Origin of the sequence: Streptomyces cyaneochromogenes (genome assembly GCF_003963535.1) — a bacterium.
GTDB classification, from domain to species: Bacteria; Actinomycetota; Actinomycetes; order Streptomycetales; family Streptomycetaceae; genus Streptomyces; species Streptomyces shaanxiensis.
The window spans coordinates 9,240,965-9,298,635 of sequence record NZ_CP034539.1; the positions used below are offsets into that span (position 1 = coordinate 9,240,965).

At 72.3% G+C, this 57,671-nt stretch carries 42 protein-coding genes (2 of these 42 running past the window's edge); 22 read left to right on the top strand and 20 right to left on the bottom strand.

Annotation, left to right across the window (positions count from 1 at the left end; translation table 11 throughout):
* Positions 1-720, top strand: the 3' portion of a protein-coding gene (locus EJ357_RS41750; RefSeq protein WP_126397184.1) for a hypothetical protein. It extends 249 nt beyond the left edge of the window; 720 of the gene's 969 nt are visible here — the last part of the coding sequence; the start codon falls outside the window, past its left edge; its stop codon occupies positions 718-720.
* A gap of 49 nt (positions 721-769) precedes the next feature.
* Here the strand turns inward: EJ357_RS41750 and EJ357_RS41755 are convergent, their stop codons facing one another.
* Genes EJ357_RS41755 through EJ357_RS41765 form a run of 3 tightly spaced genes read right to left on the bottom strand, consistent with a single transcriptional unit; the run spans position 770 to position 4,513 of the window.
* Positions 770-1,843: a FecCD family ABC transporter permease gene (locus EJ357_RS41755; RefSeq protein WP_228472769.1), complete on the bottom strand. Its 1,074-nt coding sequence runs from the start codon at positions 1,841-1,843 to the stop codon at positions 770-772.
* Positions 1,840-2,895 carry a FecCD family ABC transporter permease gene (locus tag EJ357_RS41760; protein ID WP_126397185.1) on the bottom strand — a complete coding sequence of 352 codons (1,056 nt, stop codon included), beginning with the start codon at positions 2,893-2,895 and terminating at the stop codon, positions 1,840-1,842. The genes EJ357_RS41755 and EJ357_RS41760 overlap by 4 nt, the downstream gene beginning before the upstream one ends.
* Positions 2,885-4,513 (bottom strand): (2,3-dihydroxybenzoyl)adenylate synthase, encoded by a 1,629-nt coding sequence (locus tag EJ357_RS41765; protein ID WP_126397186.1) that lies wholly within the window; start codon positions 4,511-4,513, stop codon positions 2,885-2,887. Before EJ357_RS41765 ends, EJ357_RS41760 begins: the two co-directional genes overlap by 11 nt.
* 148 nt (positions 4,514-4,661) lie before the next feature.
* Between EJ357_RS41765 and EJ357_RS41770 the strand changes: the two genes are divergently transcribed.
* The 9 genes from EJ357_RS41770 to EJ357_RS41810 are packed head-to-tail and all read left to right on the top strand — an operon-like array spanning position 4,662 to position 28,163.
* A complete protein-coding gene (locus EJ357_RS41770) occupies positions 4,662-5,975 on the top strand; it encodes a salicylate synthase (protein WP_175647718.1) in 1,314 nt (437 codons plus the stop codon).
* Between the two features lie 8 nt (positions 5,976-5,983).
* On the top strand, positions 5,984-7,291 hold the full coding sequence (gene entS, locus EJ357_RS41775) for an enterobactin transporter EntS (protein ID WP_228472770.1): 1,308 nt from the start codon (positions 5,984-5,986) through the stop codon (positions 7,289-7,291).
* A 40-nt stretch (positions 7,292-7,331) separates the two neighbouring features.
* Positions 7,332-8,180: an alpha/beta fold hydrolase gene (locus EJ357_RS41780; RefSeq protein ID WP_126397187.1), complete on the top strand. Its 849-nt coding sequence runs from the start codon at positions 7,332-7,334 to the stop codon at positions 8,178-8,180.
* A gap of 29 nt (positions 8,181-8,209) precedes the next feature.
* Positions 8,210-8,665, top strand: coding sequence for an aspartate 1-decarboxylase (gene panD / locus EJ357_RS41785; protein ID WP_407698447.1), 456 nt, complete (start codon positions 8,210-8,212; stop codon positions 8,663-8,665).
* Between the two features lie 3 nt (positions 8,666-8,668).
* On the top strand, positions 8,669-8,887 hold the full coding sequence (locus EJ357_RS41790; RefSeq protein ID WP_126397188.1) for an MbtH family protein: 219 nt from the start codon (positions 8,669-8,671) through the stop codon (positions 8,885-8,887).
* A complete protein-coding gene (locus EJ357_RS41795) occupies positions 8,887-12,147 on the top strand; it encodes a non-ribosomal peptide synthetase (protein ID WP_126397189.1) in 3,261 nt (1,086 codons plus the stop codon). Before EJ357_RS41790 ends, EJ357_RS41795 begins: the two co-directional genes overlap by 1 nt.
* A complete protein-coding gene (locus tag EJ357_RS41800) occupies positions 12,144-16,778 on the top strand; it encodes a non-ribosomal peptide synthetase (RefSeq protein ID WP_228472771.1) in 4,635 nt (1,544 codons plus the stop codon). The genes EJ357_RS41795 and EJ357_RS41800 overlap by 4 nt, the downstream gene beginning before the upstream one ends.
* Complete coding sequence (locus EJ357_RS41805; protein ID WP_126397191.1) at positions 16,775-24,664, top strand: non-ribosomal peptide synthetase; 7,890 nt, start codon at positions 16,775-16,777, stop codon at positions 24,662-24,664. The genes EJ357_RS41800 and EJ357_RS41805 overlap by 4 nt, the downstream gene beginning before the upstream one ends.
* A 28-nt stretch (positions 24,665-24,692) precedes the next feature.
* Complete coding sequence (locus EJ357_RS41810; RefSeq protein WP_126397192.1) at positions 24,693-28,163, top strand: non-ribosomal peptide synthetase; 3,471 nt, start codon at positions 24,693-24,695, stop codon at positions 28,161-28,163.
* Positions 28,164-28,233: 70 nt separating this feature from the next.
* Here EJ357_RS41810 and EJ357_RS41815 read toward each other — a convergent pair whose 3' ends face one another.
* Complete coding sequence (locus EJ357_RS41815; RefSeq protein ID WP_126397193.1) at positions 28,234-29,250, bottom strand: iron-siderophore ABC transporter substrate-binding protein; 1,017 nt, start codon at positions 29,248-29,250, stop codon at positions 28,234-28,236.
* Between the two features lie 179 nt (positions 29,251-29,429).
* Positions 29,430-30,383 carry a methionyl-tRNA formyltransferase gene (locus EJ357_RS41820; protein ID WP_126397194.1) on the bottom strand — a complete coding sequence of 318 codons (954 nt, stop codon included), beginning with the start codon at positions 30,381-30,383 and terminating at the stop codon, positions 29,430-29,432.
* Between the two features lie 84 nt (positions 30,384-30,467).
* Here EJ357_RS41820 and EJ357_RS41825 point away from each other — a divergent pair, with 84 nt between their 5' ends.
* Complete coding sequence (locus EJ357_RS41825) at positions 30,468-31,793, top strand: lysine N(6)-hydroxylase/L-ornithine N(5)-oxygenase family protein (protein ID WP_126397195.1); 1,326 nt, start codon at positions 30,468-30,470, stop codon at positions 31,791-31,793.
* 5 nt (positions 31,794-31,798) lie between these two features.
* Here the strand turns inward: EJ357_RS41825 and EJ357_RS41830 are convergent, their stop codons facing one another.
* The 3 genes from EJ357_RS41830 to EJ357_RS41840 form a co-directional block, all read right to left on the bottom strand.
* Positions 31,799-32,446, bottom strand: coding sequence for an isochorismatase family protein (locus EJ357_RS41830; protein ID WP_126397196.1), 648 nt, complete (start codon positions 32,444-32,446; stop codon positions 31,799-31,801).
* Positions 32,447-32,575: 129 nt separating this feature from the next.
* Positions 32,576-34,411: a glycoside hydrolase family 15 protein gene (locus tag EJ357_RS41835; protein WP_126397197.1), complete on the bottom strand. Its 1,836-nt coding sequence runs from the start codon at positions 34,409-34,411 to the stop codon at positions 32,576-32,578.
* 242 nt (positions 34,412-34,653) lie between these two features.
* Complete coding sequence (locus EJ357_RS41840; RefSeq protein WP_126397198.1) at positions 34,654-35,433, bottom strand: DeoR/GlpR family DNA-binding transcription regulator; 780 nt, start codon at positions 35,431-35,433, stop codon at positions 34,654-34,656.
* Positions 35,434-35,579: 146 nt separating this feature from the next.
* Here EJ357_RS41840 and EJ357_RS41845 point away from each other — a divergent pair, with 146 nt between their 5' ends.
* The 3 genes from EJ357_RS41845 to EJ357_RS41855 all read left to right on the top strand — a co-directional run bounded on the left by EJ357_RS41845 (position 35,580) and on the right by EJ357_RS41855 (position 37,826).
* Positions 35,580-36,461 (top strand): SIS domain-containing protein, encoded by an 882-nt coding sequence (locus tag EJ357_RS41845; protein WP_126397199.1) that lies wholly within the window; start codon positions 35,580-35,582, stop codon positions 36,459-36,461.
* A gap of 40 nt (positions 36,462-36,501) precedes the next feature.
* A complete protein-coding gene (locus tag EJ357_RS41850) occupies positions 36,502-37,356 on the top strand; it encodes a class II fructose-bisphosphate aldolase (protein ID WP_126397200.1) in 855 nt (284 codons plus the stop codon).
* A gap of 125 nt (positions 37,357-37,481) precedes the next feature.
* A complete protein-coding gene (locus tag EJ357_RS41855; protein WP_126397201.1) occupies positions 37,482-37,826 on the top strand; it encodes a hypothetical protein in 345 nt (114 codons plus the stop codon).
* On the opposite strand, the gene EJ357_RS41860 is transcribed toward EJ357_RS41855, so the two are convergent.
* Positions 37,816-38,949, bottom strand: a complete 1,134-nt coding sequence (locus EJ357_RS41860; RefSeq protein ID WP_126400747.1) for a methyltransferase — start codon at positions 38,947-38,949, stop codon at positions 37,816-37,818. The two genes, EJ357_RS41855 and EJ357_RS41860, sit on opposite strands and share 11 nt — an antisense overlap.
* A gap of 68 nt (positions 38,950-39,017) precedes the next feature.
* Between EJ357_RS41860 and EJ357_RS41865 the strand changes: the two genes are divergently transcribed.
* Entirely contained in the window at positions 39,018-39,671 is a 654-nt protein-coding gene (locus tag EJ357_RS41865; protein ID WP_126397202.1) for an alpha-ketoglutarate-dependent dioxygenase AlkB family protein, read from the top strand.
* A 36-nt stretch (positions 39,672-39,707) separates the two neighbouring features.
* Entirely contained in the window at positions 39,708-40,952 is a 1,245-nt protein-coding gene (locus tag EJ357_RS41870; RefSeq protein ID WP_126397203.1) for an ROK family protein, read from the top strand.
* 3 nt (positions 40,953-40,955) lie between these two features.
* On the opposite strand, the gene EJ357_RS41875 is transcribed toward EJ357_RS41870, so the two are convergent.
* Positions 40,956-41,243, bottom strand: coding sequence for a hypothetical protein (locus tag EJ357_RS41875; RefSeq protein WP_126397205.1), 288 nt, complete (start codon positions 41,241-41,243; stop codon positions 40,956-40,958).
* A gap of 94 nt (positions 41,244-41,337) precedes the next feature.
* Between EJ357_RS41875 and EJ357_RS41880 the strand changes: the two genes are divergently transcribed.
* Positions 41,338-41,787: an RpiB/LacA/LacB family sugar-phosphate isomerase gene (locus tag EJ357_RS41880; protein ID WP_126397206.1), complete on the top strand. Its 450-nt coding sequence runs from the start codon at positions 41,338-41,340 to the stop codon at positions 41,785-41,787.
* A 132-nt stretch (positions 41,788-41,919) separates the two neighbouring features.
* On the opposite strand, the gene EJ357_RS41885 is transcribed toward EJ357_RS41880, so the two are convergent.
* The 4 genes from EJ357_RS41885 to EJ357_RS41900 all read right to left on the bottom strand — a co-directional run bounded on the left by EJ357_RS41885 (position 41,920) and on the right by EJ357_RS41900 (position 44,334).
* On the bottom strand, positions 41,920-42,096 hold the full coding sequence (locus EJ357_RS41885; protein ID WP_126400750.1) for a DUF1272 domain-containing protein: 177 nt from the start codon (positions 42,094-42,096) through the stop codon (positions 41,920-41,922).
* Between the two features lie 119 nt (positions 42,097-42,215).
* Complete coding sequence (locus tag EJ357_RS41890) at positions 42,216-43,124, bottom strand: phosphotriesterase family protein (RefSeq protein WP_126397208.1); 909 nt, start codon at positions 43,122-43,124, stop codon at positions 42,216-42,218.
* Positions 43,121-43,705: a DUF4865 family protein gene (locus tag EJ357_RS41895; protein ID WP_126397210.1), complete on the bottom strand. Its 585-nt coding sequence runs from the start codon at positions 43,703-43,705 to the stop codon at positions 43,121-43,123. Before EJ357_RS41895 ends, EJ357_RS41890 begins: the two co-directional genes overlap by 4 nt.
* A gap of 41 nt (positions 43,706-43,746) precedes the next feature.
* Positions 43,747-44,334: a TetR/AcrR family transcriptional regulator gene (locus EJ357_RS41900; RefSeq protein ID WP_175647719.1), complete on the bottom strand. Its 588-nt coding sequence runs from the start codon at positions 44,332-44,334 to the stop codon at positions 43,747-43,749.
* 204 nt (positions 44,335-44,538) lie between these two features.
* On the opposite strand from EJ357_RS41900, the gene EJ357_RS41905 reads away from it, so the two are divergent.
* The 3 genes from EJ357_RS41905 to EJ357_RS41915 are packed head-to-tail and all read left to right on the top strand — an operon-like array spanning position 44,539 to position 48,154.
* Complete coding sequence (locus tag EJ357_RS41905; protein WP_126397214.1) at positions 44,539-44,823, top strand: SHOCT domain-containing protein; 285 nt, start codon at positions 44,539-44,541, stop codon at positions 44,821-44,823.
* Entirely contained in the window at positions 44,820-45,596 is a 777-nt protein-coding gene (locus EJ357_RS41910; RefSeq protein WP_126397216.1) for an ABC transporter ATP-binding protein, read from the top strand. The genes EJ357_RS41905 and EJ357_RS41910 overlap by 4 nt, the downstream gene beginning before the upstream one ends.
* On the top strand, positions 45,593-48,154 hold the full coding sequence (locus tag EJ357_RS41915; protein ID WP_126397218.1) for an ABC transporter permease: 2,562 nt from the start codon (positions 45,593-45,595) through the stop codon (positions 48,152-48,154). The genes EJ357_RS41910 and EJ357_RS41915 overlap by 4 nt, the downstream gene beginning before the upstream one ends.
* 32 nt (positions 48,155-48,186) lie before the next feature.
* Here the strand turns inward: EJ357_RS41915 and EJ357_RS41920 are convergent, their stop codons facing one another.
* Together EJ357_RS41920 and EJ357_RS41925 are read right to left on the bottom strand one after the other, a co-directional pair.
* Positions 48,187-48,729: an ATP-binding protein gene (locus EJ357_RS41920; RefSeq protein ID WP_126397220.1), complete on the bottom strand. Its 543-nt coding sequence runs from the start codon at positions 48,727-48,729 to the stop codon at positions 48,187-48,189.
* Positions 48,730-48,913: 184 nt separating this feature from the next.
* A complete protein-coding gene (locus tag EJ357_RS41925; protein ID WP_126397222.1) occupies positions 48,914-49,237 on the bottom strand; it encodes a hypothetical protein in 324 nt (107 codons plus the stop codon).
* Between the two features lie 340 nt (positions 49,238-49,577).
* On the opposite strand from EJ357_RS41925, the gene cds1 reads away from it, so the two are divergent.
* Complete coding sequence (cds1, locus tag EJ357_RS41930) at positions 49,578-50,702, top strand: L-cysteine desulfhydrase Cds1 (RefSeq protein ID WP_126397224.1); 1,125 nt, start codon at positions 49,578-49,580, stop codon at positions 50,700-50,702.
* Positions 50,703-50,712: 10 nt separating this feature from the next.
* Here the strand turns inward: cds1 and EJ357_RS41935 are convergent, their stop codons facing one another.
* Positions 50,713-51,192, bottom strand: a complete 480-nt coding sequence (locus EJ357_RS41935; protein WP_126397226.1) for an SRPBCC family protein — start codon at positions 51,190-51,192, stop codon at positions 50,713-50,715.
* Between the two features lie 90 nt (positions 51,193-51,282).
* Entirely contained in the window at positions 51,283-52,113 is an 831-nt protein-coding gene (locus EJ357_RS41940) for a DeoR/GlpR family DNA-binding transcription regulator (protein WP_126397228.1), read from the bottom strand.
* 291 nt (positions 52,114-52,404) lie between these two features.
* Here EJ357_RS41940 and EJ357_RS41945 point away from each other — a divergent pair, with 291 nt between their 5' ends.
* A complete protein-coding gene (locus tag EJ357_RS41945; RefSeq protein ID WP_126397230.1) occupies positions 52,405-54,768 on the top strand; it encodes a hypothetical protein in 2,364 nt (787 codons plus the stop codon).
* A 113-nt stretch (positions 54,769-54,881) separates the two neighbouring features.
* On the opposite strand, the gene EJ357_RS41950 is transcribed toward EJ357_RS41945, so the two are convergent.
* Positions 54,882-57,317 (bottom strand): right-handed parallel beta-helix repeat-containing protein, encoded by a 2,436-nt coding sequence (locus tag EJ357_RS41950; protein ID WP_175647720.1) that lies wholly within the window; start codon positions 57,315-57,317, stop codon positions 54,882-54,884.
* A 109-nt stretch (positions 57,318-57,426) separates the two neighbouring features.
* Positions 57,427-57,671 carry the final stretch of an Rv1733c family protein gene (locus tag EJ357_RS41955; protein ID WP_126397232.1) on the bottom strand. It continues 361 nt past the right edge of the window, so 245 of the gene's 606 nt are visible here — the last part of the coding sequence; its start codon lies off the right edge, out of view; the stop codon is at positions 57,427-57,429.

Genomic DNA, 57,671 nt, shown 5'->3' on the forward strand with positions numbered 1-57,671 from the left:
GGCGTCACCGCCGGTACCCGCTCCGACCTGCGCTTCGTCATCCGCGACAGCGCCGGCCGCGCCGTCACCGCCTATGAGCGCGAGCACGAGAAGGAACTGCACCTCATCGTGGCCTCACGGGATCTCGTCACCTACCGCCATCTGCACCCCACCCGCGCCGCCGACGGCACCTGGAGCATCCCCGTCGAACTGCCCCGCGCCGGCGATTACCGCGTCTTCGCCGACTTCACCCCGGCGAAGAAGGGCGCGGAGAACCTCACCCTCGGCGCGGACCTGGCGGCGTCGGGCTCCTACCGGCCGCAGCAGCTGCCCGCCCCGGACACGACGGCGAGGATCCACGGCTACGAGGTCCGGCTGGACGGCGCCCTGCGTCCGGGCAAGGCGAGCGAGCTGAAGCTGAAGGTCTCGCGCGACGGCCGCCCGGTGACCGACCTCCAGCCCTACCTCGGCGCCTACGGCCACCTGGTCGCCCTGCGCTCCGGCGACCTCGCCTACCTCCATGTCCACCCAAACGGCGAACCCGGCGACGGCAGGACGAAGGCAGGACCGGAGATCTCCTTCACCGCCACCGCGCCGAGCAGCGGCGCCTACCGGCTGTTCCTCGACTTCAGGCACGACGGCGAGGTGCACACCGCGGCGTTCACGGTCCGGGCCGGGACGGCGGTGGCCGCCTCGCAGGTGCCCGCGCACGAGGATGGGGCCGAGGGGCATGGGCACTGACGCGGGGGCGGAGGGGCTGGGGTGCGGAGGAGTACGGGTACCGGGGCGGTCAGATCCGCCCCTCCCGTCGCTGTCGGCGCAGCAGCAGCCCGAGGTACACCCCGCCGACGACCGCGGTCACCACACCGACCGGCAGTTGGGCGGTCTCGTGGATGCGCTGGGACGCGAAGTCCGCCGTCACCATGAGGAAGGCGCCGGTGCAGGTGGCCGCGAGCAGGTTGGGGCCGGGGGCCCGGGTGAGCCGGCGGGCCAGCTGCGGGGCGATGAGGGCCACGAAGGGGATGGGGCCGGCGGCGGCGGTGGCCACGGCACAGGCCGCGGTGGCCAGCACCAGCAGCACCAGCCGGGAGCGCTGGACGGACACTCCGAGGCCGCCCGCCACGTCGTCCCCCATCTCCATGATCTTCAGCCTGCTCGCGATGAGCGCCACCAGGGGCAGCACGACGAGCAGGCCGAGGGCGGCCGGGCGGGCGTCCGCCCAACTGCGCCCGTTGAGGCTGCCGTTGAGCCACACCATCGCCTGCGCGGCCTGGGTGAAGCGGGCCTTGGCCAGCAGATAGGCGTTCACCCCCTGGAGCAGCGCGCTCACGCCGATGCCGACGAGCACCAGCCGGAAGCCGTGCACGCCCTGCCGCCACGCGAGCACGTACACGAGGACTGCGGTGGCGAGGCCTCCGACCACCGCGCCGACGGCGATCTGCCCGCCGGTGCCGCCGATGAGCAGGACGACCAGCAGGCCCCCGGTGGCCGAGCCGTAGGTGAAGCCCACGATGTCGGGGCTGCCCAGCGGATTGCGGGTCAGGCTCTGGAAGAGGGCACCGCTCAGGCCGAGCGCGGCGCCGACCAGGATGCCGGTCAGCAGCCTGGGCAGCCGGAGGTCGTTGATGACGAAGTCGGTGCGCGGGCTGCCGTTGCCCAGCAGCGTGCGGACCACGTCCGCCGGGGAGATCGTGTACTCGCCGGTGCCGAGCGCGAGGACGCCGACCGCGGCGGTGGCGGCGAGCACCAGCACGCAGACCGTCACCGCGCGCACGTCCACCCGCAGGGAGAAACGGTGCGAGCGGCTGCGTACGACATGCGAACGAGTGCGCGCACCGGTGCGGGCCGGCGCCTGGGCCGTCATCCGGTCACCGCCCTGCGGTAGCGGACGAGGGCGATGAACACCGGAGCGCCGACCACCGCCGTCACCACGCCCGCGTCGAGTTCGTCGGGGCGTACGGCGACCCGGCCGAGGACGTCCGCGAAGAGCAGCAGGGCGGGCGCGAGGAGCAGGGACAGCGGCAGCGTCCAGCGCTGGTCGGCACCGACGATCATGCGGGCGATGTGCGGGACGGCGAGGCCGACGAAGACGAGCGGTCCGACGGCCGAGGTCGCCGCGCCGCACAGCACCGTCATGGCCGCCAGGCCCAGGAAGCGGGTCCGGTCCACCTGCGCGCCCAGCGCCCGGGCGCCGTCGTCGCCCAGCGCGAGCGCGTTCAGCGGCCGGACCAGCGCGAGGGCGAGCAACAGGCCCACCACGACGAACGGCGTGATCGTCGTCAGCGTCTCGCTGTTGGCCCGGGCCAGCGACCCCACGCTCCAGAACCGCAGTTGGTCCAGCGCCTGGGCGTCGAGCAGCATCAGCGTCTGGCTGATGCCGGTGAACACGGCGGCGATCACCGCACCGCCGAGTGCGAGCCGCTCCGGCGTCGCGCCGCCGCGACCGCCCGAGGCCAGCGAGTACACCAGCAGACCGGCCACGACCGCGCCCACCATGGCGAACCACACCGACGCCCACAGGCTCGTGATGCCGAGAACCGTGATGGACAGCACGACTCCGGTGGCGGCGCCCGCGTTGATGCCGAGCAGTCCGGGATCGGCCAGCGGATTGCGGGTGAGCGCCTGGATGAGCGCGCCCGCGACACCGAGCGCGGCACCGGCCGCGACGCCCGCCAGGGTGCGCGGCACGCGGACGTCCCAGATCACCGAGGCCGCGGTCGAGCCGTCGTCGTGGAGCAGCGCGTCGACCACGACGGCCGGCGGCAGTGCGCGCGAGCCGATCGCGAGGCTGAGCATGGCGGCGAGGAGCAGGAGAAGCAGGGCGCCGAGCACGGCCAGCGAGCGGGTCGAGTTGCGGCGCCTGGGGGAGCGCTTGTCGGTCTGTACGGGAGGGGCCGTTCCGGCCTCAGTCGCCACCAATGCCCTCCGCGCGGAGGCGTTCGGCGATCAGCCGGCCGAGCGCCTTCTTGTCGATCTTGCCTACCGAGGTCCGGGGGAAGGTCTCGATGACCTCCACCCGGTCGGGGAGCTTATACGCGGCGACCCCCCGCTCGGTGAGAAAAGCGGCCAACTCCCGCTGGCCCGGGGCCTGTCCGCGCGGGACGAGGTAGGCGCAGGTGCGCTCGCCCATCGTCTCGTCGGGCATGCCGACCACCGCCGCGTCGTGCACGGCCGGGTGGGCGAGGATGTGGTTCTCCAGCTCCTCGGCCGAGATCTTGTCGCCGCCCCGGTTGATCTGGTCCTTGGCCCGGCCCTCGACGACGAGATGCCCGGAGGGCAGGATCCGGACCAGGTCGCCGGTGCGGTAGTAGCCGTCGGTGGTGAAGGCGCGGGCGTTGTGCTCGGCGGCGCGGTAGTAGCCGCGCAGGGTGTAGGGGCCGCGGGTGAGCAACTCGCCGCTCTCGCCGGGCGGTACGTCACGGTCGTCCTCGTCGACGACGCGCACCTCGTCGGCGGGGGACATCGGGCGGCCCTGGGTGCCGATCACCAGCTCGGGCGGATCGTCGAGCCGGGTGTAGTTGAGCAGGCCCTCGGCCATGCCGAACACCTGCTGGAGCGTGCAGCCGAGGGCCGGTTCGACCCGGGCGGCGGGCTCGGCGCCCAGCTTCGAGCCGCCGACCTGAAGCAGGCTCAGTGAGGAGAGATCGGCCTCCTCCCACTCCACCGCGTCCAGCCACAGCAGCGCGATCGGCGGGACCACGGCGGTGGCGGTGACCTTCTCCCGCTCGACGAGCGCGAACGCGTCCTCGGGGCTCGGCGTGGGGGAGAGCACGACGGTGCCGCCCGCCATCAGTGTGCCGAGCAGACCGGGGCAGGCCAGTGCGAAGTTGTGCGCGGTCGGCAGCACCACCAGATAGACGGTGTCGCCGTCGAAGCCGCACACCTCGGCGCTCGCGCGGACGTTGTACGCGTAGTCGTCGTGGGTGCGCGGGATGAGCTTCGGCTTGCCGGTCGTGCCGCCGGACAGCAGCAGTACGGCCACGTCGCCGGGGTCGGCCTCGGGCAGCGGGACCGGGTCGGCGTCGACGTCGGCGAGCGCGGTGAACTCCGCGGCGTCGCCCGCCACCAGGACGTGCTCGATACCGGGCACGGCCTTGCGCGCGGCCCGCGCGAGCGCGCGGTGGTCGAAGCCGTCGTGCAGGTCGGGGATGGCGTAGGCCGTGGCGCCGGACACCTCGGCGACATGCACGATCTCGCTCTCGCGGTGCGCAGGCAGGGTCAGCACGGGTATCGCGCCCGCCCTCAGCAGTGCGAAGAAGAGCACCACGAAGGCGCCGGTGTTGGGCAGTTGGACCACGACGCGGTCGCCATCACCGATGCCGAGCCGGCGCAGCCCCGCCGCCATGCGGTCGGCGCGCAGGTCCAGTTCGGCGTACGTCCACCGGTTTCCGTCGGCGTCGACGAGCGCGGTACGGCTCGGTCCCCGCTCGGCGCTCTCCCTCAGCAGCCGGTCCAGCGGCCGGCCTTCCCAGTAACCCTCTTCGCGGTACTTCGCGGCCAACGGCTTTGGCCAGGGCACCCAACCGTCGAGCATCCTCAACTCCCGCCTGCTGTTTAGGAAAGGCTTGCCTAAGGAATTCACGGGGTCAAGCCTGGAGGTGTGATCTGGACGGCGCCGCGCTGTGGGGGCTAGGGTCTTAGTGAATTAGGTTAGGTTAACCTAAGTCCAGGGAGGTAGGTCCTTGCTGCGTTATCGGAGCGCGGAGACGGAACTGCCGGGAGACTCCGTCCAGTTGGCGGCAGGGCTGGCGGAGTCGGGCTTGTTCGACCAGTACGTGATCTACGAACAGAACGGCGACGTCTGGTTCGCCGGAGGAGTGCTCGGCGAGATCCTGGTCGGCCGCTCCGAGATCCGCCGCCGATGGCTCAGCGAGGAGACCACGACCGCGCTCGGGCCGCATCCACTGCGCCAGGTCCACGAGGAACTGGGCCGGATGGCCGTGGCGGGCTGGAACGCCTACGGCTGGATGGCCTTCGAGTTCTCCCATCTGCACGCCGGCCGCCCCGACCGGGCGGGCGAGGACGATCTGCTCCATCTGCTGGTCCCCCACAGCGAAGTGAGACTCGCTCAGAGGGGCGTTCTGATACGCAGCGCCGACCAGGAGACGCTGGACGCGCTGACCGGGTTACTCGGCCGCGCCGACGCGCACGCACCTGCCGTACCCCGCCCCATCGACGTGTCGGACGCCGAGGGCCGCTACCCGGACATGGTGGCCCAGGCCATCGAGGAGATACGGACGTCCGACCTGCAGAAGGTCATCCTGTCCCGGTCCGTCGACGTGCCCTTCCCGGTCGACTTCGTCGCCACCTACGTCCACGGCCGCTCGCACAACACCCCCGCCCGCTCCTTCCTGTTGGACCTCGGCGGGCGCCGGGTCGCCGGATTCAGCCCCGAGACCGTCGCCGAGGTAAGCGCCGACGGCGAGGTCGTCACCCAGCCGCTCGCGGGCACCCGTGCCAGAGGCTTCGGCGACCAGGAGGACGAGCGGCTGCGCGCCGAACTCCTCGCCGATCCCAAGGAGATCTCCGAACACGTGCTGTCGGTCAAACTCGCCGAGGAGGAGATGGCCACCGTCTGCCGCCCGGGCACCGTCTCGGTGCGCGACCTGCTCAGCGTCCGCAGGCGCGGCAGCGTGCAGCACCTCGGGTCCAGCGTCCACGGCCTGCTGGCCGACTCCGCCACCGCCTGGGACGCCCTGCGCGCGGTGTTCCCGGCGGTGACCGCCTCCGGCATCCCCAAGACCCCGGCGTACGACTGCATCGCGCGGCTCGAGAAAGAGCCGCGCGGCATCTACAGCGGGGCCGTGCTGCGGGCCGGCAGCGACGGATCGCTCGACGCGGCCCTGGTGCTGCGCAGCCTCTTCGAGGAGGGCGGCCGCACCTGGCTGCGGGCCGGCGCCGGCATCCTCGCCGGGTCGACCCCGGCCCGGGAGCTGGAGGAGACCTGCGAGAAGCTGCGCAGCGTCGCTCCCTACGTCGTCCCCGCGCAGGGTTAGGGGCGGGCGTGCGACTGGGAGAAGTGGTCGTCGACGTAGCGCCGTTGCGCTCCAGCAGAGACTTCAGGCTGATGTTCGCCACCCAGGCGATCTCCATGGTGGGCACCCACCTCACCTCGGTGGCGGCCAGCCTGCAGATCTACCACCTCACCGGCTCGTCGGTCCAAGTCGGTCTGATGAGCCTGGTGCTGGGCCTGTCGCTGCTGGTCGGTCTGGTCACGGGCGGGCTGCTCGCCGACCGGGTCGACCGGCGCAAGGTCATGCTCGTCACCCGGGCCGTGACCGCGGTGGTGATCGCGGGGCTCGCGGTGAACGCGGCGCTGCCCGACCCGCAGGTGTGGTTCGTCTTCGTGGCGGCCGTGCTGGCGGGCTTCACCGCCGGGTTGGGCGGTCCGGCCCTGATGGCCGCGACTCCGGCCCTGGTGGCGCCCGGGCAGCTGGCCGCGGCGGGCGCGCTGACCACGCTCACCGCCCAACTGGGCGGCATGGTCGGGCCGTCGCTCGCGGGCGTGATCGCGGCAGGCCCAGGTGTCGCCTGGTGTTTCGCGATCGACGCGGCCATATACGTAGTGGGACTCGCCCTGCTTGCCCCGCTGCCGAAGCTCGCCCCCGAGGGGAACGCCGAGGCGCAGCACCCGCTGAAGGCGATGGGGGAGGGGCTGCGCTTCCTGCGCGGCAACCAGGTCGTGGCCGGACTGCTGCTGATCGACGTGTGCGCGGTGGTCTTCGCGATGCCCTACGCCCTCTTCCCCGAACTCGGCACCGAGCACTTCGGCGGCGGCCCGTCCACCGTCGGGCTGCTCTACACCGCCCCGGCGGTCGGCTCCTTCTTCGGCGCGCTGACCAGCGGCTGGACCGGCCGGGTGCATCACACCGGGCGGGCGCTGATCGGCGCGGTCGCGGTGTGGGGCGTGGCGATGACCTGCTTCGGCCTCAGCCCCGATCTGTGGTTCGCGCTGGTCTTCCTGGCCCTGGCCGGCCTCGGCGACACCGCCTCGGAGATCCTGCGCCGGGCCCTGCTCCAGCACTACACGCCGGACCGGCTGCAGGGCCGGGTCGGCAGCCTGTGGCTTGCCCAGGCCACCGCGGGGCCCTCCGTCGGCAATGTCGAGGCGGGCCTGGTGGCCAGGGCGCTCGGGTCGTCCAGCGGGGCCGTGGTGGTCGGAGGGCTGGTCTGTCTGGTGGGCGTGGGTGCGGTGGCCCTGGCGATGCCGGGGCTGCGGAAGGCCACGCTCAGCCGGCCTCCCGACGGCGACGGCGACGGCGGCGGTGGCGACCGGGCGGCACCCGCCGAGACGTCTCCGGCAGCCGACTGACCAGCTGACGACACGGCCTCGGACGACAGGGCGGTGAACCATGCCGAGCGCGCGGATCAACGGAATCCGGCTCCACTACGAGGACTCCGGCGAGGGTGAGCCGGTGGTCCTGGTGATGGGCCAGGCCGCCGGAGGCCGGGCCTGGCACCTCCATCAGGTGCCGGCCCTGGTCGACGCCGGATACCGGGCCGTCACCTTCCACAACCGGGGCGTTCCCCCGACCGACGAGTGCCCGGACGGCTTCACCGTCGACGACCTCGTGGCCGACACGGCGGGGCTGGCCGAGCACCTGGGTCTCGCGCCGTGCCGGTTCGTCGGCGTCTCCCTGGGCGCGTACGTCGTCCAGGAGCTGATGCTCGCCCGGCCGCAACTCGTCCGGCAGGGTGTGCTGATGGCCACCCGTGGCCGTACCGACGTCCTGCGCGCCGCGATGACGAACGCCGAACGCGCCCTGTACGACAGCGGGTTGGACCTGCCGGTCGCCTACACCGCCTGGGTCCGCGCCCTGCAGAACCTCTCACCGGCCACCCTGGACGACGACCGGCGGGTCCAGGACTGGCTGGAGCTCTTCGAGTTCTCACCCCAGCCCCAAGGGCCCGGCGTACGGGCCCAGTTGGACCTCGACGTCCCGGAGGGACGGCTGGACGCCTACCGGGATGTCGACGTGCCCTGCCTGGTCGTCGGCTTCGCGGACGACGTCATCCTCCCGCCGCACCTGGGGCGGGAGGTCGCCGACGCCATCCCCGGCGCCGTCTACCAGGAGATCAAGGGCTGCGGACACTACGGCTACCTGGAGCGCCCGGACGAAGTGAACCGGGTGCTCATGGAGTTCTTCGGCGACGGTCCTGCCGCACGTCCTTCCGCACCCGGCGATGTTGAATTAGGTTAGCCTCACCTAAGTAGTCTCCTCAGGGGGTCATGGTGCACCGCACCTTGCTGAACGGCAAGATCCACCGAGCCACCGTCACCCAGGCAGATCTGCACTACGTCGGATCGCTGACGATCGATCAGGACCTCATGGAGGCCGCCGACATCGTCGAGGGCGAAGCGGTCCAGATCGTCGACATCGACAACGGCGCCCGACTCGCCACCTACGCCATCACCGGCGAACGCGGCAGCGGCGTCATCGGGATCAACGGCGCCGCCGCCCATCTCGTCCACCCCGGACACCTGGTGATCATCATGTCCTTCGCCGCGCTCGACGAGTCCGAGCGCGCCGCCCATCGGCCCCGGGTCGTCCACGTCGACAAGGCCAACCGGATCGTCGCGCTCGGCGCCGACCCCGCCGAGCCCGTGCCCGACGCGGCCGACCAGGTGTCCGGCACCTTCACCTACCACGCGCCGGTCCAGGCCGCCGAGCAGGAGAGGAACTGAGCCATGGCCAACCCCTTCGACGACGCGAACGGTGTCTTCCACGTCCTGGTCAACGACGAGGGCCAGTACTCCCTGTGGCCGGACTTCGTCCCCGTACCCGACGGCTGGTCCTCGGTGCACGGCCCCGACGGCCGGGAGACCTGCCTGGAGTACATCGAGCGGAACTGGACGGACATGCGCCCGCGCAGCCTGGCCGAGGCCATGCGCAGGGCCGAGGGCTGATGGCCGGCCGCCCTGCCGTGGAGGACGTCCTCCCCCTCTCGCCCATGCAGGAGGGGATGGTCTTCCACGCGCTGTACGACGAACAGGGCCACGACGTCTACACCGGCCAGATGACCCTCCGCCTCGAAGGGCCGCTGGACGGGGAACGGATGAGCGCGGCCGTCGGCAAGCTGCTGGCCCGGCACGCCAACCTGCGGGCCGCGTTCCGCACGCAGCGCTCAGGGCGATCGGTCCAGGTGATCAGGAGCGAGGTCAAGACCCCGTGGCAGGTCACCGACCTGTCCTTACTGCCGCCCGACGAACGTGAACCGGCCCTGGAACGGCTCCTGGCGGAGGACCGCGCCGAGCGGTTCGACCTGACCCGGCCGCCGCTGCTGCGGTGCAGGCTGGTCACCTTCGACGAGCTGAACCACCGCCTGGTGATCTCCTCGCACCACCTGCTCTGGGACGGCTGGTCCGCCCCGGTCCTGGTCCGGGAGCTCTTCCAGCTGTACGCCTCGGACGGCGGCCCCGACACCCTGCCGCGGGTGCGGCCCTACCGTGACTACCTGGCCTGGCTGGCCCGGCAGGACCGCACGGCCGCGGAACAGTCATGGCAGGCCGCGTTGGCCGGACTTGACGAACCGTCACTGATCGCCGCTGATGCCCGGGACCTGCCCGCCGAGGAGCCCGAGCGGCTGGTACGGGAACTCTCCGAGCAGGACACGGAGGCCCTCACGGCCGCCGCCCGGACCCACGGTCTCACCGTCAGCACCGTGCTCCAGGGGCTGTGGGCCGTCCTGCTCGGCAGACTGACCGGCCGCACCGACGTCGTCCTCGGCGCCACCGTCTCCGGACGCGACGCCGACGTACCCGGCATCGAGTCGATGGTCGGCCTCTTCATCAACACCCTGCCGGTACGCGCGCGGCTGCGTCCCGAGGAACCGCTCGCGGACCTGCTCGTCCGGCTCCAGTCCGAGCAGTCCGCACTGCTCGACCACCGGCACCTCGGCCTCGCCGACATCCAGCGCGCCGCCGGGCACACGGTCCTGTTCGACACCCTGCTGGTCTTCGAGAGCTATCCCATCGACGACGCCGGCATCGCCCGCGCCCTCGGCCCCGACGGCCTGCGCATGACGGGCGTCTCGGTCCACGACGCCACCCACTACCCCCTGAACCTCACCGCCTTGCCCGGCGCACGGCTGACACTGACCCTCAGCCACCGGCCGACGGTGCTGGACCACGCGGCGGTGACCCGCGTGGCGGCCCAGCTCGACAAACTCCTACGGGACTTCATCGCACGCCCGGCAACCCCCGTCGCGCAGCTCGGCCTGCCCCCGGCGGAGGGCGAACCGCCCGCCCTGAACGAGAGCCCTCTCCCGCACCCCACCGTCCGCGCCCTGTTCGAGGACCAGGCCTCCCGCACCCCCGACGCCCCCGCCGTCCTCCATGGCGAGACCACCCTGACCTTCGCCGAACTCGACGCCCGGGCCGATCGGTTGGCGGCGGCACTGGCCGAACGGGGCGCCGGGCCGGAGTCCGTCGTCGCCGTGGCCCTGCCCCGTACCCCCGACCTGGTCACCGCGCTCCTCGCGGTGCTGAAGGCCGGAGCGGCCTGCATGCCGATCGACCCCGGCTACCCGCCCGACCGCATCGCCCTGATGCTCGACGACGCCGAGCCCCGGCTCGTGATCTGCGACGCCCCGACCGCCCAACAGCTCGGCATCAAACGGGAGCTGACCTGCCCTCCGGACGCGGAGGCCGCCGCCGTACGACAGCGACCGCCGTTGTCGCCCGAGCACCCCGCGTACATCATCTTCACCTCGGGCTCCACCGGCCGCCCCAAGGGCGTGATCGGCACCCAGCAGGCCCTGGCCAACCGCCTCGCCTGGGGCCGGGAGCTGGGCGCCGACCCGGCCGGGGTCCGTGTCTCCAAGAGCCCGCTGAGCTTCATCGACGGCCTCACCGAACTGCTCGGCGCCCTGGTCGCGGGCGAGGCGGTGGCGCTGGCCGATGACGAGGCGACCGGCGACCCCACCGCGCTCGCCGCACTGGCCGACCGCCACCGGGCCACCCTCCTCACCGCCGTCCCCAGCCTCTTCGCCACCTTCGTCGAATCGGCCCCGCCGGACGCCTTCTCCTCTGTCCGGACGTGGATCTCCAGCGGCGAGCCCCTCTCCGGCGAGCTGGCCGAGGCGATCACCCGACGCTGGCCGCAGGCACGACTGGTCAACCTCTACGGCTGCTCCGAGGCGGCCGGCGACAGCCTCGTCCACCTCCACGACGGCGGCGAGGGCCCGGTCCCGCTCGGACAACCGATCGCGAACACACGCGTCCACGTCCTCGACCCGTTTCTGCGTCCGTCTCCCCTCGGCGCGGTCGGCGAGCTGTACGTGGCGGGCACCGGCCTGGCCCGCGGCTACCTCGGCCAACCGGGCCGCACCGCCGAACGCTTCGTCGCCGACCCCTTCGGCCCACCCGGCAGCCGCCTCTACCGCACCGGCGACCTCGCCAGGCTTCGCGCCGACGGCACGGTGGAGTTCCTCGGCAGGGCCGACGACCAGGTCAAGATCAGGGGCTTCCGCGTCGAGCCGGGCGAGATCGAGGCGGCGGCGCGTGCGTTGCCGGGGGTCGGACGGGCCGCGGTCGTGGTGCGGGAGGACGGGGCGGCCCCGCGGCGGTTGGTGGCGTATGTGGTACCGAAGGCGCAGGGGGCGCAAGAGGTGCACGGTGAGCCAGAGGTGCACGGTGCGCCGGGGACACAGGCGACGCGGGGTGCGTCGCCCTCGCCCGCCCTCGACCCCGCCACCCTGCGCCGAGCCCTCGCCGAACGCCTGCCCGCCCACCTCGTACCGTCGGCCGTCGTCGTCCTCGACGCCCTGCCGCTCACCCCCAGCGGCAAGCTGGACCGCCGGGCTCTGCCCGCCCCCGACTTCACCGGCGCCAGCCCCTTCGAGCCGCCCCGCACCGAACCGGAGAAGGTGCTGTGCGGCCTGTTCGCGGAGGTGCTCGGTCTCGAACGGGTCGGCGTCCACGACGACTTCTTCGAGCACGGCGGCGACAGCATCGTCTCGGTCCGGCTCGCCGACCGGGCCCGCAGAGCCGGACTCGCCCTGTCCCCGCGTGATGTGTTCACCCACCGCACCCCGGCCGGGCTCGCCCGGGCCCTGCCCCACGAAACCGGCCCCGCGCCCGAGGAGTTCACGCCAACCGGCGCCCCGCTGGTGTCACTCAGCCAGTCGCAGCTCGACAACGTCAAGGCGAGGTGGAGGACTCGATGAGCAAGGCACCCGGGGACGACGGTTCCCTGGTCGAGGACGTTCTGCCGCTCTCCCCGCTGCAGCAGGGCCTGCTGTTCCACGCCCTGTTCGACGAGGGCGCGCAGGACGTGTACACCATGCAGTCCCTGGTGGAGATCGAGGGCCCGCTGCGCCCCGCCCTGCTGCGCACCGCCGCCGAGGAACTCTTCGCCCGGCACGCCAACCTGCGCGGCGCCTTCCTGCACGAGGAACTGGACGAACCGGTGCAGGTCGTCCTCAAGCAGGTGCCCGTGAACTGGGTCGAGGCGGACGTCACGGGGGAGGGGGACGTCACGGGGGAGGGGGACGTCACGGGGGAGGCGGAGGTGGCCCGGCTGATCGCCGAGGACGCGACCGCGCGCTTCGACCTCACCGACCCGCCCCTGCTGCGCCTGACGCTCGTACGCCGCGCCGCCGACCGCTGGCTGCTGGTCATCACCAACCACCACCTCCTCTTGGACGGTTGGTCCATCCCCCTTCTCGTCCGCGAACTCCTCCAGCTGTACGCGGCCCAGCTCGCTCCCGGTTCCACGGCCCCCCTGCCCGCCGTACGGCCGTACCGCGACTTTCTCGCCTGGCTCGCCTCCCGCGACCGCGAGGCCTCCGCCGAGGCCTGGCGCGAGGCGCTGGCTGGGGCGTCGCCCACTGTGCTGGCTCCTGCGGCTGCCGGACTGGTCCCGGTGCCGCCGGAGCTGCACACCCTGCGGCTGACCGAGGAACTGACGGGCCGGGTGCAGGAGTTCGCCCGCAGCCGGGGCGTCACCGTGAACACGGTCGTACAGGGGCTGTGGGCCCTGCTGCTGGCGCGGCTGACGGGCCGCGACGACGTGGTCTTCGGGGCGACCGTGGCCGGCCGGCCCGCCGACCTGGCCGGTGCGGAGTCGATGATCGGCCTGTTCATCAACACGGTCCCGGTCCGGGTGACCGTACCGCCCGGCGAGCGCGCGGGCGCCTTCCTGCGCCGACTGCAGGACGAGCAGGCCAGGCTGATGGACCATCAGCACCTCGGCCTCACCGAGATCCAGCGCACCGCCGGTGCGGGCGACCTCTTCGACACTCTCCTCGTCTTCGAGAACTACCCGATCGACGAGTCGGCGGTCGCCGAGGCCGAGGCGAACGCCGGGCTGCACATCGTCGAGGTCAAGGGCTCGGGTGCCACCCACTACCCGCTGACCCTGGCGGTGCTGGCCGAGCAACAGCTCAGCGTCGTCTTCGAGTTCCGCCCGGACTGCTACGACCGTCCGGGCGTGCAGCAGCTGGCAGACCGCTTCGAGCGCCTTCTGCACGCAGTCCTGACCGCCCCGGATGTCCCTCTGGCCGCGCTGGACGTCCTCGCGCCTGAGGAGCGCGTCGCGCTGCTGGCGGGCGGGGTGGGGGAGCGGCTGCCGGTGCCGTACCGCACGATGCCCGAGGTGTTCGAGGCACAGGCGGCTCGTACGCCGGACGCGGTGGCGGTGGTCGGGGACGGGCAAAGCCTTACATTCACGGAGTTGAACAGCGCGGCAAACCAACTCGCCCGGCTACTGGTCGAGTTGGGCGCAGGCCCGGAGCAGATTGTCGCATTCGCCCTGCCTGCGACGCCGGACACAATGATCGCGCTCCTGGCAATCCAGAAGGCGGGTGCGGCCTACTTGCCGCTGGATCCTGCGTGGCCGGAGGAGCGGATTGCCGGGATGCTGGTGGACGCGAGTCCGGTGGCGCTCATAACAACGACGACTGCGACGCCGCCAAAGGGGCGCGGGGCTGTGACATATGCGGCTCCGCCGCGTGGGCGCGACCAGCCACACACAACCCGCAGCCGCCACCCGGCATTCCCACCCGATCGCTGCCTGTTCCTCAGTGCCCCCGACACCCGTCGGCGCCTCGCGCACACCCCCGCCTCCAACCTCACCGACACCGACCGCTCAACCCCCCTCCTCCCCGAACACCCCGCCTACGTCATCTACACCTCGGGCTCCACGGGCCGCCCCAAGGCCGCAGTCATCCCGCAGCGATCCATCGTCAACCTCTACGCCGCCCACAACGCCGCCCTGCACACCCCGGCGTTGCGGAAAACCGGCGGCGGCCCACTCCGGGTGGGCCACGCCTGGCCCATCGCCTTCGACGCCTCCTGGCAGCCCATGCTGTGGATGTTCGCCGGACACGAACTGCACATGGTCCCGGAGGACGTCCGCCGCGACCCCGGTGCCCTGCGCGACTTCCTCGCCCACAACGGCATCGAGTTCATCGAACTGTCCCCTTCCCTGCTCGGCGAACTGGTCGCCCAGGGCGGAGACTGGCAGGCCGACCTGAAGGTGCTCGGCGTCGGCGGCGAGGCCGTGCCGCCCGACCTGTGGCGCACCCTGCGGGAGACGGACGGCCTCGCCGCGCACAACCTCTACGGCCCCACCGAATGCACCGTCGACTCCGCGGACTGCGACCTCGCGCACAGCGAGCGGCCCGCGATCGGCCGCCCCGTGGCGGGCGGCACCCTGTACATCCTGGACGGTCACCTCAATCCCGTCCCCGTCGGCGTCGAGGGCGAGCTGTACGTGGCGGGCGCCGGCCTGGCCCGCGGCTACCTCGGCCAACCGGGCCCGACAGCGGCCCGCTTCGTCGCCGACCCCTTCTGCGGCGACCCCGGTGCCCGCATGTACCGCACCGGCGACATCGCCCGCTGGACCGAGGACGGCCTGGTGGAGTGCCTGGGCCGGGTCGACGACCAGGTCAAGATCAGGGGCTACCGGATCGAACCCGGCGAGATCGAGGCGGTCCTGCTGGAGCAGGAGCCGGTCGAGCGGGCGGCGGTCGTCGTCCGCGAGGACACCCCGGGCGTACGGCGCCTCGTCGCGTACGTCATCCTGTCCGCCCCGCCGACCGAGGAGACCCCGGAGCTGCTGCGCCGGGCCCTGGCCGCCGTACTGCCCGACTACATGGTGCCGTCGGCGTTCGTCCCGGTGGACGGCTTCCCGCTCACGCTCAACGGCAAGCTGGACACCGCGGCCCTTCCGGCGCCGTCCCGGTCCGCCGGGCCGGCCGCGCAGCCGCCCCGGAACCCGGTCGAGGAGCGGCTCGCGACGCTGTTCGCCGAGGTGCTCGGGCTGGACGCGGTAGGAGTGCACGACAGTTTCTTCGTGCTGGGCGGCGACAGCATCGTGTCGATGCGGCTGGTCAGCCAGGCGCGGGCGGCCGGGCTGGCGATCTCGCCGCGTGATGTGTTCGAGCGGCCCACGATCGCTGAACTCGCCGAACGGGTGGAGGAGGGACAGCGCGCGGGCGGCGCCGAACGCCGCGTCGCCGACCCGGACGCGGGAACCGGCGACATCCCGCTCACTCCGATCCTGACGTGGCTCACCCAGCAGGGCGGCCCGTTCCGGTCCCTCAGCCAGGCGCGTTTCCTGCGGACTCCGCCCGCCATGGACCTCGACGGGCTGCACCGCACCGTCCAGGCCGTACTGGACCGGCACGACCTGCTGCGCTCCGTCTTCGCCCAGGCTGGGGACGGGTCCTGGCGTTTCGAGGCCGCGCCCGCGGGTTCGGCCCGCGCCGCCGACTGCGTACGGCGCATCGACGCCGAGCGGCTGGACCACACGGCGATCGGCACGCTCGTGCCGGAGGCGTTCGACGAGCTGGTGGCCGAGCTGGACCCGGCGTCCGGCGCGATGGCGCGGTTCCTGTGGTTCGACGCCGGCAGCGGTCGCGAGGGGCGGCTTCTGGTCGTGCTGCACCACCTGGTGACCGACGCGGCGTCCTGGGGCGTGCTGGTCGCCGACCTGGCCGCCGCCTGGGAGGGCGGGGAGCTGTCACCGCGCGGCACGTCCTTCCGTGAGTGGGCGCAGGCGCTGCAGGGCCTCGCGCGGGAGCGCTCCGCCGAACTCGCCCTCTGGAAGGGGATGTTGGACCGCCCCGCGGCACCCCTGGGCGTCGGACCACTGGACCCGGCTCTGGACACCAGGGCGACGATCCGCAGGCACTGGACCACCTTGGGCCCGGACATCACCGCACCGCTGACCACCGCTTCCGTCCAGGAGGTGCTGCTGACCGCGCTGGCACTCGCCGTGCCGTCCTGGCGAAGCGCCCCCGACCCTTCCGTCCTCATCGCCCTGGAGGGCCACGGCCGCGAGGAGCACCTCCTCCCCGGCGCCGACCTCTCCAGCACCCTCGGCTGGTTCACCAGCGTCTTCCCGGTCCGGCTGGATCCCGGCGCCCCGCCCGCCGCGGACCGGGTACGCCGGATCCGCGACCAACTGGCCGCCCTGCCCGACAAGGGGATCGGCTACGGCCTGCTCCGCCACCTCAACCCGGAGACCGCGGAGCAGCTCTCCCCATTCCCGGATCCGCAGATCCAGTTCAACTACCTGGGCCGGATGGGGGTCGGTGAGCACGGCGAGGCCGCCGTGTTCACGAGCGCACCCGAGACCGGGGCCATGGGCAGCGGAGCCGACCCCGACATGCCCGCCCCGTACGCCCTCGTCGTCGACGCCGTGATCACCGGGACGGACCTCTCGGTGTGCTGGCAGTGGCCGGAACGGCTCTTCACGGAGGCCGAGATCCAACGGCTGGCCGCGCTGTGGACCACCTCCCTCGAACTGCTGCTGACGGGCGAACCGCTCCCGAAAGGCGGAGACCAGTGACGCAGACCCCCACCGCCGACCTCGCCGCACGCAAGCGCGAACTGCTGCGCCGCAGGCTGGAGAGCGCCGGCCTGGCCGACGCCGCGGCCCGCTCCGAACGCATTCCGCCCCGGCCCGCGGACACGCCCAGGCTGCCGCTGTCGTACGCCCAGTCCCGGATGTGGCTGCTCCAGCAGCTCGACCCGGCCAGCCCCGCCTACAACGTCTGCCTCGCCATCCGCCTGCGCGGCCCGCTCGACCCGGCGGGCCTGCGCACGGCCCTGCAAGGTCTGATCGACCGGCACGAGATACTGCGCACCCGCTACCCGGCCGCCGAGGACGGCACTGCCGAGCAGATCGTCGACGCCGAGGCGGAGGTCGAGTTCGGCACGACCGACCTGCGCGGGCTGCCGGAGGAGGAGCGGGACCGCCGGACGGCGGAACTGGCCCGGACCGCCTCGGCGACGCCCTTCGACCTCGCCGCCGACCACCCCATGCGCACCCTGCTGATCCAACGCGCGGAGCACGACCACACCCTCGTCCTGACGGTCCATCACATCGCCTGGGACGGCGGAACGTTCAACGCCCTCTCCCGCGACCTGAGCGCCCTCTACCGGGCGGCGACCGAGGGACCGTCCGCCGGGCTCGAGGAACTCCCCCTCCAGTACGGCGATTTCGCGCACTGGCAGCGCACCACCTGGACCGACGAGCGGCTGGCCGAACACCTCGACCACTGGCGCTCCACCCTGGTCCCCGCACCCCGCCCCCTCGCCCTGCCCACCGACGCCCCGCGCACCGCCCGCCCCACCGCGCACGGCGACCGTCGCTTCCACACCTTCGCCCCCGACATCACCGACCGGCTCACCTCCTTCGCGCGGGGCGCGGGCGCGACGCCCTTCATGGTGCTCTTCGCGGGCCTGGCGGCCCTGCTGCACCGCACCACCGGTGCCACGGACATCCCGATCGGCTCGGCCGTGATGAACCGCGACCTCCCCGGCCTCGAAAAGCTGATCGGCAACTTCGGCAACACCCTCGCCCTGCGCGCCGACCTCGACGGCGACCCCGGCTTCGCCGAACTCGTCGAGCGCGTCAAGCAGGTCTGCACGGACGGATACGCCCACCAGGACATGCCCTTCGACAAACTGGTGGAGCGACTGAAGCCGGAACGGCAGCCGGGCCGCGCCGTCTACTTCGATGTCATGCTGCTCTTCCTCACCCAGGGACTTGAAGGACCGCAGCTCCCGGGCGTGAGCGCCGCATGGGAGACCGTCCACAACGACACCACCCAGTTCGACCTCTCCCTGGAGGCCTTCCTCACCGGCGGCCGCCTGCGGATCGAGGCCACCTACCGCAGCGGCCTCTTCACCCCGGAAACCGTCGACCGGCTCCTCCAGCACCTGGAGACACTCCTCGCCGCAGCCCTCGCAGACCCCGAACTCGCCACCTCCCGGCTGCCGTTGATGACCGAGGCCGAGGAACGCCGGATCCTGGAGGACTTCAACGCCACCGACCACCCCGTCCCCGCCACGCACCTCACCGGCCTCCTCGCCCAGCAGGCCGCACGCACCCCCGCCGCGCCCGCCCTCATCGCCGACGACGGCTCGCCCGCCCTCGACTACGCCGGCCTCCACGCCCGCGCCAACCGCCTCGCCCGGCTGCTGATCTCGCACGGCGTGGGTCCCGAGCACCTGGTGGGCGTGGCGCTGGACCGCGGAACCGACCTGGTGGTGGCGCTGCTCGCGGTGCTCAAGGCAGGTGCCGCCTACGTTCCGCTGGACACCGGTTACCCGGCCGAGCGGCTGGCGTTCATGGTGGAGGACGCCGCGCCGACGCTGGTGCTGACCGCCACCGAGACCGCGCGGGAACTGCCCCCAGGGGTACCGCTGCTCCTGCTCGACACGGAGACCACGGCCGCGCAGGCCGCGGCCTTCGCCTCCGCCGAACTCACCGACGACGACCGGCTCCAGCCCCTGCGCCCCGAGCACCCCGCCTACGTCATCCACACCTCCGGCTCCACCGGCCGCCCCAAGGGCGCCGTCGTCGCGCACGCCGGGATCGTCAACCGGCTGCTGTGGATGCAGCAGACGTACGAACTCGGCCCCGAGGACCGCGTGTTGCAGAAGACACCGGCGAGCTTCGACGTCTCGGTCTGGGAGTTCTTCTGGCCGCTGATCACCGGGGCCGTGCTCGTCCTCGCCCGACCCGGCGGCCACCGTGACCCCGGCTACCTCGCCGAGCTGATCCGCGACCGGCGGGTCACGACCGCGCACTTCGTGCCCTCGATGCTGCGCGTCTTCCTCGACGACCCCGCCGCCGGGCAGGTGCGCGGCGCCCTGCGCAGGATCGTGTGCAGCGGGGAGGCGCTGCCCTCCGAACTCGCCGAGCGCTGCGCCGCATCGCTGCCCGGAACCGAACTGCACAACCTGTACGGCCCCACAGAGGCCGCCGTCGATGTCACCGCCTGGCCGTGCTCCGAGGGGACCAGGTCCGCCGCCGGTTCCGTACCGATCGGCCGCCCGGTGTGGAACACCCGCACCCTCGTGCTGGACGCGTCCCTGCGCCCGGTGCCCCCGGGCGTCCCGGGCGAGCTCTACCTGGGCGGCACCCAACTGGCCCGCGGCTACCTCCGCCGCCCCGGCCTGACCGCCGACCGCTTCGTCGCCGACCCGTACGGTCCGCCCGGCGCCCGCCTCTACCGCACCGGCGACCTGGTGCGCTGGACCGCGCAAGGGGCGCTTGAGTTCCTCGGCCGGACCGACGACCAGGTCAAGATCCGCGGCTTCCGCGTGGAACCGGGCGAGACCCAGGCCGCCGTGGCCGCGCTGCCCGGAGTGTCCCAGGCGGCGGTGACGGTACGTCAGGACCAGCCGGGGGAACCGAGGTTGGTGGCGTACGCCGTGCCCCACCCCGGCGCCGTCCTGGAGCCGTTGCGGATCAGGCAGGACCTCAAGGCGACGCTCCCCGAGCACCTCCTGCCCGCGGCCGTCGTTGTCCTCGACGAGCTGCCCCTGACCCCGAACGGCAAACTCGACCGCGCGGCCCTGCCCGCCCCCGACCTCTCCGGCCTCACCACCGCCACGGCCCCCCGCACCGAGGCGGAGGCGGCCCTGAGCGCCCTGTTCGCCGATCTGCTCGGGCTGCCCTCCGTCGGCATCCACGACGAGTTCTTCGCCCTCGGCGGCCACTCCGTCCTGGCCACACGCCTGATCGCCCGCATCCGGGCCGAGCTCGGGGCCGTGGTCCCCCTGCGGGCGGTCTTCGACACACCGACCGTGGCCGCGCTCGCCCCGCTCCTGCAGGCACCGCCCGCCGAGCGACGCCCAGCGCTGGGGCCGGTCCGGCGACCGGACCCGGTGCCCCTCTCCTCCGCCCAGGCCAGGCTGTGGTTCCTGTACCGGCTGGAGGGGCCGAGCCCGACGTACAACATCCACACCGCCGTACGCCTCACCGGGCACCTCGACACGGACGCACTCCGAGCCGCCCTGCATGACGTCGTGGCCCGCCACGAGGCGCTGCGCACGGTCTTCCCGGACGACGACGGCACGCCCTTCCAGCGGGTCCTGGCCGACGCGCCCGTACCCTTCGAGGTCGTGCCTGCCGGGGCCGGGGAAATCGACGGGCTGCTGCGTGAGGCGGCCGCGTACGCGTTCGCCCTGGACGCCGAGATACCCGTACGCGCCACGCTGTACCGCCTCGCCCCCGACGAACACGTCCTGCTCCTCCTCGTCCACCACATCGCCACCGACGGCTGGTCGGCGGAGCCCCTGCTGCGGGACCTGGAGACGGCCTACGCGGCCAGGGCGCGAGGTGATCGCCCCGTATGGCTTCCGCTCGCCGCGCAGTACGCCGACTACACGCTGTGGCAGCGGCAGTTGCTCCAAGACGGCGAGGTGACCAAGGTCCAACTGAACTACTGGTCACGTCAGTTGGAGGGAGCGCCCGAGGAACTCCAGCTGCCCGTCGACCGGCCCCGCCCGGCCGTCGCCGGGTACCGGGCCGGCGCCGTGGACTTCTCCCTCGACGCGGAGGTCCACGCGACACTGCGGGACCTGGCCGCGGAAGCCGGCGGCACGGTCTTCATGGCACTCCAGGCCGCCCTGGCGGTCCTGCTCCGCCGCCTGGGAGCCGGGGACGACATCCCCCTCGGCACGCCCGTCGCCGGACGGGGCGACGCCGCCCTCGACGATCTCGTGGGCCTCTGCGTCAACACCCTGGTGCTGCGCACCGACGTCTCGGGCGACCCGACGTTCCGTGCGCTGCTCGCCCGGGTGCGCGAGACCGACGTGGACGCGTACGCCCACCAGGACCTGCCGTTCGAACGGCTCGTGGACGCGCTCGCTCCCACCCGCCAGATGGGCCGGCATCCGCTGTTCCAGGTGATGCTCGCCCATCAGCAAGCTCCGGACGAAGCACGGGACTTCGCGGGCCTGACGCTCAGCGAGCTGCGCGTCGACTTCCACACCGCGAAGACCGACCTCGCCTTCCACGTCTTCGAACGGGCCGACGGCGCGGGTATCACCGGCTCGCTCGTCCACAGCCTCGACCTGTACGACCGTGAATCCGCCCAGGACATGGCCGAACGGTTCGTACGGCTGGTCGGCGAGCTGGCCCGGCGGCCCGATCTGCCGGTCGCCCTGGCCGACGTCCTCACCCCGCGCGAGCGCGCCCGGATGCTGGGGGAGTGGAACGACACCGCGCACCCCGTGCCGGCCACCACCCTGACCGCACTGGTCGAGGAGCAGGCGGCCAGGACCCCTGACCTCCCCGCCGTGGAGTACGGCATCGAGGGCGGCACGCGACTGACGTACGCCGAGCTCAACGCCCGCGCCAACGCCCTCGCCCGGCAGCTCACCTCACTGGGCGTCGGGCCCGAGCGCTGCGTCGGCATCCATCTGGAGCGCTCGGTGGAGATGGTCGTGGGACTGCTCGCCGTGCTGAAGGCGGGCGGGGCGTTCGTCCCGCTGGAGCCGTCCTGGCCGGCGCGCCGGGTCGCAGAGGTGTGCCGGAGCGCGGCGCTGACGGCGGTGCTGGGCAGGCCGGGTGACGGATCGGCCCTCGGGGACGACGCGCCGCCGTTCCTGGAGGTGCGCCTGGAGGGCCCGCAGGACCCGGAGAACCCGGCCGTCCCCGTCGATCCCGAGGGCCTCGCCTACGTCATCTACACGTCCGGCTCCACCGGCGTCCCCAAGGGCGCCATGATCCGCCACCGGGCCATCGCGCACCGGCTGCTGTGGCAGCGCGGCCTGCTCGGCTTCGGCACCGACGACGCGGCCCTGTTCAAGGCGCCGCTCGGCTTCGACATCTCCATCAACGAGATCTTCCTGCCGCTGGTGAACGGCGGAAGGGTGGTGGTCGCCGAGCCGGGCGGCGAACGCGACGTCGACTATCTCCTCGACACGGTCGAACGGCACCGGGTCACCTTCACCTACCTCGTCTCCTCGATGCTCGACCTGCTGCTGGAACTGGACGGCTTCGCCCGGCGGGCCGCCTCCCTCAAGCACGTCTGGTGCGGTGGCGAGGTGCTCACCCCCGAACTGTTCGCCCGCTTCCGCGCCGCGAGCCCCGCGGTGATGTACCACGGGTACGGTCCGGCCGAGGCCACCATCGGCGTCAGCCATGTCGTCTACCGCACTGGCGCGATCCGCAGCGCCGTCTCCATCGGGCGGCCCAACGGCAACACCCGGCTCCACGTCCTCGACGACCGGCTGCAGCCGGTGCCGGTCGGGGTGCCGGGGGAGCTGTACGCCGGCGGCGTCTATCTCGGCCGCGGCTACGTCAACGACCCTCGCCGCACCGCCGACCACTGGGTGGCCGACCCGTTCGGCCCGCCCGGCGAGCGGCTCTACCGCACCGGCGACCTGGTGCGGTGGCAGCGCGACGGCACCCTGGAGTTCCTCGGCCGCGCCGACAATCAGGTGAAGATCCGCGGCATGCGGGTCGAGCTGGAGGAGATCGAGGCGATCCTCGAACAGCATCCCGGTGTGCGGCGCGGTGTCGTGGTGATCCGGGAGGACGCCCCTGGCGTCAAGCAGCTCGCCGGGTACTACCTCGCCGCCGACGTCCTCGGTGACCTGCACGACTGGCTCCGGGAACGGCTGCCCGAGCACATGGTGCCCCGCACGCTGACCGCCCTGGACGCCTTCCCGCTGCTGCCCTCCGGCAAGGTCGACCGCCGCTCCCTGCCCGCGCCCGAGACCACGTCCTCCAGCGCACCGGCACGGGAGCCGGCGGGCGAACGCGAGCGGCTGCTGTGCGAGTTGTTCGCCTCCGTCCTCGGGCTCGGGCGCGTCGGCGTCGACGACAACTTCTTCGAGCTCGGCGGCGACAGCATCGTCTCCATCCGCCTGGTGACCCTGGCCCGCAAGGCCGGTATCGCCCTGAGCCCCCGGCACGTCTTCCAGACGCCGACGCCTGCCGGTCTCGCCGTCGCCGCCGGGCCGGCCGGCACCGGCCTCGTCGACGAGCCGGTCGGCGAGGCGGAGCTGACCCCGGTCATGCGCTGGACGGCCGGCCCCGACGGTTCCTACGGCGGCCTCGCCCAGGCGGTCCTGCTCGTGACGCCCCCGGACCTCACCCACGACACCGCCGTCGAAGTACTCCAAGCGGTGCTGGACCGCCACGACGTACTCCGGGCCCGACTGACGAACCGACTGGTCGTGCCCGCCGAAGGAACGGTGCGTGCGAGCGGCCTGCTCAGTCGCGTCCGGGACGCGGCACTCGACGATCAGCTCGCCGCCGCCGTGGCCCGACTCGACCCGGCGGCAGGACGCATGCTCCAGGCCGTCTGGTTCGAAGACGCCGGGCGGCTGCTCCTGGTGGCACACCACCTGGTCGTCGACGGCGTGTCCTGGCGGATCATCACCTCCGACCTGGCAGAGGCATGGCAGTCCGGTCGGCCCGGCCGGGCCGTACCCCGTACCGGCACCTCCTTCCGAACCTGGAGCGGGCTCCTCGGCGAGGAGGCCCGCAAACCGGCGCGGGTGCGCGAACTACCCTGGTGGACCGAGGCGTTGGAGAACGGGCGTCCGCTGATCGAGCGCACACCGGACACCGGCGCCCCGTTGCGCGACCACACCCTCGTCCTCCTGGACGACATCACGGTCCCCTTGCTGACCTCCGTCCCCGCCGCCTATCACGCCGCCGCCCCCGACGTCCTGCTCACCGCCCTCGCCCTGGCCGTGGCGGCCTGGCGGGAGCGGCGCGGCGACCTGACCGGCCGTTCGCTGCTCGTCGGCCTGGAGGGCCACGGACGCGAGGAGGGCATCGCCGAGGGCGTCGATCTGTCGGCCACGGTCGGCTGGTTCACCACGTTCTACCCGGCCGGTGTCGACCCCGGCCCGCTCGACCTCGACGAGGCCCTCTCCGGTGGGCCCGCGGCGGGCACGGCGCTCAAGCGGATCAAGGAACAACTGCGCGCCGTACCGGACCACGGCCTCGGATACGGCCTCCTGCGCCACCTCAACCCGGACACCGCACCCGCCCTGGAGAAGCTTCCGCAACCGCAGGTCCTCTTCAACTACCTGGGCCGTTTCACCGCGTCCGGCGCGGCGGACGAGCCCTGGGAACTGGCTCCCGAGGCCCCCATGCTGCGGGTGCCGCCGCCGACCGCGTCCCACAGCGGCTCCGCCGCAGGCCGGCAGTCCGCCGCTTTCGGTCTGGAGATCAACGCCGTGGCCGTCGAGGAGGCGAGCGGTGTCCGGCTGCACGTCTCCGCCTCCTGGCCGGACGGGTTCCTGACCGAGTCCGAGGCACAGGACCTGCTCGGCCTGTGGGAGCGCGCCCTGCGCGGTCTCGCCCGGCACGCCGGCGACTCCCCGGCCGGCGGTCTCACCCCGTCGGACCTCCCCTTGGTCGAACTGACCCAGGAGGACATCGACGACTTCGAGAACGACTTCGACGACTTCTGAGCCACCACGGACGACTACGGAGGAACCGGTGACGCAGCACCACCCGACCGCGGACGAGCTGCTCCGTTCGGTCACCGACACATTCGGCTCGGAGGAAGCGCCGAGCGAGGACGACAGCCTCATCGCCTGGGGCCTGGACTCGATCACCCTGATGAAGATCGCGGGCGGCTGGCGGAAACAAGGCGTGCGGGTCAGCTTCGCGGAGCTGGCCAAGGACCCCACCCTGCGCGCCTGGCGCGAGCTGCTGGCAGCCCACATACCGGCCGGCGCGCGGCCCGCTGAGCGGACCCCGGCCCTGCCGCCCCCCGCGCCCGAGCCACGCGAGCCCTTCCCGCTGGCCGTGATGCAGCACGCCTACTGGATCGGCCGCGGCGACGAGACCACCCTCGGCTCCGTCGCGGCCCACCTCTACGTCGAGTTCGACGGCTCCGGCGTCGACCCCGACCGGCTGGACGCGGCCGTACGCGCTCTCGCGGCCCGCCACGGCATGCTGCGTGCCCGCTTCACCGACGACGGCCGTCAGCAGATCCTGCCCGACCTCACCCGTCCCGCGACCGTCGTCCACGACCTGCGGACGTCGGCCGCGGGGACCGTGGCGACACAGCTGGAGGACATCCGGAACTCCTCCTCGCACGCGCGCCTGGACATCGCGGCCGGGGAGGTCCTCTCCGTCCAGCTGTCGCTGCTGCCGGACGGTTCGAGCCGGCTGCACGTCGACGTCGACATGCTCGCCGCCGACGCGCTCAGCTACCGGGTGCTCCTCTCCGACCTCGCCAAGCTCTACCAGGACCTCGGCGCCCCCCTCCCCGCGATCCGCACCAGCTACCCCGAGTACCTCGCCGAGCGCACGGACGTGCGGCGGCTGAGCCGGGAGCAGGCCCAGCAGTGGTGGCAGCGGCGGATCCCCGAGCTGCCCAGCGCGCCCGAGCTCCCGCTCGTGCCCGAGGCCGAGCGCACCGACCCGACCCGGGTGACCCGCCGCCACCACTGGCTGCCGCCCGCGGAGAAGCGACGGCTCACCGTCCGCGCCCACCAGCACGGACTGACCCCGGCCATGGCCGTGGCGACCGCCTTCTCGGAGGTCCTGGCCGCCTGGAGCGGACAGCCCCGATTCCTGCTGAACGTCCCGATGTTCGACCGCAGGGGCTCCCACCCCGACGTCGACCTGCTCGTCGGCGACTTCACCAGCTCGGTGCTGCTCGACGTCGACCTGACCGTACCGGGCTCGTTCACCGAGCACGCGCGGCGCCTGCAGGACCGTATGCACACCGACGCGGCGCACTCCGACTACTCCGGCGTGGAGGTGCTGCGGGACCTCTCGCGCCACAACGGCGAACAGGTCCTGGCGCCCGTGGTGTTCACCAGCGCCCTCAACCTCGGCGAGCTCTTCGACCACGGCGTACGGCAGTCCTTCGGCAAGCCCGTCTGGATCATCTCCCAGGGGCCACAGGTACTGCTCGACGCCCAGGTCACCGAGGTCGACGGCGGACTGCTGGTCAACTGGGACGTCCGCGAGGACGCCTTCCCGGCCGGCCTGGTCGACGCCATGTTCGCCGCCTTCCACGGCCTCGTCACCCGGCTCGGCACCGACGACACGGTGTGGGAGCGGCCCGTGCCGGCCCTGCTGCCCGAGGGCCAGTCGTCGGTCCGCGCCACGGTCAACACCACCGAAGGCCCGCGCAGCCACCGGCTCCTGCACGAGGGCTTCTTCGAGCGCGCCGCCGAGCAGCCGCAGGTCCCTGCCCTGCTGTGGGACACCGAAGGCGCCCTGACCTATGGCGAGTTGGCCGACCGCGCGCTGCGCACCGCCGCCGCCCTGGCGGAGCGCGGCGTACGGCCCGGTGACATGGTCGCGGTCAGTCTCCCGAAGGGGCCCGACCAGATCACCGCCCTACTGGGGGTGCTGGCCGCGGGTGCCGCATACGTGCCGATCGGCGTCGAGCAGCCGCCCGCCCGCCGGGACCGCATCCGCGCCACCGCCGGATTCCGTGTCGCACTCACCGACGGACGCCCGGTCGAGGGCCTGCACGCCCTGCCCGTCGCGGAGGCGGTGGCGAGCGCACCCTTGCCGCAGCCGGTGACGGTGGACGAGGAGCAGCCCGCCTATGTGCTGTTCACCTCCGGATCCACCGGTGAGCCCAAGGGCGTCGAAGTGCCGCACCGGGCCGCCATGAACACCATCGACGACCTCAACGACCGCTTCGCCGTGGGCACTTCGGACCGCTGTCTCGCCCTGTCCGCGCTGGACTTCGACCTCTCCGTCTACGACATCTTCGGGCTGCTGAGCGCGGGCGGCGCGCTCGTGCTCGTGGACGAGGACGACCGGCGCGAGGCGAGCCGGTGGGCCGACCTCGCGCGCACGCACCAGGTGACGCTCCTCAACTGCGTGCCCCCGCTGCTCGACATGCTCCTCCTGGCCGCCGCTCCCGGCGAACTCGGCAGCCTGCGCGCGGTGTTGCTCGGCGGCGACTGGGTGGGCACCGACCTGCCGGGTCGGCTCGCCGAGCGGGCACCCGGATGCCGGTTCACCGGGCTGGGCGGGACCACGGAGACCGCGATCCACTCCACCGTCTGCGAGGTGACGGAGGCTCAAGTACCGGCGCACTGGCGGGCGGTGCCGTACGGCACTCCGCTGCGCAACGTCCGCTGCCGGGTCGTCGACGCCCATGGACGGGACTGTCCGGACTGGGTGCCGGGCGAGCTGTGGATCGGTGGGAGCGGGGTGGCCCTCGGTTATCGGGCCGATCCCTCCCGTACGGCCGAGAAGTTCACCGAGGCCGACGGGCTGCGCTGGTACCGCACCGGCGACCTCGCGCGGTACTGGCCCGACGGCACCCTGGAGTTCCTCGGCCGCCGCGACCACCAGGTCAAGGTGCGGGGCTTTCGGATCGAACTCGGTGAGGTGGAGGCGGCGCTCACCGGTCACCCCGCCGTACGGCGTGCAGTGGCCGGGCTGACCCGGGGTCAGGGCGTCCAGTTGGCGGCCGCGGTGGCGGCCGACAAGGGGGCGGAGGAGGACGAGCTGCGGGAGTGGGCGCGATCCGTGCTGCCGCCGCACATGGTGCCGTCCCGGATCGCCGTGGCCGAGGAACTCCCGCTCACCTCCAACGGCAAGCTCGACCGCCGTGCCGTACAGGACCTGCGGCAGGTGGCGGAGGCGGCACCGCAGCGGGCCCCCGGCACCGCCCTGGAGACCGTCGTGGCGCGGGTCTGGCAGGACGTCCTCGGCGTCGAACGCGTCGGCCTCGACGACGGCTTCTTCGCCCTCGGCGGCGACTCGGTGCTCGCCACGGTGATCGTCGGCCGGCTGCGCGAGGCGCTGGACACCTCCGCGGTGTCCGTACGCTCCCTCTTCGCGACCCTCACGGCCGGCGGCATGGCCAAGCGGCTGTCGGCCGAGGAGGAGACGCCCGGGCGGCTCGAACAGGTCGCCGCGATTCACCTGGAGATCGAGGACATGTCGGCCGACGAGATCGACTCGGCGCTGCGCGACACGTAAGCGGACGACAGAAGGAGGGGTGGGGTGCCCGCGGGCACCCCGCCCCTCCTCCGATTCCCCCTCGGGCGGTCTAGTCGAGCTTCTCGAACCCGGGCTCCAGGTTGTCCAGCGCCCAGGGGATGCCCAGCGCGGACGGGCTGCGCAGCTGGCTGATGGTCGCGACGTCGGTCACGACGTACCGGTCGTCCTTCACCGCGGACATGTTCTTCACCAGGTCACTGGACTCGAATGCCTTCTTCAGGTCCGGCGTCGTGAAGGCGATGACGGCCAGGTCGGCGTCGAGCTTGTCGAGCTGCTCGAAGGACAGCTCGCCCGTCGGGCTGCCGTTGACCGTCTTGATGTTCCTCACCGTCGGGGTCAGGCTCATCCCGACCTGGCTCATCAGCTTGGCGGCGAAGTCCTCCTCGGAGGCGATGGTGAAGATCTTCGCCGGGGTGTTGCCGATGGACAGGCTGTACGTCCTGCCCTGGAGCTTCGGATGCTTCGTCTTCACCGCGGCGATGCTGTCCTCGGTCTCCTTGATGACCTGCTCGCCCCGCGCCTCCTTGCCGACGGCCTTGGCGACCACCTGCACGTGTTCCTGCCAGGTCTGCTGCCCCCAGGCCGTCTCGTAGCCGATGGTCGGCGCCACGGCGGCGAGCTTCTTGTAGTCCTTGTCGAGGGTGAAGTCGGAGGTGGCGAGGATCAGATCGGGCTGGAGGGACGCCACCTTCTCGTAGTCGACGGCGGTCAGCGTGTCGAGGAGCTCGGTCTTCTTGGTGTCGATCTTGTCCTTCAGCCAGGGGTAGACGCCGTCCTTGCTGAGGGCGTCCTTGGACACGGCGACCGGTGTGACACCCAGGGCGTACAGCGCGTCGATGTCGTCCGTGCCGCCGTTGCCGATCACCACGATCCGCTCCGGCGCCTTGGTGATCTTTGTGGTGCCGAACTTGTGCTTGACGGACACCGGGAAGGCGGACGAGGAGTCCGCCTTCGCGTCGCCGGAGGCGTCGGAGGAGGTGTTCGAGTCGTCCTCGACGGAGCCGCAGGCTGCCAAGGCGGCGGCCAGGGTGACGGTGAGAAGGGTGGTGAGGGTCTTTCTCGTCATGTGCGTCCCTTGTCGCCGGTGAAGCAGGCCGGATCTGTACGGCCGTCAGTAAAGCAAGGTAAGCCTTGCCTTAACAACGGCTTTCGGACAACTTCTTTGTATCGGACGTGAGTTGACGTTTCGTCACCAAAGTTCGCGATCTGCTTCGGTCCTCGTCGGGCTTCATCGGCCTTCTTCGATCACGGGCGGGCGGTGAGGTAGCCCCCCATCGTGCGGAAGTAGTCGCTCGCCGCGTACTCCGTGCCGTCGTCGGTGCGCAGCCGCCTGACGAGCAGGCCCGGGTGTCGGCCCGTGTGGGCCTCGCTGCCCGCCACGATGACCACGCCGTCGCCCTCGCGGATGAAGATGCGACCCGGGGTGCCGCCGTAACGGCCCTCGGAGACGGCGGCTGAGACGATCCTGATCCGCTGCCCGCGATGGAACGCGTACGCGTTGGGGTACGGGTCCGACTGCGCCCGTACGAGCCGCTCCAGGCGCTCCGCCGGCCAGCTCCAGTCGATGCGGCTGTCCTCGAGCGAACGCTTGTGGAAGAAGCTCGCCCGCCTGCGGTCCTGTGGCTGCCAGTGGGTGGCGTCCTTGCCGGAGGCGATGAGGTCGAGCGACTCGCGCACGATCGGTGCGATCAGGTCGACCGTGCGGTGGAACAGGTCGGTCGCGGTGTCGGTCGGTCCGACCACTACCGAGCGCTGCACCAGGATGTCCCCGGCGTCCAGCTCGCCGTTCATACGGTGCGCGGTGACACCGACGCGCTCCTCCCCGTTGATGAGCGCCCAGATGATGGGCGAGAAGCCGGCGTAGGCGGGCAGCAGCGAGTCGTGGACGTTGAGCGTGCCGTGCGCAGGCAGGTCGAAGAGCTCTGGCGGCAGCCAGGTGCGCCAGTTGTTGGCGACGAGGATGTCGGGCCGGGCGGCCCGCACCGCGGCGAGGAGTTCGGGGTCGTCGGGACGGTTGCGCAGGAGTACGGGGACGCCGTGCTTCTCGGCCAGTTCGGCGACGGAGTCGTCCCAGATCTTCTCGTAGGCGTGGTCGCTCTTGGGGTGCGTGACCACGAGGACGACCTCGTGGTCGGAGTCCAGCAGGGCCTGGAGTGTGCGGTGACCCCAGGTCTGGTAGCCGAACATGGCGACGCGCATGCGGTTCTCCCCTTCGGCAGGCTCCATTGCAAGGTAAGGCTAACCTTATCTAACATGTGGCTGCCTGAGGGAGGCGATGCCACGGTGAAGTCACCGCTCACGGGATCGGACACCACCTACGACGTCCTCGGAATCGGCTTCGGGCCGTCAAATCTCGCATTGGCCATAGCGATTGACGAACACAACGCGGGCCTTCCGGCCGACCGTCGGACCAACGCCCTTTTCCTGGAGCGACAGCCGCGTTTCGGCTGGCACCGGGGCATGCTCATCGACGATGCCACCATGCAGGTGTCGTTTCTCAAGGACCTTGTGACGCTGCGCGATCCGGCCAGCGACTTCAGCTTCCTGTGCTTCCTGCGCGAGCGCGGCCGGCTGATCGACTTCCTGAACCAGAAGACGCTCTTCCCGCTCCGGGTCGAGTTCCACGAGTACTTCGAGTGGGCCGCCGAGCGGGTGCGGCACCTCGTGGCGTACGACCACTGCGTGACCGCCGTCGACCCGGTGCGCGACGAAAACGGCACGGTCGCGCACTTCGAGGTGGTCTGCCGTGACCCGGAGCGCCCGGGCCGACATCTCACCTACCGTGCCCGCGACATCAGCGTGGCCGTCGGCCTGGAACCGCATGTGCCGCCCGGCGTCGAACTCTCCGAACGCGTCTGGCACAACAGCCAGTTACTGCCCCGCGTGACCGAACTCGCCGCCGCCGGCGCGCCGGTGCACCGCGCGGTCGTCCTCGGCGCCGGGCAGAGCGCCGCCGAGACCGTCGACTATCTGCACCGCTCCTTCCCCCAGGCCGAGGTGTGCGCGGTGTTCGCCAAGTACGGCTACACCCCGGCCGACGACAGTCCGTTCGCCAACCGCATCTTCGACCCGGAGGCGGTGGACGTGTACTTCGGCGCGCCCTCCGAGGTCAAACAGTCCCTCTTCGACTACCACCGCTCCACCAACTACTCCGTCGTCGACATGGAGTTGATCGAGTCCCTGTACGCCACCGCGTACCAGGAGAAGGTCACCGGGCGTGAACGGCTGCGCTTCCTCAACGTCTCCCGCATCCGCGAGGTCGGTCGGCGCGGTGACGGCGGGCTCGACGTCGCGGTGGAGTTCCTGCCGACCGGCGAGCAGCAGGTCCTCGAGGCCGATGTGCTCGTGCACGCCACCGGATACCGGCCCCGCGACCTCACCGCCCTGCTCGGCGAGGCGGCGAAGGTCTGCCTGCGGGACGACGGGGACGCGATCCGGGTCTCCCGCGACCACCGCGTGGAGACCGCGCCCGACGTCGCCGCGGGCATCTATCTGCAGGGCAGTACCGAGCACACCCACGGGCTGACCTCGACCCTGCTGTCGACCACCGCGATCCGTGCCGGGGAGATCCACCGCTCCCTGCTGACCCGCCGCACCGCGCCCGTCTGAGCCGGTCAGACCGCCTCCGCCGCCGATACGGCGGGGTCGAAGGCCGCCGCCACCCGATCCGTGGACGTCACCGCCCCGCAGGTGTCCGCCACCCATTCGAGCGCGAACTCGTGGGTCCCGGCCGACACATCGGCGATGGCGTCCGCGACCACGAAGGGCTCCAGGTCCTCCACCCAGGCGTCGGCGGCCGTCATCAGCACGCCGACCCGGGCGAACAACCCGACGACCACCACCTGATCGCGGCTCAGCTCGCGTAACCGGCTGTCCAGCCGGGTGCGGGCGAAGGCGCTGTACTTCCGGGAGGTGAGCACGGTGTCGCCGATGCGCGGCATCGCCTGCTCGGCGAACACCTCGCCGTCCCTGTCGGTCGGCCGTCCTGAGGGTCGGCCGGTGGGTGCGGGACCCCGCTCACCGGCCGGCACCGAGTGGACGACGGGGACGCCCGCCGCGTGGGCGGCGTTCACCAACCGGCCGACGTTTGCGAGGAGTTCGGTGACCGGGGCGCCCTCGCGGTCCACCTCCCGCAGGAAACGCCGCTGCAGATTGAGCACCAGGAGCGCCGCCCGGGCCGGGTCGAGGGTCCACCCGGTCCGGTCGTCGGGCAGCATGGCGGGGGTCGGCATGACGTACGGGAAGATCGAGCCAGGCGTCATCTCTGGTTACCCTTCGGTGAGTTGGGGCTGCATCGACATGCGGCTCCGCGGCACACCTTATTAGGTTAGCCTCACCTAAGTTCTATGCCTCGCCCGTGAAACCCGTGAACTCGCCTCACCGAACTCGCCTCACCCCAGGGCGCGGTCCAGGTTGAAGGCGGCGCTGATCAGGGCGAGATGGGTGAACGCCTGCGGGAAGTTTCCCTGTTGCTCACCGGTGTGGCTGATCTCCTCGGCGTACAGGCCCAGATGATTGGCGTACGTCAGCATCTTCTCGAAGGCGAGCCGCGCCTCGTCGATCCGGCCGGCCCGGACCATGGCCTCGACGTACCAGAACGAGCAGATCGAGAACGTGCCCTCGTCGCCGCGCAGCCCGTCGGGGCTCGCCGTCGGGTCGTAGCGGTAGACCAGCGAGTCGGACACCAGCTCCTCGGTGAGCGCGTCCAGGGTGGACAGCCACTTGGGATCGGTCGGCGCGATGAACTTCGACAGCGGCATCATCAGCACGGCCGCGTCCAGGACGTCGCCGTCCTCGTGCTGGACGAAGGCCTTGCGCGTCTCGGACCAGCCGTGCTTCATGATCCGCCGGTAGATCGTGTCCCGGCACTCCTGCCAGCGCGGCAGATCGGCGGGCAGGCCGCGCCGGTTGGCCATGCGGATCCCCCGCTCGATCGCCACCCAGCACATCAGCCGCGAGTACAGGAAGTTCTTCCGGCCGCCGCGGGTCTCCCAGACGCCCTCGTCGGGCTGGTCCCAGTGCTCGCACACCCAGTCCACCAGCGCGCACACGTCGTCCCACTGGTCGCTGGAGATCGGCTGCGCCCACTTGTCGTAGAGGTAGATCGAGTCGACCAGCGCCCCGTAGATGTCGAGCTGCAGCTGGTCGGCGGCGGCGTTGCCGACGCGCACCGGGGCGGAGCCGAGGTGGCCCTCCAGATGGTCGAGCTCGCGCTCTGGCAGGTCGGCGCGGCCGTCGATGCCGTACATGATCTGCAGCGGGCCGGAGTGGCGGCCGTCGCCCCGGCTGACGTGCCGGGTCAGGAACTGCATGAACGCCTCGGCCTCGCTGGTGAAGCCCAGCCGCAGCAGCGCGTACACACAGAAGGCGGCGTCCCGGATCCACACGTACCGGTAGTCCCAGTTGCGTTCGCCGCCGATCTCCTCGGGCAGGCTCGTCGTCGGCGCGGCCACGATGGCGCCGGTGGGCGCGTAGGTGAGCAGCTTCAGGGTGAGGGCGGAGCGGTGCACCATCTCCCGCCAGCGGCCCCGGTACTTGGAGGCGGACAGCCAGCGCCGCCAGTACTCGACGGTGCTGTGCAACTGTGCCTCGGCCTCGGAGTGTGCGCACCGGCGCGGGGCCACGTCGCCGCCGACCTGGTCCAGCGCGAACACCGCCGACTCGCCCTGGGCGAGCTTGAACTCGGCGTGGGCGTCCAGGTCGTCGGCCTCCAGCGGTACGGTCGCGGTCAGCCCGAGCGACAGCTTCTCGGACTCGAAGACCGCGACGTCGCCGACCATGCGCACGGTGTGCGGCCGGGCGCCGTACTCGAAGCGCGGCGCCACCCGGGTCCGGAACGGGATCGATCCGCGCACGCACACCACGCGCCGGATCAGCCGATGGCGTTCCGCCTCGACCGAGTCGCCGTCGACCGGCATGAAGTCCTGCACCTCGCCGACGCCGTCCTCGGTGAAGAACCGGGTGATCAGGATGTTGGTGTCGGGGAAGTAGAACTGCTTGGTCCTGGCCGGTACCGCGGCCGCCAGCTCGAAGCAGCCGCCCCGCTCGGCGTCCAGGATCGCCGCGAAGACGCTGGGCGCGTCGAAGGCGGGGCAGCAGTACCAGTCGATCGTGCCGTCCGTGCCGACCAGGGCCACACTGCGCAGGTCGCCGATCAGCCCGTGCTCGGCGATCGGCACATACCGCGAAGCCGCCGGTCCGTCGTGGTCGATCGGTGTCGTGCTCATCGCAGCCTCCCTGGCCCGCCATGCGCCTCGCTCCCAGCGTAGGGGGAATCGGGCGGGCGAGGGCCCGGGATCGGGAGCGGGGGCGGGCCGGTGGTGGGGATCCGGGCACGGGGCGGTGATGCGGATGGGGGGGCGCGGGCCGGTGATGTGGATCGGGGCGGGGTTCGGGGGAGGGGTGGGCCGAAGGCAGGCCGCTGATCAGGAGCAGGCCCGGGAACGGGGGGGCGAATCGGGACCCGGGATCAGACCGAGATGACGCTCAGCCCCGCCTCCTCGAAGCCCCGCACCGTCTCCGCCGGCGCCGCCGTGTCCGTGACCAGGGTGTCCACCGCGTCGGCCGCGCAGATCCGGGCGAACGCCCGCCGGCCCAGCTTGCTGGAGTCCGCGGCCACGATCACGCGCTCGGCCCGCTCGCACAGCAGCCGGTTGATGGCCGCCTCCGCCTCGTCGTGCGCGGCGGCGCCGTGCGTGACGTCGAACGCGACGACGCCGAGCACCGCCACGTCGATGGTGATCTGGGCCAGTACCCCGTCCGCGAGCGGCCCGATGAGCTCGTACGACTGCGGGCGCGCGACCCCGCCGGTGACCACGATCTTGAACTGGGGACGTACGGCCAGCTCATTGGCGATGTTGAGCGCGTTCGTGACGACGGTCAGCGCGGGCGAGCCGGACGCCAGGTCGCTGCGCACCGCCAGGGCGCGGGCCACCTCGGTGGTCGTCGTGCCGCCCGTCAGCCCCACGGCCTCGCCGGGCGCGACGAGGTCGGCCACCGCCTTGGCGATGCGCTGTTTCTCGGAGGCGTGCCGGGCCGTCTTGTAGCGCAGCGGCAGTTCGTACGACACCCCGTGCACGACCGCGCCGCCCCGCGTGCGGACCAGCATCTGCTGCTCGGCGAGCTGGTCGAAGTCGCGGCGGATCGTGGCGGCCGACACCGCCAGCTCGGCGGCCGCCTCCTCGACGTCCAGCCGGCCCCGCTCGACGAGCAGCTCCAGCAGCGCCTTCCAGCGGGCATCGCGCGACATCCGCCCTCCATTCCTCGATCTCCGGCGACCTTAGCGCACGCCCCTTCCTTCAGAATGCTTGATTCTGCTCGAAAGATAGCGTTATCTTGCAAGAACAAGCATTGCAGTCTCGGTGAGGCTCAGTGGGAAGCCCGGAGGGTGGCGACATGACCCATGTCGAGGACGAACTCAACAGCCAGCCCGAGTGCTGGACACGAGCCGCGGCGCAGGCCGCCGGCCTCGGCGGGATGCTGCCGGCGCCGGGGGAGCGGGTCGCGGTGGTCGGCTGCGGCACGTCGTACTTCATGGCGCAGGCGTTCGCCGCGCTGCGCGAAGGGGCGGGCCAGGGGGAGACGGACGCCTTCGCCGCCTCGGAGTTCCCGCACGGGCGCACGTACGACCGTGTCCTCGCCCTCACCCGCTCCGGCACCACCACCGAAGTCCTGGAACTTCTGGGGCGGTCGAGGGACCGTACCCGCACCACGGCGATCACCGCCGACCCGGGCACGCCCGTCATGACGGCGGCGCACGACGTCGTCGTCCTCGACTACGCGGACGAACGGTCCGTCGTGCAGACCCGGTTCGCGACCACCGCCCTCACCCTCCTGCGCGCCCACCTCGGCCTGCACACCGACGCCGTCGTGACCGACGCCCGCACCGCACTCTCCGGCGAACTGCCCGAAGGGCTCGTGGCGTGCGGACAGTTCACCTTCCTGGGCCGTGGCTGGACCGTCGGGCTGGCCAACGAGGCCGGGCTGAAGATGCGCGAGGCCTCGCTGTCCTGGACCGAGGCCTACCCGGCCATGGAGTACCGGCACGGCCCGATCAGCATCACCACGAGCGGCACCGCGACCTGGATGTTCGGCGCGGCGCCCGACGGACTGGCCGAACAGGTGCGCTCCACCGGCGGGTTGTGGATCGAGGGCCGTCTCGACCCCCTCGCCGAACTGGTCCGCGCCCAGCGGCTCGCGGTCGCCGTCGCCGCCGCCCGAGGCCTCGACCCGGACCAGCCGCGGCACCTCACCCGCTCGGTGATCCTCGCCCCCTGAACACGCCCCCTGCGCGCCGAGACAGGAGAAAGGACAGGCCGTGCCCCTCGTGACCACCGGCGAGCTCATCACCCGTGCCGCCGCAACCCGCTCCGCCGTCGCCGCCTTCAACGTCATCACGCTGGAGCACGTCGAGGCGGTCATCGCAGGTGCGGAGTCGGTGGGCTCGCCCGTCGTCCTGCAAGTCAGCGAGAACGCCGTCAAGTTCCGCTACGGGCGGCTCCTGCCGCTCGCCCGCGCGACCGTCGCCGCCGCCGAACGCGCCGCCGTCCCCGTCGCGCTGCACCTCGACCACATCCAGAGCGACGACCTGCTGCGCCAGGCGCCGGACGCCGGGTTCAGCTCCGTGATGTACGACGCGGCCCGTCTGCCGTACGCGGACAACCTCGCAGCGACGAAGGCGGCTGCCGACTGGGCGCACGCCCAAGGCCTCTGGATCGAGGCCGAGTTGGGGCGGCTCGGCGGCAAGGACGGCGAGCCGCCGCTCGACGCCCACGCCCCCGGCGCCCGTACCGACCCCGCCGAGGCCCATGCCTTCGTCACCGACTCCGGCGTGGACGCCCTCGCGGTGGCCGTCGGCAGCTCGCACGCCATGACCACCCGCACCGCCACCCTCGACCACGAACTCCTCAAACGCCTGGCCGCCACCCTGGACGTCCCCCTCGTCCTGCACGGCTCCTCCGGCGTCCCCGACGACGAACTGACCGCGGCCGTCGCGGGCGGCATCACCAAGGTCAACGTCGGCACGGCCCTCAACATCGCGATGACGTCCGCGATCCGCGACTTCCTCGCCGCCCACCCCGAGGCGGTCGACTCGCGCAAGTACCTGAGCGTGGGGCGGGAGGCGATGGCCCGGGCGGTGGCCGGCATCATCGGCGTCCTGAGGGCTCCCTGACCGATCGCCCCGTGTGGATAGTTAGGCATGCCTAAGTCGAAGCGCGTGCCGGAACTGGGCGAGATCCAGAAGACGTTGCTCATCCCGCCGTCCTGGTCTACCTCGACGAGGACCAGGTCCGCTCGGTGTTCGACCTCGTCGCCGAGCGGCTGCCCGGCGCCGAGCTGGCATCGGAGACGGCGAGCAGCTGTGTGGTCGACCGGCAGGACGGCCATGACGTCCTCGCCAAGATGGCCGCGCGCATGCGCTGGAGCTGCGACGACCCCGGGGAGGCCGAGTCCTGGCGCCCGGACGTCCACCTCGCCGAGTCACGCACCTTCGCCGACTTCACCGGCCCCGTCCGCAGCGCCGTCCCGCTCTCCGTACGGCTGCTGCTGCGGGCCATGACGGTGCTCCGGCGCCGCGAGATCGAGTCGTACCGCCTGAACCGCTGCCGCGTCGGGGACCCGGACCGCACCGTCACCTCTTGACGGCCCGCAACACCACGAACTTCGGGTCGCTGGCGACCAGTTGGCTGTTGCCGAACAGCTTCCGCAGCTTCACGTGGTAGCCGAGATGCCGGTTGCCGATCACCCACAGCTCACCGCCCGGCCGGAGCGCGCGCCGGGCGCCCGTGAACATCCGCCAGGCCGTCGTGTCGGTCGTCGCCTGGTGGGAATGGAACGGCGGATTGTTGAGCACGAGGTCGACACTCCCGGCCGGCACACCCGCCAGCCCGTCCCCGACCCGGAACTCGGCGTGCCCGGGTACCTGGTTCGCCCTGTGCGTCGCCTCCGCCGAGGCCACGGCCTGGAACGACTCGTCGACGAACAGCACCTCGGCCTGCGGGTTCGCCAGCGCCACCGCCGTACCGACGACACCGTTGCCGCAGCCGAGGTCCACCACGCGTTGCGCGCCCTTGCTGTCGGGCAGGTGCCCCAGGAAGAACCGCGTGCCGATGTCGAGCCGGTCGGCGCAGAAGACGCCGGCGTGATTGACCACCGTGCGCCCCGAGACCGCGCCGATGCCGTCGGGGAGGTCGTAGGTGTAAGGCCACGGGTTGGCGGGCCGCGTGGGTGCGGGCTCGGGAGTGCAGAAGATCAGCCGGGCCTTCTTCTCGGCGAGCGAGGTGCGGGTCGGGCCGAGGATCCGCTCGAACAGCTGGAGCGTCGAGGTGTGGATCTCCTTCACCATCCCGGTGCCCACCACGACCGTGCCCTCGTGCACCGCGGGCGCCAGCCGCAGCAACTGGTCCTCCAGCAGCGCCAGGCTCTTCGGCACCCGCACGACAAGGACGTCGATGCGCTCCGGCGGCGTGTCCTGCGTGGTGAGCAGCCGGACCGTGCCGGGCTCGACGCCGAGCCGGGCGAGGTTGGCGCGGGTCGCTTCCTGGGCCAGGTACGAGTCGGTGATCTGCACCGGGCCGTGCGCCGCGAGCGCGGTGACCAGGGCGCCCCAGCGGTCACCGAGGACCACGACCGTGCCGGAGAGCGGGACCTCCCGTTCCGCCAGATGCCTGAGGAGGTACTCGTCGGAGGCGTCCCAGGCGCGCAGCCTGTCGCGGGGGTCCTCGGGGTAACGGGTCAGCGCGAGCTCGCCCCAGGGCGTCGTCATACGGTCGTTCATCGTGCGTCAAGGCTAGCTGAGCCGCAGCTCACGACGGGTGGGGGAGGATGGAGGACATGGACACCGAGCTGTTCCCCCGGGAGCGTACGGAGGTATCGCCGGGCGCGGTGCACCTGCCCGACTGGCTGGACGCGCCCGCGCAGCGCGAGCTGCTGGAGGCGTGCCGCGCGTGGGCACGCCCACCGGCCGGCCTGCGTACGGTGCGCACCCCCGGCGGCGGCACCATGACCGCCCGGCAGGTCTGCCTGGGCTGGCACTGGTACCCGTACGCCTATGCCCGCACGGTCGTCGACGGCGACGGCACCCCGGTGAAACCGTTCCCCGAGTGGCTGGGCGAGCTGGGCCGCCGGGCGGTGCGCGACACCCTGGGCGAGCCGTGGGCGGCGCCATCGGCGGCGTACGACATCGCGCTGATCAACTTCTACGACGCCGACGCCCGCATGGGCATGCACCGCGACAGCGACGAGAAGTCCGACGCACCCGTGGTGTCCCTGAGCCTCGGCGACACCTGCGTCTTCCGCTTCGGCAACACCGAGACCCGGACCCGGCCGTACACGGACGTCGAGCTGCGCAGCGGCGACCTGTTCGTGTTCGGCGGCCCGTCGCGGCTCGCCTACCACGGTGTGCCGAAAGTACAGCCCGGCACCGCACCGCCGGAGTTGGGGCTGACCGGGCGGCTGAACCTCACGCTCAGGGTGAGCGGGCTGTAGGCCGCCACACCTGCGGATCATGGGAGACTCGCCCTCATGAGCGGCAACGCGGACCCCCGGCCGGCGGGGGAAGGGACCACCTCGAGGACGCGGTTGGACCGGGGGCGCGGTGCGCTCGGGCCCGCGCTGGAGCTCGTGCACACCGGACGCGCCCCCACGCGTGCCGTCCTCACCGCCGAGCTCGGCGTGACCCGGGCCACGGCCGGCGCGGTCGCCTCCGAGCTGGAGGCGCTCGGGCTGATCCGGGTGGACGCCCGGCCCACCGCGTCGGCCGGTTCGCAGGGGCGCCCCTCGCACCGGCTGTCGGTCGCCGAGGACGGGCCCGTGGTCCTCGCCGCACAGGTCCACGCCGACGGGTTCCGGGCGGCGCTGGTCGGTCTCGGCGGCCGTATCGTCGCCACTTCGCCCGGCTGCGAGACGGTCGACGCCGATCCGGCGAAGGTTCTCGGCTCGGTCGTCGAGGCAGGCGCCGACCTGCTGCGCACCACGGGCCGTCGCTGCGCAGGCGCGGGCCTGGCCGTCCCCTCCGCGGTCGCGGAACCCGACGGCCTGGCGCTCAACCCCCTGCACCTCGCCTGGCCCGTGGGCGCGCCCGTGCGCCGGATCTTCGCGGAGTGCGTGCGCGCGGCCGGGATCAGCGGACCGGCGTTCACCGGTAACGACGTCAACCTCGCCGCGCTCGCCGAACACCGGCACGGCGCGGGGCGCGGCTCCCGCGACCTGCTGTGCGTGGCCACCGGCCACCGGGGCGTCGGCGGCGCGCTCGTGCTGGACGGCCGTCTGCACACCGGCAGTTCGGGCCTGGCCCTGGAGGTCGGCCACCTCACCGTCAATCCCGAGGGCAGACCCTGCCACTGCGGCAGCCGCGGCTGCCTCGACGTCGAGGCCGACCCGCTGGCCCTGCTCACGGCGGCCGGCCGCGAGCCCGGCCCCGAGGTCTCCCTGCTCCAGCAGGCCAAGGACCTGATCCGCACCCAGTACGACGACGACCCGGCGGTCCGCACGGCCACCGAGGCCCTCATCGACCGCCTCGGCCTCGGCCTCGCCGGCCTGGTCAACATCCTCAACCCGGACCGCATCATCCTCGGCGGCCTGCACCGCACCCTCCTCGACGCCGACCCCGAGCGCCTGCGCGCCGTCGTCGCCGACCGCAGCCTGTGGGGCCAGAGCGGCGGCGTCCCGATCCTCGCCTGCACCCTCGACCACAACAGCCTTGTCGGCGCGGCCGAGTTGGCGTGGCAGCCGGTGCTGGACGATCCGCTGGGTGCGCTGGCGTCGTAGGCCTCACCGCTCCTCGGCGGTGTTGAGGATCCGCGTCCGGGGCGCCCCGGCCAGCGCGGGCGCGTTCTCGGACGAGGACCACACCCTCGTCCTGAGGAAGCCCAGGAACCGCTCGGCGTCGGCCACGTCGTCGAAGTCGAGGTCGACGACGACGTAGGCGGGGTCGTCGACCGGCTGCTGGACACGGTAGTGACGCACGCCCGCGTCCGCGCGCGCCGGCGCGAAGCGGTCGAAGGCCGTCTTCCACCTGGCGAAGTCCGTGATCGGATGCTCGATGTGCAGGGTCGGCATGGCTCCTCCTCGGCCGTTCCCGCCGGTCACCTCCATGCTCGGCCGCCGCCCGGACGGCCGCACCCCCGGCGTGGACCTGGGTACGCTTCGTGCCATGCGGATCTCCGTTTCCTCGGACATGGACGAACCCGTGGCGCGCTCCCTCGTCACCGAGCTGCGAGACCGCGGCCACGAGGTGGTGACGTACGGCGCGCTCAGCCCCGGTGCCGACCCCCAGTGGGCCGCCTGCTCCGAGGCAGCCGCCCGCGAGGTCGCCGACGGGACGGCCGACCAGGCGGTCGTGTGCTGCTGGACCGGCACGGGCGCGTCGATCGCCGCGAACAAGGTGCCCGGGGTGCGGGCGGCCCTGTGCACCGACGCGTACACCGCGGACGGCGCCCGCCGCTGGAACGACGCCAACGTCCTCGCCCTGAGCCTGCGGCTGACGTCCGAGCCGCTGCTCAAGGAGATCCTCGACGCCTGGTTCGCCGGTGCGGCGAGCGAGGACGCGCAGGACCGGGAGAACGTGGCGCACATCGGGCGACTGGATCTCGGTAGGGCCTAGGTGTATTGACCCGCAGGGTTGTTGACGCGGGTGAGGGGTGGCTGGCCGCCGGGTGCGGTTGAAGCGTTCGACCTCGCCGATGGTGCACCGGCCCTGCGGTCCCCCTGCCCCAAAGGCGGCAGCGAGGCGCCGTCACGCACGGCGAGGTCTGGGGACCAGCTCGCCAGCGCAGTTGGGACAGACGTCCCGCATGGCATCGCCGCACGGCACGCAGAACGTGCACTCGTACGAGCAGATGCGGGCAGCCGCGTCGAGCGGCAGCTCCGCCGTCCCGCACCGCTCACAGCGATCACGCATCTCCAGCGCCATGTCGTCCGCCTTCCTCACGGGTCAGTTCCGTCGCCTTTCCATCCTCCGTGCGCCGGAAGTGGCCGAAAGTGTTCGGCGGGACAAAGATCAACGCGATCGGGCCATGCTCCGGCCGCAGGTCAGCGCCAGTCGACGGCGAAGGCCCGGCCGGGGTTGTCGGTGAGGACGCGTTCCACCAGTTCCTCGCCGAGGGCGAGCGCGAGCCGCGGACGCACCCGGCGCAGCAGGTACGGCATCCCGGGACCCCCGTCGACCGACCGCGCCCCGGCCACGACCGTGTCCCCGCCGAGCAGCAGCCGGTGCCCGAACCCGGCCTCGGCCAGCGCCCGCATCGCGTCCGGCATGCGCCAGTCGGTGGCGTGATGGGCGCGTGAGGGCCCGTCGAAGGCCAGCCAGCAGCCCGCCTCGGCGGCCTGGCGGTGGAGCAGAGGGTCGGGGGAGCGGTTGAGATGGCCGAGGATCACCCGGTACGGCGGGACGCCCGACTCTCCGCACAGCAGGTCCAGTACGTCGAGCGCACCCGTCCCCACCTCCAGGTGCACGGCGATGGGCGCGCCCGTCGCGTGGTGGGCCTCGGCGGCGGCGGTCATCGTCCAGCGGGCGTGCGCGTCGAGGGCGTGGAAGCCGCCGGCGACCTTGATCAGACCGGCGCGGACCCCGGAAGTGCCGATGCCCTCGGTCAGTTCGGCCACGAAGAGTTCGGCCGGCCCGCCGCGCAGCGCGTCGAGTGACTCCGGGGCGTAGTGCGCCGCTTGATGCAGGCCCGTCGCGCAGACCAGGTGCACCCCACAGGCCCGGGACAGCGGCGGCAGGTCGGCTGCCCGGCGCCCCATGCCGTACGGCGTCCACTGCACGACGGCCGAACCGCCGGCCGCGCGGAACGCGTCCAGCTCGGCGCGCGCTGCGGTGGCGTCCTGGAGCTCCTGGCCGGGCAGTTGCGGGCTGCGCAGGAAGAGGTGGTCGTGCGCGTCGCACACGCCGAGCCGCTCGGGTCGCACATCCCCGAGGACCGTACGGACAGCACTCACCACTGCCGGCCCCGCGGCAGCGCCCCGCGCCCCGGTGCCGACAGGTGCAGCACCTGGTACACATCGCCCTCGGTCTTTGGCGTGTCGTGCGTCCAGAGCGAGAAGTGGACCAGCTCCCACGCGTGCGTGTCGACGGCGGCCGCGGTCAGCACGGCGCCGTCCCGCGTCGCCAGCCGCTCGGTCTCGTTCGCCGCGTCCGCCATGAACGCGGCCAGCTCCACGCCGTCCGGCACCGGTTGACGCCGACGCACGGCAAGCCTGGCGGGGGAGTCCGCGGCGCCGCCCTCCGCGTACGCGAGCCCCGTCCACTGACGTACCCGCGGCCGCCCGAAGTCGTTCACGGGTCCCTGGAAGGCGCCTCCCCACAGGAAGGCGTTCATGCCCTCCATGGTGTTCCAGAGGTAGAAGGGCCCGTACTGGTTGACCGGCGAGCCGTGCACGCCGCGCTCACGCAGCAGGTACGCCTTCGTGCCGAGGCCGTCCCAGCCGTCCAGCAGATGGCCGACCCGGGCGACGCGGGAGCGGATGACATCCATGTCGTGATCGGCGGGCAGCGTGAACTCGTACTGCATGGCATGCATGCCAAGTCCCTTCTCGGGCCGAATGGTCGCTCACGTGTCGGTCACGTGCTCGTGCCCTCGGCGGTCGTGTGGTCCCGCGGGGCGAGCAGCGAGAGCAGCCCCCGGACGCCCACGTCGAAGGCGGTGGGTGAACCGGACGCGCGGGCGAGGACGTAGCCGCCCTGTACGGTCGCGACGATCGTCGCCGCGATCGTCTCGCCGTCGAGCCCGGCCGCGAACTGGCCCTGCTCCTTGCCTTCCTCGACGATCCCGGCCAGCCGCTCCCGCAGCCAGTCGAGCGTCTCGTCGACAGGCGTGCGCAGTTCGTCGCTGGCGATCACGTCCGGGTCCATCGTCAGCCGCCCGATCGGACAGCCGCGCAGTACGTCGCGCTCGCGCCGCAGATACGCCTCGATGCGCTCGTACGGCGTTCCCGGACCGTCGAGTACTCCCGCCGCGGTTGCCCGCATCTCCTCGGCGGTCCGCCGGATCGCGGCCAGGGCGAGATCCGGCTTCCCCTTGAAGTGGTGGTACATGCTGCCCTGCCCGGCGCCCGAGCGCTCCAGGATCGCCTTGGGGCTGGTGCCCACATAGCCGCGCTCCCACAGCAGCTCGCGGGTGGACTCGATCAGCCGCTCCGAGGTGCTCATGCCGTCACTGTACATACTAGTAGTTACAGAAGTCGAGCCTTCATGGAGCAGCGGAATCACCGCTGTGTACTCCCCGCGAGGTACGCGCACTGCCGCTGGCCGTACGACGACCCGGACCCCCTCCCGGCGCGAGTCTCGAGACATCACCGAACGACCCGACCGACCTGAACAACCCGACCGAACCGACTCGGGAGATGACTCGAGATGCAGACCCTGGCTCACTTCGCGGACGGCGGCCCCGGCCCCTGGATCCTCCTCTTCCCGCTCATCTGGGCGGCCGTCGTGGTCGGCGGCATCGCGCTGCTGCGCCGCACGGTGTGGCGCGGACGCCGCGGCCCCTGGCGGGCACCCGCCGCGGACGACAACTCGCCCATCACCGTGCTCGGCCACCGCTTCGCCTCGGGCGAGATCGACGAGGACGAGTACTGGCGCCGGCTGTCCGTCCTGGACGAGCAGTTCGGCCGTACGGGCAAGGGCGGTGCGGCATGACGGCCACGACCGCCACCACCATCACGCCGACGGCCGCCCGTGTCGTGGACGCCGTGAAGGTGTACGGCAGCGGCGACACCGTCGTGAGGGCCCTGGACGGGGTGAGCGTCGACTTTCCGGTCGGCCGGTTCACCGCGATCATGGGGCCCTCGGGCTCCGGCAAGTCCACCCTGATGCACTGCGCGGCCGGCCTCGACACCCTCACCTCGGGCACCGCCCACATCGGCGACACCGAGCTGAGCAGCCTCGACGACCGCCGCCTCACCCTCCTGCGGCGCGACCGCGTCGGCTTCGTCTTCCAGGCCTTCAACCTGGTTCCGACGCTGACCGTCGCGGAGAACATCACGCTGCCGCTGGACCTCGCGGGCGGCAAGGGCGGCAAGGGCGACAGCGGCGACGAGGAGTGGCTCGACGCGCTCATCGACGTCGTCGGCCTGCGCGACCGGCTCCACCACCGCCCCTCAGAACTCTCCGGCGGCCAGCAGCAGCGCGTGGCCGTGGCCCGGGCCTTCGCCGGCCGGCCCGACATCGTCTTCGCCGACGAGCCGACCGGCAACCTCGACTCCCGGTCCGGCGAGGAGGTCCTCGGCCTGCTGGGCCGCACGGTGCGCCGGACGGCCCGCACGGTCGTCATGGTCACCCACGACCCGGTGGCTGCCGCCCACGCCGACGAGGTCGTGTTCCTCGCCGACGGGCGCCTGGTCGACCGTATGGAATCCCCGACCGCCGACAAGGTCCTGGACCGCATGAAAGCCTTCGAGGTGCCGTCATGAACGCGTCCGTCCGCCTGAGCGTGTCCTCCCTGCGGGCCCACAAGCGCCGCTTCGCCGGTACGTTCCTCGCGGTGTTCCTCGGCGTCGCCTTCCTCGCCGGCACCCTCGTCATGGGCGACACGCTGCGGGCAAGCTTCGACACCATGTTCGGCAACGCGACCAGCGGCACCGACGCCGTCGTGCGCAGCGCCGACGCCATCACCACGCCCGGCGAGAGCGAGGGCGTGCGCGAGCCGGTCGACACCGACCTGGTCACCACGATCGAGAAGGTCCCCGGCGTCGCGGCCGCCGCGCCCAACATCCAGGGCGCGGGCCAGCTCGTCGGCAGGAACGGCGACCCGATCGGCGGCCAGGGCCCGCCCACCCTCGCCGGCAACTGGATCGCCGACCCGAAGCTCAACGCGTACCAGCTCGCCGAGGGCCACGCCCCGCGCAAGTCCGGCGAGGTCGTCATCGACCGAGGCACCGCCGAACGCGGAGACCTCAGGATCGGCGACACCACGACCCTGCGCACACCCGACCCGGTCAAGGTGACCGTCGTCGGCCTCGCGACCTTCGGCGGCGAGGACGGCATGGCCCAGGTGACCTTCACCGGCATGACGCAGGCCGACGCGGAGAAGTACCTCACCGCGCGGCCCGGCGAGGCGGCGAGCATCCAGGTGCGCGCCGGTCCCGGCGTCGGCCAGCAGGAGCTGGTGGACGCCCTGACTCCCGTACTGCCCAAGGGGGTCGAGGCCATCACCGGTCAGGCGTCGGCCGAGGAGAACACCGACATGATCTCCAGCCAGTTCCTGACCGTCTTCACCACCTTCCTCCTGGTGTTCTCCGGCGTCGCCCTGCTGGTCGCGACCTTCTCCATCCACAACACCTTCGCGATCGTCGTGGCCCAACGCACCCGCGAGAACGCCCTGTTGCGCGCCCTCGGCGCCTCACGCCGCCAGGTCACCGCGTCGACCCTCGTCGAGGCGACGGCCGTGGCCGTCACGGCGTCGGCGGTGGGCCTGGTCGGCGGCATCGGCATCGCGGCGGGGCTCCAGGCGCTGTTCCCGGCGATCGGATTCCCGTTCCCCGAGGGCGATTTGGTCATCAGCGCCCTGTCGATGGCCCTGCCGCTCGCGGTCGGCATCGTGGTCTGCCTGGGCTCCGCCCTCCTGCCCGCCGTACGCGCCGGCCGCACCGCACCGCTGGCCGCCCTGCGTGAGACGGCCGTCGACACGTCCGGCGCCTCCCCCGCCCGTGCGGTCACGGGCCTGGGCCTCCTCGCCCTCGCGGTCGGGGTGACGCTCAGCGGTGTCCTGCTGTCCCCGTCCCTCTGGCTGGCGGGCACCGGCGCCGTCCTCGCCCTGGTCGCCTTCGTGGTCCTCGGCCCGGTCGCCTCCACGACGGCCGTACGTGTCCTCGGCGGCCCCCTCGACCGCCTGCGCGGCGTCACCGGCGCACTCGCCCGGCGCAACGCCCTGCGCAGCCCGAAGCGGACGGCCGCCACCGCGAGCGCGCTGATGATCGGCGTGGCCGTGGTGTCGCTGTTCACCGTGTTCGGAGCCTCGCTGAAGGCGACCATGGACCAGACCGTGTCCCGTTCGTTCGCGGGCGACGTGGCCGTGAGCACCCCGTCGTTCGGCGCGGGCGGCAGCGGCCTGAGCCCGCGGCTCGCCGACGCCGTGCAGCGGCTGCCCGAGGTGGACACGGCCGTCGGCCTCGGCCGGGGAGTCGCGGAAGTCGACGGCAAGGGCCGGGCGCTGACCGTCACCGACCCAGTGGCCCTGGAGCGCACCTTCGACCTCGGCACCGTCCACGGCTCCCTGCGCGACCTCGGCACCGACGGCATCGCCATCACCGAGAAGGAGGCCGACAAGCAGAACCTGACGACCGGCGACAAGGCGCGCCTCACCTTCACCGACGGCCGTACGCAGACCTTCACGGTCCGTGCGGTCTACGGCCAGTCCGAACTCGCCGGCGACTACGTCATCACCCGCGACGCCTGGGCCCCGCACCGCACCCAGGACGCCGACACCCTCCTCGCCGTCTCCTTCGAGGACGGTGTGAGCGCGGACAAGGGCAAGGCCGCGGTGGAGAAGGCCGCGGCCCAGTACGGCAACCCCGAGGTGCAGACCCGGGACGAGTACGCGCAGTCCGCGGCGGGCGGCATCGACATGATGCTCACCCTCGTCTACGCCTTGCTCGCCCTCGCGGTGCTCATCGCCCTCCTCGGCATCGCCAACACCCTCACCCTGGCGATCCACGAGCGCACCCGTGAACTGGGTCTGCTGCGAGCCGTGGGTCAGACCCGTGCCCAGCTGCGCGCGATGGTCCGCTGGGAGTCTGTCCTGGTCGCCGCCTTCGGCACGGTCGGCGGCCTCGCCCTCGGCGCCTTCCTCGGCTGGGTCCTGGTCGAGGCCTCCGACGGCGCGAGCGACAGCGCCTTCGCCTTCGCGATGCCGCCCCTGCAACTGGCGGTGGTGGCCCTGGTCGGCCTCACGGCCGGAGCCCTCGCGGGCCTGCGCCCGGCGCGCCGCGCGGCACGCCTGGACGTGTTGCGGGCGATCGCCACGGAGTGAGACCGCCCTCGCGGGAAGGTGTCACCGCCCGGTCAGCCGACAACGGCCGACCGGGCGGGAGCGTGTTCGGGCCTGCGCAGGTCGACGCGCGGCCCGACCTCGGCGAACCGGCGCGCGGGCTTCTCCACGGCCCGCCGCTGCGGAGGGCGCGCGGTCGCGGGCCGCGCCGCCACGGGTGTCGGCAGCGTGAACCACACGACCTTGCCGGACTCGCCGTCCGGCCGGGCACCCCAGCTCTCGCTGACGGCCGCCACCATCGCCAGACCGCGCCCACAGGTGGCGAGCGCGTCGGCGTCCTGGACGTCCGACACGACCGGCAGCCGCGGGTCGTGGTCGCGCACCGAGACCATGAGCCGGTCGAGCAGCAGCTCGATCTCGACGGTGCACATCTTGTCCGGCCGGGCGTGCTGGTGGACGTTGGTCAACAGCTCGGTCACACCGAGCGCGGCGCGGTCTATCAAGGGATCCAGATGCCAGTAACGCAACTGCGCCGATACGATTCTGCGGACCTGACCGATCCGCGACGGCAGGGCTTGGAGCTCCACCGTGCAGTGCCTGCTTGGGTGACTGATCACGGCTGCGACTCCCCGACTGAAGAGGTCCGGAAGAACACGAAGTACGGATCCAGCAGGGTGCTTGAGGTAAACGGCCGCCTGCTGACGTGGCCGGCGGGCTGGTTCGCAGCGTTATCGCCGGTAAACCCAGAGTGACGTGAGACCAGCGTGACGCAGGGGGTGCGGTACCGCAACTCGCGGTGACTCAGCCCTTACGCCCCGCGGCCTTCCGTACGGCCTCGATGAACCGGCGTGCGGCGGGAGGTCCCGGTTCCCCCGGCGCCGGGTCGTGATCGCCCAGGGTCAGCGAGTAGCGCGTGCCGTTGACGTCGGCCAGCGCCTTGTCGTCCGTGGCGAACCAGGGCTTGGACGCCCGCACCGCCTGCACCGGCGCGCTGTCTATCTCGCTGCCGTAGCTGGTGAGCAACTGCAGCCTGCCGTCGCTGATCCGGACCTGCCCGGCCCGGGTCAGCGAGCGCAGCCGCTTGCCGATCCGCACGCCCGTGGCCGTGAACTCCGGCTCCGCCATGCCCCACCCCCTTGTGCGCGTCGGTGTGCCGGCTCGTTCTGCGTCGGTGTGGCCGGCCCTGGTCGTGATCCAGTGTGCCCCCGTCCGGGATCGTCGTCCCGTCCGGTGCAGTCTGCCCGCGCCATGCGTCAAGCACCAGTACGCACGTCACGCCTGACCGGGGGCGTTCGGAGCACTCGCGTGAATGCGCCCCCACCAGTCCCGTGAGACCACCGGTCCAGGGATGCCTTTGAGGCTCCCAAAGGTGTGTTTATGCAGGTGAGAAGCGTGCGGAAGATGTTTATGCTCGAAGCGACGGCAGCGCGAGTCGGCCCTGCCGCACAGCACGAGGAGCAGCGCCGTGAGCACCGTCCAGCAGACCCCGTCCGGCGTGACCCTCGACGTCGACCACAGTGACGCGGCCTACCGCGCCTGGCTGAAAGAAGCCGTGCGCAAGGTCCAGGCCGACGCCAACCGTTCGGCCGACACCCATCTGCTGCGCTTCCCGCTGCCTGAGCAGTGGGGCATCGACCTGTACCTGAAGGACGAGTCGACCCACCCGACCGGCAGTCTCAAGCACCGGCTCGCCCGCTCGCTCTTCCTCTACGGCCTGTGCAATGGCTGGATCCGGCCGGGCCGCCCGGTGATCGAGGCGTCCAGCGGCTCGACGGCCGTCTCCGAGGCGTACTTCGCGAAGCTGATCGGCGTGCCCTTCATCGCGGTCATGCCGCGCACGACGAGCGCCGAGAAGTGCCGCCTCATCGAGTTCCACGGCGGGCAGTGCCACTTCGTGGACGACTCACGCAAGATGTACGAGGAGTCCGCCCGCCTCGCGGTCGACACCGGCGGCCACTACATGGACCAGTTCACCTACGCCGAACGGGCCACGGACTGGCGCGGCAACAACAACATCGCCGAGTCCATCTTCCGCCAGCTGCGCCTGGAACGGTTCCCGGAGCCCGCGTGGATCGTCGCCACGGCCGGCACCGGCGGCACCTCCGCGACCCTCGCCCGGTACGTCCACTACATGCAGCACGACACCCGCATCTGTGTCGCCGATCCGGAGAACTCGTGTTTCTTCGAGGGCTGGACCACCGGCGATCCGGACGTCACCTGCGACTGCGGCTCCCGCATCGAGGGCATCGGCCGGCCGCGCATGGAGCCGAGCTTCGTCCCGGGTGCCATCGACCGGATGATGAAGGTCCCGGACGCGGCGAGCGTGGCCGCGGTGCGGGCCCTGGAGCAGGCCATCGGCCGCAAGGCGGGCGGCTCGACGGGCACCTGCCTGTGGAGCGCGCTGAAGATCGTCGCCGAGATGGTGGCCGAGGGGCGGCGGGGGAGCGTGGTGACACTGCTGTGCGACCCGGGCGACCGCTACCTCGACAAGTACTACTCGGACGCCTGGCTGGCCGAGCAGGGCCTGGACATCGCGCCGTACGCGGCGGCCATCGAGCAACTGCTGGCCACCGGCGTGTGGCCGGAGTGACCAGCGAGCCTCATGCGCTCGCGGACGCCAGCCGCCGGTCCAGCGCGGTCATCGCGCCGCGGAACGTCCGGCCCAGGCCCGCCCGGGCGAGGCCGAAGGCGAACCGGAACGGCGCCGTGCCGTCCACCGCGAACGTCCACTGCACCCGCGTGCCCGTCCCCGCCGGCGCGAGCCGCCACTCCTCGACCATGGCCCGCGCCCCCGGCGCGTTGGTGACGTCGACACGGTAGGCGTACACCTCGGGACTCTTCGCGGCGAGGATCGTCTCCTCGAAGCGCGTACCGCCGCGGAGCCGCACCTCGCGCCGGGCCCCGTCGTCCAGCGGCCGGGCCAGCGCCACCGCCGAGAACCACTCGGACCAGCCCGGAACGTCCTCGGCGAGCGCGTGGAACACCGGCTCCGGGGAAGCGGAGATCTCCCGGGCGAAGACGAGCCGTACGGGCGCGCGCTCGACGAAGTCGAGCCCCACCTCGCGCAGCAGGTGAGCCATGGACGAAACCCCCTATGCCGACGCCGCTCTGGGCAGCGTCACCATAGCTGGCGCCCCGTCAGATGTCTGCACCGCCGGACGCCCCCGACCTCAGACGTCGTCATCCTCGTCGGGCTCGCCCGCCACCACCAGCCGCCGCAGATGCTCCGAGATCTCCGAGCGCGCGTCGGCCGCGAGCCCGGCGTCCGTCACGAGCGTGTCGACCTGCTCCAGCGCCGCGAACGAACTCAGCCCCACCACACCCCACTTGGTGTGGTCGGCGACCACCACGACCCGGCGTGCCGACTGCACCAGACGCCGGTTGGTCTCGGCCTCCGCGAGGTTCGGCGTGGACAGGCCGGCCTCGACCGATATCCCGTGCACACCGAGGAACAGCACGTCGAAGTGGAGCGTCGCGATCGCCTGGTCGGCCACCGGACCCACCAGCGAGTCGGACGGGGTGCGCACCCCGCCGGTCAGCACGACCGTCGCCGCGCCCTGCCGGGGGCCCGTCGTGCGCTGCGCGGCGTGGAAGACGTCGGCGACCCGCACCGAATTGGTGACGACGGTCAGGTCCGGCACGTCCACCAGCTGGTGCGCCAGCGCGTACGTCGTCGTACCGCCCGACAGCGCGATCGCGCTGCCCGCCGCGACCAGGTCGGCCGCGGCCCGCGCGATGTCCTCCTTGGCCGTCAGCTCCAGACCCGACTTGGCCTCGAAGCCCGGCTCGTGCGTACTCGCCTCGACCACCGGGACCGCGCCGCCGTGCACCTTCTCCAGCACGCCCTGCCGGGCGAGTGCGTCGAGATCGCGGCGCACCGTCATGTCCGACACGCCGAGCTTGCGGGTCAGCTCATTGACGCGTACCCCGCCTCGGCGCCGTACCTCGTCCAGGATCAGGGCGCGCCGCTGCTCCGCGAGGAGGTTCTGATTCTCACTCACGTACGCTCCGGTCCTTTCGCCTCATCCGTTCGACACACCCTGCGCAACCCCTCCGACAAGGACATTCTCGCCGCTCCCGGTGCGCGGGACGACCCATCCTCGCACGGGTCGGCACCGGTCGCGCCACTGGCTGTCACGACGCGCGCATGTCATTTCGGCATCGCCTGTTCCGCTGTTCTTCACGCGGATCGGGGAGATTCCGTGACGAGAGGTGTAGAGCCCCCTCTCCGGGGAGATCCTTGTGCCCGCACGGACAGAAGCCAAGGGCTCGTCACGGGGGAAGTGCGAACAGTGGAACGTGCGCAGGAACGCGCCGCCGAGATCAACGGAGCGGACGCGGCGACAGGTGGTCCCGGCAGACCTGCCGTCGCGGGTGCCGAGAGTGCCGGGACAGCCCTGGAACTCCTGGTCCACGGGGTCGGCGGCACGACACCGCAGGAGATGCTCGACGATCCGCGGACCGTGCGGATCACCGGCGACGACACCGCCGCCGTGTTCCGGCGGGCCGAGGACGTCGACGCGGAGGACCGGCCGGACGACTACCGGGGCAAACCGGTGCCCGAGGCCTACGTCTGGTGCAACCTCACGTCCGGGAACAGCGCCCGCGCCCTGTGGCTGCTGTTGCTGCCGTTCATGGTGGTCAACCTCGCCCACTGGATGCGCCCCACCGCACGCGGCCGCGAGCGGACGGTACGTCTCTACGGCCTGCTCGTCCGGCTGGCCGGACTGACGCTGACGGTGCTGCTCGTCGCGGCCGCCTGCGAGGTCGCCCTGGACCTCACGGCCTGGCAGTGCGCGGGCACGCGCGCGTGCGCCGAGCGGCACAGCTGGCTCGGCTTCCTGTCGCCCGTGGCCTCCGAGGGCGGCTGGTGGAGCCACCCGGGCCGCAGGCTCGCTCTCGCCGCCCTGGTGCCCACCGCGCTGACCGGCCTGCTCTGGTACCTCTCCCGCCGCACCTGGAGCGCCTACGAGTCCCAGCAGCCGATGTCCCGCGAGCCCGAGCCCGACGAGGTCTCCGGCCGCACCTCCCTGGGCCGCCCCGGCTTCTGGTACGGCCGTCGCCTGGTCGCCCGGCTGCGTGCCGCGCACACCGCGGCCGGCCTGCTGACGGTCACCGCGGCCGTCGGCTCGGCCGCCGCACGCTTCGACCGGCGGCCCGGCGGGCCCGCGCTGCTGGACACGCTGGGGTGGCTCCTGCACGCGGCGGTGATCGCCGGGGCGACCGTGGTGGTGTGGGTGGTCTGCCGCCGGGGCCGCAGCGAGAACCGGCTCGACCAGGAACTCGACGAGCGTCTCGTACGACGTCTCCCGCTCGCCTCCCTCGTCCTGCTCGCGCTCGCCCTCGTCTACGCCGGTTGGGACCGCCCGGGCTGGCAGTCGGCGGACCGTCTCCCCGGCGACCCCACTTTCGGAGCCATCGCTTTCCTCCAGGGCCTGATCGTCATCGTCCTCGCCGTGGTCGCCCACCTCCTGCACCGCACCGATCCCGACCCGCGCGCCGCGATGCGGGGCCTGGGCGGACCGGCCGTGGCGATGCTGGCCTGCGCCCTCGGTGGCGTGATGTCCGGCGGCGTGTCCCAGCGGGTGGCCGACTGGCTCGACGGCACGGGCACCTCCATCGCGGGTCCGCCGGTCCTGCTGACCTGGCAGGCCTCTGTCATCCCACCGCTGCTGGTCCTGCTCCTGCTGCTCTGCGGCTGGCTGGCATGGCGGGCCTGGCGGCTGCGCCGCACCGAGCTGGGCACGGTGGAGCTCGACTACGCCGCCGAGCCCCGGGACACGGCACGGACCCGTCGTATCGCGAGCACGCGCGCGATGGCCACGCTCACCGACCGCGCCCCTCTCGTCGTCGCCGCCACCTCCACCGCGACGCTGCTCCTGGGCGCCGGAGCCCTGGTCGGCGCCCTGACGAGTGACCAGACACCGAGCCAGGCCGCCGAGGGGGCGTACGCCTTCGTCCACGGCGGCGCGCAGACCGCGCAGGCGCTGGGCTCCTGGCTGATCGGCGTCGGCTTCATACTGTTCGTCACCTGGGGCAGGCGTGCCTACAAGGACGCCTCCGCGCGGCGCACCATCGGCATCCTGTGGGACGTCGGCACCTTCTGGCCGCGCGCCGCACACCCCTTCGCGCCGCCCTGTTACGCCGAACGTGCGGTCCCCGACCTGACCTGGCGGATGGCGACCTGGACCCGCGCCGAGGAGGGCCGCCGCCTCGTCATCTCCGGGCACTCCCAGGGCAGCGTGCTCGCGGCCGCGGCGACCTGGCAGCTGACGCCCGCCGACCGCAAGCGGGTCGCGCTCCTTACCTACGGCTCCCCGCTGGAACGCCTCTACGGCCGCTGGTTCCCCGCCCACTTCGGCCCGGCCGCGCTCACCTCCCTGCACGCCGAGGTCGACTGCTGGCGCAACCTCTACCGGATCACCGACCCCATCGGCGGCCCGGTCCGCCTGCCCGGCGACTGCGGCCCCGAGGTGGACCATGACCCCCTCAAGGACCCCCTGGCCTACGGCCGCACCCCCGAACACCCCCTGCCCGCCCCCATCCTCGGCCACGGCGAGTACCAGGCGGACCCGGAGTTCGCGAAGGAACGGCAGAAGCTGCTGGAACGGCTGAGGCCGGAGGTACCGGGGCAGCGGCCGGAGTCCGCACCGTAGGGAATCGAACGACTGGACGGCAGCCGTGTGCAGGATGTGCGCCCCGGTGAGCGAGGGAAAGGGAGGCGCATGCGGGGGTTCGTGCAGGTGGTCCTGCAGACGGCCCCTCCTCGTCAGGGCAGCTCCGGCAGGTCCTCCGCGTACAGCAGGGTCAGGTCGTCCGTGCTCGGCTCCTCCAGCTGGGCGACCCGGCCGGCGTGCCGTTCCACCATCGCCTCGAAGGTCTGGCGTGCCGTGCGGCCGTTGCCGAACGCCGGGCCCTTGGGGATCGCCGTGAAGTACTTCAGCAGGGCCTCGGCGAGGCCCGGGCCGAGCCGGTACTCGTGCTCCTCGGTCTGCTGCTCCACGATCCGCAGCAGCTCGTCGGGGCCGTAGTCGCTGAAGGTGATGGTCCGTGAGAAACGGGACGCCACACCGGGGTTGACCGACAGGAAGCGCTCCATCTCGGCCGTGTAGCCCGCGACGATCACCACGACCGCGTCCCGGTGGTCCTCCATCAGCTTCACCAGCGTGTCGATGGCCTCCTTGCCGAAGTCCCGGCCCGAGTCCTCCGGCGACAGCGCGTACGCCTCGTCGATGAACAGCACACCGCCGCGCGCCTTGTCGAAGGCCTCCTGGGTGCGGATCGCCGTGGAGCCGATGTGCTCGCCGACCAGGTCGACGCGGGACACCTCGACCAGGTGGCCCTTCTCCAGGACGCCCAGGGAGGCGAGGATCTCGCCGTAGAGGCGGGCGACCGTCGTCTTGCCCGTGCCGGGGGAGCCGGTGAAGACCAGGTGGCGCTTGACCGACGCCGCCTTCAGGCCCGCCTGCTGACGGCGCCGGCCCACCTCGATCATGTCGGTGAGGGCGCGCACCTCCCGCTTGACGCTGTCCAGGCCCACCAGCGCGTCCAGTTCACCGAGGACGGCCTTGGAGGTCCGCGCCGACGCCTCGGGCTGCGAGGCGGCGATGAGCGGCTCCTGCTCGGTCGAGCGCTGGCCGGGGATCGCGCCGAGGAGACTGGGGGACTGGTGCGCCGTCTGCACGGCGGGTTCCGGCGTCGGCTGCCTCAGGCCCGCGCTCTCGTCGCTGGTGCAGTCCTCCACGTCCGGGCCCGCCCCGGAGGCCGCGTCCGGGCCGCCGTCCGCGAACTCGTAGCCGCCGCGCGCGCACCGCTCCGTACGGCACTTCTTGAGTGTCGTACGGCACCCGTCGATCACATGGAAGCCGTAGCCGGCGCTGCCCCGCACCCGGCAGTTCAGGAAGGTGCCCCGGCCGCCCGCCGAGACGTAGAACCCGGCCTCCGTCGGGGAGTCGACCGTGCAGCGCTCGATGGTGGGGTCGGCGCCCTTGGTGACGATCACGCCGGTCTGGTTGCCGTCCAGGGTGCAGTTGTTGAGCGTGCCGCCGCTGCCGTGGTCGCGGAACCAGGCGCCCGTCGCCGCGTCCCGGATACGGCAGTCGTCGAGCTGGGCGGTCGCGCCGTCGCTCACCGACACGGCCGTGTTGCGCACCTGGGACAGGTCGCTGTCGACGACGTCGGCGCGCGAGCCGCGGTCGAGGACGAACAGGGCGTCCGGCACGTCGTGCACCCGGCAGGAGTCCAGTACGGCGGTCGCGCCGTCGCTGACCCACACCGCCGGGTAGTCGCCCGTGCTGTCGAAGATCTCGCACTGGTTGGCGTCCACGCGCGTGCCCGGGTCCCACACCGACAGGCCGTTGCGCCCGAACTGACGCACCGTCGTGCGGGTCAGCGTGAGCACGGAGCGGGAGCGCAGGTCGACCGCGTTCTCCGGGATGTCGTGGATACGGCAGTCCGCCAGCGTCAGCACGGCGTCCGTGTCGAGCGTGACGCCGTCGGAGGTGGTGCGGTGAACGTCGCAGTCGGTGAGGTGGGCGGTGGCCCGGCCGGTGATCTGGACACCGGATCCCCTCACCTCGTAGACCTCGCAACCCACCGCTTCCAGCGCGGAGTTCTCACCGGTCGCCGTCAGCCCCGAGCCCGACGCGTGATGGACCCGGCAGCGCTCAAGACGGGGGTGGGCGCCGCCGCGCACCGCGATGCCCGCCTGGCCGGCCGCGACCACCTCGCACTCCTCGAACACCCCGCCCCCGCCGTCGAGTACGGCGATACCGATGCCCGCGGGGTTGTCGACGGTGCAGCGCCGCACGGTCGGCCGCGCGCCGCCCCGCACCTCGATCCCCGCCGCGGACCGTGTGACGATCCGGACGTCCGACAGCTCCGGGGTGCCCTCCTCCACGAGCAGCGCGGGCGCCGCCGCGTCCTGGCCCTCCACGTGCAGGTCCTGGACCACGGCCGAGGCACGCACCGTCAGCGGCACACCGTCGAGCGGCGCGATACGCACCGAGCCCGGAGAGCCCTCGGGGCCCCGCAGGGTCACCGCCCGCTGGACGACGAGGTTCTCCCGGTAGGTGCCGGGGGCGACGGTGAGGACGTCACCGTCGGCCGCGGCCTCCAGGGCGGCGGCGAGCGACGCGTACTCACCCGTGCGGCGCCGCCACCGCGATGTGCCGGTGTGCGTCACCTGGACCGTGCCCTGTGCCATGGCGTTGATGTGCCCCCACCTCGTAGTACGCGGGTTTTGCTGCCGAAGAGTTCGGCCGGTCCACCGTAGCGTGCGCGCGGACGGTGGGTTGACCAGAGCGGGAAGGCCGTCAGCAGCCGGTGCCGGTCCGGCCCCAGTCCGGACCTGCCTTGTCCCATGCCTGGTCCCAACGCGCGTACCGGCGACGGACCATGCGCCAGACGACCAGGCGTCTGCAGCCCTCGACGATGCCGATGGCGAGGATCGCCGCGCCGAACCCGGCAAGCACCGCGTGCGTCGCCGCTGTCGCGGAGTCCAGCGGGCGGGCCACCGTGCGGCCCTGCCGGTCCGTCCACAGCGTGAAGCGGTCGCCGG

Coding starts and splice junctions, on each gene's coding strand:
- EJ357_RS41755 (WP_228472769.1), bottom strand. CDS start 1,843: ATGACGGCCCAGGCGCCGGCCCGCACCGGTGCGCGCACTCGTTCGCAT.
- EJ357_RS41765 (WP_126397186.1), bottom strand. CDS start 4,513: ATGCTCGACGGTTGGGTGCCCTGGCCAAAGCCGTTGGCCGCGAAGTAC.
- EJ357_RS41780 (WP_126397187.1), top strand. CDS start 7,332: ATGCCGAGCGCGCGGATCAACGGAATCCGGCTCCACTACGAGGACTCC.
- panD (WP_407698447.1), top strand. CDS start 8,210: ATGGTGCACCGCACCTTGCTGAACGGCAAGATCCACCGAGCCACCGTC.
- EJ357_RS41790 (WP_126397188.1), top strand. CDS start 8,669: ATGGCCAACCCCTTCGACGACGCGAACGGTGTCTTCCACGTCCTGGTC.
- EJ357_RS41795 (WP_126397189.1), top strand. CDS start 8,887: ATGGCCGGCCGCCCTGCCGTGGAGGACGTCCTCCCCCTCTCGCCCATG.
- EJ357_RS41800 (WP_228472771.1), top strand. CDS start 12,144: ATGAGCAAGGCACCCGGGGACGACGGTTCCCTGGTCGAGGACGTTCTG.
- EJ357_RS41815 (WP_126397193.1), bottom strand. CDS start 29,250: ATGACGAGAAAGACCCTCACCACCCTTCTCACCGTCACCCTGGCCGCC.
- EJ357_RS41820 (WP_126397194.1), bottom strand. CDS start 30,383: ATGCGCGTCGCCATGTTCGGCTACCAGACCTGGGGTCACCGCACACTC.
- EJ357_RS41830 (WP_126397196.1), bottom strand. CDS start 32,446: ATGACGCCTGGCTCGATCTTCCCGTACGTCATGCCGACCCCCGCCATG.
- EJ357_RS41835 (WP_126397197.1), bottom strand. CDS start 34,411: ATGAGCACGACACCGATCGACCACGACGGACCGGCGGCTTCGCGGTAT.
- EJ357_RS41840 (WP_126397198.1), bottom strand. CDS start 35,433: ATGTCGCGCGATGCCCGCTGGAAGGCGCTGCTGGAGCTGCTCGTCGAG.
- EJ357_RS41845 (WP_126397199.1), top strand. CDS start 35,580: ATGACCCATGTCGAGGACGAACTCAACAGCCAGCCCGAGTGCTGGACA.
- EJ357_RS41860 (WP_126400747.1), bottom strand. CDS start 38,949: ATGACGACGCCCTGGGGCGAGCTCGCGCTGACCCGTTACCCCGAGGAC.
- EJ357_RS41865 (WP_126397202.1), top strand. CDS start 39,018: ATGGACACCGAGCTGTTCCCCCGGGAGCGTACGGAGGTATCGCCGGGC.
- EJ357_RS41870 (WP_126397203.1), top strand. CDS start 39,708: ATGAGCGGCAACGCGGACCCCCGGCCGGCGGGGGAAGGGACCACCTCG.
- EJ357_RS41875 (WP_126397205.1), bottom strand. CDS start 41,243: ATGCCGACCCTGCACATCGAGCATCCGATCACGGACTTCGCCAGGTGG.
- EJ357_RS41880 (WP_126397206.1), top strand. CDS start 41,338: ATGCGGATCTCCGTTTCCTCGGACATGGACGAACCCGTGGCGCGCTCC.
- EJ357_RS41885 (WP_126400750.1), bottom strand. CDS start 42,096: ATGGCGCTGGAGATGCGTGATCGCTGTGAGCGGTGCGGGACGGCGGAG.
- EJ357_RS41895 (WP_126397210.1), bottom strand. CDS start 43,705: ATGCATGCCATGCAGTACGAGTTCACGCTGCCCGCCGATCACGACATG.
- EJ357_RS41900 (WP_175647719.1), bottom strand. CDS start 44,334: ATGAGCACCTCGGAGCGGCTGATCGAGTCCACCCGCGAGCTGCTGTGG.
- EJ357_RS41905 (WP_126397214.1), top strand. CDS start 44,539: ATGCAGACCCTGGCTCACTTCGCGGACGGCGGCCCCGGCCCCTGGATC.
- EJ357_RS41910 (WP_126397216.1), top strand. CDS start 44,820: ATGACGGCCACGACCGCCACCACCATCACGCCGACGGCCGCCCGTGTC.
- EJ357_RS41915 (WP_126397218.1), top strand. CDS start 45,593: ATGAACGCGTCCGTCCGCCTGAGCGTGTCCTCCCTGCGGGCCCACAAG.
- EJ357_RS41925 (WP_126397222.1), bottom strand. CDS start 49,237: ATGGCGGAGCCGGAGTTCACGGCCACGGGCGTGCGGATCGGCAAGCGG.
- EJ357_RS41935 (WP_126397226.1), bottom strand. CDS start 51,192: ATGGCTCACCTGCTGCGCGAGGTGGGGCTCGACTTCGTCGAGCGCGCG.
- EJ357_RS41950 (WP_175647720.1), bottom strand. CDS start 57,317: ATGGCACAGGGCACGGTCCAGGTGACGCACACCGGCACATCGCGGTGG.